General features: G+C 53.1%; 42 protein-coding genes (1 of these 42 running past the window's edge). 21 read left to right on the top strand and 21 right to left on the bottom strand.

Features of this window, described 5'->3' with window-relative positions:
- The 3 genes in view from recG to def are tightly spaced (at most 18 nt apart) and all read right to left on the bottom strand, a layout consistent with a single transcriptional unit that may run on beyond the window.
- Positions 1-136, bottom strand: the start of a protein-coding gene (gene recG / locus R6U67_RS16510; protein WP_410253567.1) for an ATP-dependent DNA helicase RecG. Its footprint begins 2,372 nt before the window's first position; 136 of the gene's 2,508 nt are visible here — the first part of the coding sequence; its start codon is at positions 134-136; the stop codon falls past the left edge of the window.
- 18 nt (positions 137-154) lie between these two features.
- The gene (locus R6U67_RS16505) at positions 155-358 is read right to left on the bottom strand and encodes a hypothetical protein (protein ID WP_410253566.1); all 204 of its coding nucleotides are present in this window, start codon (positions 356-358) and stop codon (positions 155-157) included.
- Positions 359-373: 15 nt separating this feature from the next.
- Positions 374-946 carry a peptide deformylase gene (gene def, locus R6U67_RS16500; protein WP_410253565.1) on the bottom strand — a complete coding sequence of 191 codons (573 nt, stop codon included), beginning with the start codon at positions 944-946 and terminating at the stop codon, positions 374-376.
- Positions 947-1,162: 216 nt separating this feature from the next.
- Here def and R6U67_RS16495 point away from each other — a divergent pair, with 216 nt between their 5' ends.
- Entirely contained in the window at positions 1,163-2,815 is a 1,653-nt protein-coding gene (locus tag R6U67_RS16495; RefSeq protein WP_410253564.1) for a DUF6930 domain-containing protein, read from the top strand.
- Between the two features lie 9 nt (positions 2,816-2,824).
- Here R6U67_RS16495 and rlmN read toward each other — a convergent pair whose 3' ends face one another.
- Positions 2,825-3,859, bottom strand: a complete 1,035-nt coding sequence (gene rlmN / locus R6U67_RS16490) for a 23S rRNA (adenine(2503)-C(2))-methyltransferase RlmN (RefSeq protein ID WP_410253563.1) — start codon at positions 3,857-3,859, stop codon at positions 2,825-2,827.
- Between the two features lie 239 nt (positions 3,860-4,098).
- On the opposite strand from rlmN, the gene R6U67_RS16485 reads away from it, so the two are divergent.
- The 3 genes from R6U67_RS16485 (at position 4,099) to msrA (ending at position 5,911) form a co-directional block, all read left to right on the top strand.
- On the top strand, positions 4,099-4,983 hold the full coding sequence (locus R6U67_RS16485; protein ID WP_410253562.1) for an alpha/beta fold hydrolase: 885 nt from the start codon (positions 4,099-4,101) through the stop codon (positions 4,981-4,983).
- Positions 4,983-5,288, top strand: coding sequence for a hypothetical protein (locus R6U67_RS16480; protein ID WP_410253561.1), 306 nt, complete (start codon positions 4,983-4,985; stop codon positions 5,286-5,288). The genes R6U67_RS16485 and R6U67_RS16480 overlap by 1 nt, the downstream gene beginning before the upstream one ends.
- A gap of 158 nt (positions 5,289-5,446) precedes the next feature.
- Positions 5,447-5,911 carry a peptide-methionine (S)-S-oxide reductase MsrA gene (gene msrA, locus R6U67_RS16475; protein WP_410253560.1) on the top strand — a complete coding sequence of 155 codons (465 nt, stop codon included), beginning with the start codon at positions 5,447-5,449 and terminating at the stop codon, positions 5,909-5,911.
- A 40-nt stretch (positions 5,912-5,951) separates the two neighbouring features.
- On the opposite strand, the gene R6U67_RS16470 is transcribed toward msrA, so the two are convergent.
- From R6U67_RS16470 to R6U67_RS16460, 3 genes are all read right to left on the bottom strand, one after another.
- Positions 5,952-6,902 (bottom strand): mechanosensitive ion channel family protein, encoded by a 951-nt coding sequence (locus R6U67_RS16470; RefSeq protein ID WP_410253559.1) that lies wholly within the window; start codon positions 6,900-6,902, stop codon positions 5,952-5,954.
- An 11-nt stretch (positions 6,903-6,913) separates the two neighbouring features.
- On the bottom strand, positions 6,914-8,128 hold the full coding sequence (locus R6U67_RS16465) for a hypothetical protein (RefSeq protein ID WP_410253558.1): 1,215 nt from the start codon (positions 8,126-8,128) through the stop codon (positions 6,914-6,916).
- Between the two features lie 166 nt (positions 8,129-8,294).
- Positions 8,295-14,063: a translocation/assembly module TamB domain-containing protein gene (locus R6U67_RS16460; protein ID WP_410253557.1), complete on the bottom strand. Its 5,769-nt coding sequence runs from the start codon at positions 14,061-14,063 to the stop codon at positions 8,295-8,297.
- 220 nt (positions 14,064-14,283) lie between these two features.
- On the opposite strand from R6U67_RS16460, the gene R6U67_RS16455 reads away from it, so the two are divergent.
- From R6U67_RS16455 to R6U67_RS16445, 3 genes are all read left to right on the top strand, one after another.
- Entirely contained in the window at positions 14,284-15,411 is a 1,128-nt protein-coding gene (locus R6U67_RS16455) for an ATP-grasp domain-containing protein (protein ID WP_410253556.1), read from the top strand.
- 6 nt (positions 15,412-15,417) lie between these two features.
- Positions 15,418-16,347: a succinate--CoA ligase subunit alpha gene (locus R6U67_RS16450; protein WP_410253555.1), complete on the top strand. Its 930-nt coding sequence runs from the start codon at positions 15,418-15,420 to the stop codon at positions 16,345-16,347.
- Positions 16,348-16,449: 102 nt separating this feature from the next.
- On the top strand, positions 16,450-17,322 hold the full coding sequence (locus tag R6U67_RS16445) for a carbohydrate ABC transporter permease (protein ID WP_410253554.1): 873 nt from the start codon (positions 16,450-16,452) through the stop codon (positions 17,320-17,322).
- A 17-nt stretch (positions 17,323-17,339) separates the two neighbouring features.
- Here the strand turns inward: R6U67_RS16445 and R6U67_RS16440 are convergent, their stop codons facing one another.
- The 3 genes from R6U67_RS16440 to R6U67_RS16430 all read right to left on the bottom strand — a co-directional run bounded on the left by R6U67_RS16440 (position 17,340) and on the right by R6U67_RS16430 (position 21,275).
- Positions 17,340-19,013, bottom strand: coding sequence for a SulP family inorganic anion transporter (locus tag R6U67_RS16440; protein ID WP_410253553.1), 1,674 nt, complete (start codon positions 19,011-19,013; stop codon positions 17,340-17,342).
- Positions 19,014-19,467: 454 nt separating this feature from the next.
- Entirely contained in the window at positions 19,468-19,986 is a 519-nt protein-coding gene (locus R6U67_RS16435; protein WP_410253552.1) for a phosphate-starvation-inducible PsiE family protein, read from the bottom strand.
- A gap of 140 nt (positions 19,987-20,126) precedes the next feature.
- Entirely contained in the window at positions 20,127-21,275 is a 1,149-nt protein-coding gene (locus R6U67_RS16430; protein ID WP_410253551.1) for a sodium-dependent bicarbonate transport family permease, read from the bottom strand.
- A gap of 617 nt (positions 21,276-21,892) precedes the next feature.
- On the opposite strand from R6U67_RS16430, the gene R6U67_RS16425 reads away from it, so the two are divergent.
- Positions 21,893-22,207 carry a P-II family nitrogen regulator gene (locus R6U67_RS16425; protein WP_410253550.1) on the top strand — a complete coding sequence of 105 codons (315 nt, stop codon included), beginning with the start codon at positions 21,893-21,895 and terminating at the stop codon, positions 22,205-22,207.
- A 131-nt stretch (positions 22,208-22,338) separates the two neighbouring features.
- On the opposite strand, the gene R6U67_RS16420 is transcribed toward R6U67_RS16425, so the two are convergent.
- Positions 22,339-24,000, bottom strand: a complete 1,662-nt coding sequence (locus R6U67_RS16420) for a SulP family inorganic anion transporter (RefSeq protein ID WP_410253549.1) — start codon at positions 23,998-24,000, stop codon at positions 22,339-22,341.
- A 532-nt stretch (positions 24,001-24,532) separates the two neighbouring features.
- Here R6U67_RS16420 and R6U67_RS16415 point away from each other — a divergent pair.
- Complete coding sequence (locus R6U67_RS16415; RefSeq protein WP_410253548.1) at positions 24,533-25,447, top strand: LysR family transcriptional regulator; 915 nt, start codon at positions 24,533-24,535, stop codon at positions 25,445-25,447.
- Between the two features lie 57 nt (positions 25,448-25,504).
- On the opposite strand, the gene R6U67_RS16410 is transcribed toward R6U67_RS16415, so the two are convergent.
- Complete coding sequence (locus R6U67_RS16410; RefSeq protein WP_410253547.1) at positions 25,505-26,089, bottom strand: DUF3365 domain-containing protein; 585 nt, start codon at positions 26,087-26,089, stop codon at positions 25,505-25,507.
- A 203-nt stretch (positions 26,090-26,292) separates the two neighbouring features.
- Here R6U67_RS16410 and R6U67_RS16405 point away from each other — a divergent pair, with 203 nt between their 5' ends.
- Complete coding sequence (locus R6U67_RS16405; protein ID WP_410253546.1) at positions 26,293-26,739, top strand: DUF2996 domain-containing protein; 447 nt, start codon at positions 26,293-26,295, stop codon at positions 26,737-26,739.
- Between the two features lie 78 nt (positions 26,740-26,817).
- The gene (purL, locus tag R6U67_RS16400) at positions 26,818-29,154 is read left to right on the top strand and encodes a phosphoribosylformylglycinamidine synthase subunit PurL (protein WP_410253545.1); all 2,337 of its coding nucleotides are present in this window, start codon (positions 26,818-26,820) and stop codon (positions 29,152-29,154) included.
- Between the two features lie 108 nt (positions 29,155-29,262).
- Here the strand turns inward: purL and gcvT are convergent, their stop codons facing one another.
- Positions 29,263-30,348: a glycine cleavage system aminomethyltransferase GcvT gene (gene gcvT, locus R6U67_RS16395; RefSeq protein WP_410253569.1), complete on the bottom strand. Its 1,086-nt coding sequence runs from the start codon at positions 30,346-30,348 to the stop codon at positions 29,263-29,265.
- A 199-nt stretch (positions 30,349-30,547) separates the two neighbouring features.
- Here gcvT and dusA point away from each other — a divergent pair, with 199 nt between their 5' ends.
- Positions 30,548-31,549, top strand: a complete 1,002-nt coding sequence (gene dusA, locus R6U67_RS16390) for a tRNA dihydrouridine(20/20a) synthase DusA (RefSeq protein WP_410253568.1) — start codon at positions 30,548-30,550, stop codon at positions 31,547-31,549.
- A 5-nt stretch (positions 31,550-31,554) separates the two neighbouring features.
- Here dusA and R6U67_RS16385 read toward each other — a convergent pair whose 3' ends face one another.
- Complete coding sequence (locus R6U67_RS16385; protein WP_410253544.1) at positions 31,555-32,010, bottom strand: peroxiredoxin; 456 nt, start codon at positions 32,008-32,010, stop codon at positions 31,555-31,557.
- A gap of 44 nt (positions 32,011-32,054) precedes the next feature.
- Positions 32,055-32,444, bottom strand: coding sequence for a hypothetical protein (locus R6U67_RS16380; RefSeq protein WP_410253543.1), 390 nt, complete (start codon positions 32,442-32,444; stop codon positions 32,055-32,057).
- Positions 32,445-32,975: 531 nt separating this feature from the next.
- Here R6U67_RS16380 and R6U67_RS16375 point away from each other — a divergent pair.
- A complete protein-coding gene (locus R6U67_RS16375; protein ID WP_410253542.1) occupies positions 32,976-33,149 on the top strand; it encodes a hypothetical protein in 174 nt (57 codons plus the stop codon).
- Between the two features lie 172 nt (positions 33,150-33,321).
- Here the strand turns inward: R6U67_RS16375 and rpmF are convergent, their stop codons facing one another.
- A complete protein-coding gene (gene rpmF, locus R6U67_RS16370) occupies positions 33,322-33,501 on the bottom strand; it encodes a 50S ribosomal protein L32 (protein WP_410253541.1) in 180 nt (59 codons plus the stop codon).
- 126 nt (positions 33,502-33,627) lie between these two features.
- On the opposite strand from rpmF, the gene R6U67_RS16365 reads away from it, so the two are divergent.
- On the top strand, positions 33,628-34,383 hold the full coding sequence (locus R6U67_RS16365; protein ID WP_410253540.1) for an energy-coupling factor ABC transporter ATP-binding protein: 756 nt from the start codon (positions 33,628-33,630) through the stop codon (positions 34,381-34,383).
- A 36-nt stretch (positions 34,384-34,419) separates the two neighbouring features.
- On the opposite strand, the gene R6U67_RS16360 is transcribed toward R6U67_RS16365, so the two are convergent.
- The gene (locus R6U67_RS16360) at positions 34,420-36,651 is read right to left on the bottom strand and encodes a putative bifunctional diguanylate cyclase/phosphodiesterase (RefSeq protein WP_410253539.1); all 2,232 of its coding nucleotides are present in this window, start codon (positions 36,649-36,651) and stop codon (positions 34,420-34,422) included.
- Positions 36,652-37,112: 461 nt separating this feature from the next.
- Here R6U67_RS16360 and thrC point away from each other — a divergent pair, with 461 nt between their 5' ends.
- Complete coding sequence (thrC, locus tag R6U67_RS16355) at positions 37,113-38,417, top strand: threonine synthase (RefSeq protein WP_410253538.1); 1,305 nt, start codon at positions 37,113-37,115, stop codon at positions 38,415-38,417.
- 52 nt (positions 38,418-38,469) lie between these two features.
- The gene (locus tag R6U67_RS16350) at positions 38,470-38,745 is read left to right on the top strand and encodes a MoaD/ThiS family protein (protein ID WP_410253537.1); all 276 of its coding nucleotides are present in this window, start codon (positions 38,470-38,472) and stop codon (positions 38,743-38,745) included.
- Positions 38,746-38,853: 108 nt separating this feature from the next.
- On the opposite strand, the gene R6U67_RS16345 is transcribed toward R6U67_RS16350, so the two are convergent.
- Both R6U67_RS16345 and miaB read right to left on the bottom strand, forming a co-directional pair.
- On the bottom strand, positions 38,854-40,098 hold the full coding sequence (locus tag R6U67_RS16345; protein WP_410253536.1) for a glycosyltransferase: 1,245 nt from the start codon (positions 40,096-40,098) through the stop codon (positions 38,854-38,856).
- A 280-nt stretch (positions 40,099-40,378) separates the two neighbouring features.
- Positions 40,379-41,728, bottom strand: a complete 1,350-nt coding sequence (miaB, locus tag R6U67_RS16340) for a tRNA (N6-isopentenyl adenosine(37)-C2)-methylthiotransferase MiaB (protein WP_410253535.1) — start codon at positions 41,726-41,728, stop codon at positions 40,379-40,381.
- A gap of 499 nt (positions 41,729-42,227) precedes the next feature.
- On the opposite strand from miaB, the gene R6U67_RS16335 reads away from it, so the two are divergent.
- The 3 genes from R6U67_RS16335 (at position 42,228) to R6U67_RS16325 (ending at position 49,930) form a co-directional block, all read left to right on the top strand.
- A complete protein-coding gene (locus R6U67_RS16335) occupies positions 42,228-48,233 on the top strand; it encodes a DUF4347 domain-containing protein (protein WP_410253534.1) in 6,006 nt (2,001 codons plus the stop codon).
- Positions 48,234-48,348: 115 nt separating this feature from the next.
- A complete protein-coding gene (locus R6U67_RS16330) occupies positions 48,349-49,275 on the top strand; it encodes a ParA family protein (RefSeq protein ID WP_410253533.1) in 927 nt (308 codons plus the stop codon).
- A 70-nt stretch (positions 49,276-49,345) separates the two neighbouring features.
- Positions 49,346-49,930, top strand: a complete 585-nt coding sequence (locus R6U67_RS16325; RefSeq protein WP_410253532.1) for a hypothetical protein — start codon at positions 49,346-49,348, stop codon at positions 49,928-49,930.
- A gap of 78 nt (positions 49,931-50,008) precedes the next feature.
- On the opposite strand, the gene R6U67_RS16320 is transcribed toward R6U67_RS16325, so the two are convergent.
- Entirely contained in the window at positions 50,009-52,357 is a 2,349-nt protein-coding gene (locus R6U67_RS16320) for an ATP-binding protein (protein WP_410253531.1), read from the bottom strand.
- Between the two features lie 416 nt (positions 52,358-52,773).
- The gene (locus R6U67_RS16315; RefSeq protein WP_410253530.1) at positions 52,774-53,118 is read right to left on the bottom strand and encodes a hypothetical protein; all 345 of its coding nucleotides are present in this window, start codon (positions 53,116-53,118) and stop codon (positions 52,774-52,776) included.
- Positions 53,119-53,532: 414 nt separating this feature from the next.
- On the opposite strand from R6U67_RS16315, the gene R6U67_RS16310 reads away from it, so the two are divergent.
- A complete protein-coding gene (locus tag R6U67_RS16310; protein WP_410253529.1) occupies positions 53,533-54,858 on the top strand; it encodes an AAA-like domain-containing protein in 1,326 nt (441 codons plus the stop codon).
- A 27-nt stretch (positions 54,859-54,885) separates the two neighbouring features.
- Positions 54,886-57,671: AAA-like domain-containing protein (locus tag R6U67_RS16305; protein ID WP_410253528.1), on the top strand; the 2,786-nt coding region annotated here is incomplete at its 3' end.

Here is a 57,671-nt window from a genome sequence, read left to right as displayed (position 1 = left end):
ACTGGTACTCCAGAAACTCATGAAAGCGAAACTCCCGACCCACCAGATCAGAAAAACCGCGCTCAGCTTCAACACTGAGCGCTTTTCGTAATCGCTCCCAATCCGGAGCATTTTGAACAGATGGAGATGGCGCCATCGTCAGCTTCGAGAACCGTCAAGAATTGTTGGCATTAGCTTCTCGCACCGCCGCCAAAAAAGCAAACACCACCAGGGGCGTACTCAATCCTAGAATAATCCGCGTCAGCCAGACCCCATATTGCGGATGTCCCGACGACAACTCAAACACCGAGCCAACCGCCGCGATCGCCGCCACACAGGAGACCGCCAACAACAACCCAACTTTCGGAGACGATACCATAATCCTCGCGCCTCCCTAGGCTTTGATGTGACGAACAGACTTGACCGAGAACCCATACTTCGAGAGTTCCTCCGTCAGCAGTAACTGGTCTTCGACGCGATCGACAAACATCACCCCATTGAGGTGGTCCATCTCATGCTGAATCACTCGGGCCGGAAGTCCACTAAAGCGACGACGTTGGGGACGGCCCAACTCATCTTTGTAAGACACCTCAATCACCTGAGGTCGTTTCACATCCATATACACCCCAGGAATACTCAAACAGCCTTCCTGGCCCAACGCCACCTCACGGCTGTAGGCTTGGATGGCCGGGTTAATCAACACCAGCGGCGGCGTACTGGGGTCATCGAGAGCGCAATCGACCACCAACATTTGTTTAGCAATCCCCACCTGAGGCGCAGCTAAGCCAATCCCATCGGCAGTATACATACTTTGTAGCATCTCACGAGCCAGACGGCGCACCGTCTCATCGACTCGGGCCACCCGCTTCGTATTTTGGCGCAAGACGCGATCGCCCAACGTATGAATCTCAAGCGGTGGATGGTCTAATTTCGTTTTTTCAACCAGCAGAGGTGTTGAAGTTGACATAATTTAGCAACGTGTTCGTCGATACAGGCCTTTACTAAAATCATAACGTTTGTTGCTAGCACGACAAGCCTTCCCCCCCAAAGGAGTCGCCCTAACCCAAGACCCCCCTCGGCTATAGAAAGCTTAACCTTCCTAGAGAAACATCCTGAAAACCAGTGGTAAAGTAGAAGGACAGCGTTCAACGCCCCTGACCATTGTCCTTACCTGACCCTGACCGTGTTAACACCATCCACCTGTCGCCGCCTCAATAAACTCGACCAAATCCCCTCCGTTTGGGAAGGCGATCGGCGATCGCTGCAAATTGACTTAGAATCAGGTGAACTCGTTGGCGACGATGCCGGCGACTGCGTGATTTGGGTTGATGGCTCAGAAGGGGTGGTCCGGGCCATGGAGAAAGTCGCCGACGACTCGGGGATGGAAGCCGTCGTGCGAACCCTACTGCGGGCCATGGAATATCCCCACAAACCCGCTCAGCCGGGCCGGCCACAAAAAATCATCGTCAAAGACCGCGAACTGCTGTTCTTCCTACGCGGAGTCCTACAAGACCTCGATATTACCCTCGATTACGTTCCCGAACTCCCCATCATCGACGAACTGTTCCGAGGCTTAGAAGACGCCGTCGGAGGACGACCCCCCAAAGTCCCCCCCCAGTACGTCGGCCCCCTCGACGAAGAAGCCGAGGCCCTCTGGGAAGACGCGCCCTGGGACTATCTCAGCGATCATCAAATCATTAGCATCGAACTCAACTATGGCGGCATCGACACCTTTTATGTCTCCATCCTAGGACTCCTGGGCCTCGACTACGGGATTTTGCTCTATCGTAGCCTTGACTCGCTCAAAAGCTTTCGCGCCTCCATCTTAGCCAATGCCTCGATGGAGAAATTAGAGACCATTTTCCTCTCCCAAGACTGTTTATTCCTCACCTACGAAGGCGACGAGGAGTTTGATGATGAGGCCGACGATCTCGGCCATTACAGTTGGGAGTGCGTCGACGCCAACTTTGGTAGTCTTCATCCCCTCGAAGGCTTACGGCCGTTTCTCCATGAAGAAGAAGCGCTCCCCGCCTGGATTGCCCTCAAAGCCTTGCATGGCTTCCTCACTGACCATGAAGATGAGTTGATGGATGACTGGGATCAAGTCGTGCGTCAAGGCTATGAGATTTCCATTCCCAAATCCTTACAAAGCTCCGAGTTGGGCAACGGCCGCGATCGCATCGTCTCCGTCACCGTCTCCTCAATGCCCAGTGTCGCCGAGGAACTCTCAGCGTCCCCCTCTGAGTTCGACATGGATATCGACCTAGATGAGACCCCCGCTATGTCGCTCCTGGAGCAAATGTCGCGACTTCAGGATGACATTATTCCCGACGGTTCCATCTTGCGGGTTGAGAATATCCCCTGGGCGATGGTCGAAGAACTCCGCGATCGCGCGAACTGTCCTCAGGACCCCATCGCCTCTAACGGTCGCGGCAAATTTCCGGTCATTATCGTCCAAAGTACCCGCTCCCGGGTCAAAGAGATCGTCGCCACCATTGAGGCGGCTGGGGGACTGAGAGGTCTGGCCTTCAAACCCTGCAATTCCCCCTTTGATGATTTTGACTATGAGTTGGGCCTGATGCAACTCGAAAATGAGGAAATCCATCTCGTGGGCGAGTTTGATTTAGACAATCCCTATCATCAAAAGGCCCGCAAAGCCTGGGCGGAAAACCTCAAAAAAACGAAGGGTAAATGTGGCTTAATTCTAGCGATGGGAGCCACCGGTAAACGCAGCGGTAACCCCAATCTGTCGGACATGAAAGCCTTTTATGAGGTTAATCAACTCTCCCTCGACCAGATGGGCATCGAGGATTTAAGCCTCTTTCCACTCCTGTGAACCGGTCCTCTAAGCTTGCTGAGAGGCACGCAATTGACCGCAAGCGGCATCAACATCCAAACCTTTGGAATAGCGCACACTCACGGCGATATGGCGGTCTTTGAGAGCCTGTACAAAGTCGTTCACCTGTTGAGGACTTGGCCGTTGATAGTCCACCTCGGAAATGGGGTTATAGGGAATCAGATTCACGTGATTTTGGAACCCCCGTAGCTGACGGGCCAGTTCTTCGGCATGGTGGGGGCGATCGTTTAACCCCGCCAGCAACAGATATTCAAAACTTAAACGTCGGCCCGTAAGCTTGACATAATCGCGACATTCTGCTAAGAGCGCTTCCAAAGGATACTGTCGCGCACTGGGAATCAGTTGTTCGCGCAACGCTTGATTGGAACTATGGAGACTCACCGCCAAGGTTGACTGTAGCTGATGTTCAGCCAGGCGGCGAATCTGTCCCGGAATCCCCACCGTCGAGATCGTCATCGATCGCGCCCCAATCCCCACATCCTCATTCAGACAGCGTAGCGCCCCCAAGACATTATCCACATTGAGCAAAGGTTCTCCCATCCCCATAAAGACAATATTACTGACGCGATCGCGGAACTCCCCCTGCACCGTCAACACCTGATCAACGATTTCATGCACCTCCAAGTTACGCAAAAATCCCCCCTTCCCCGTCGCGCAAAAGTCGCAGGCCATGGGACAGCCCACCTGAGACGACACACAGACCGTTAAGCGCCGTTCCGTGGGCATTCCCACGGTTTCAATGATATTTCCGTCAGCCAGTTTCAGCAGATATTTAATCGTCCCATCGGGGGAAATCGAGCGATGGTGAATCGTCGAACGCCCTAGATTTGTCTCTTGGTTGGCCTCCCGCCAGGCCTTGGGAAACACCGTAATCTCAGCCAGCGATCGCACCCCCTTGTGATACAACCACTGATGCAGTTGTTTCCCTCGATAAGCCGGTTGTCCCTGGTCTTGCATCCAGGTGGTGAGGTCTTGTAGAGATTGACCTAAAAGGGGAGTTGCCGTAGCCGTGGACAGAGACATCGAGAGCGCCTATACAGTAACACCCTATCTTAACGCGACCCCTGCCCCTGGGAAAATAAGAAAAACTGCCGAGTTGTGGTCCCAGGACAACACGACAGTTCCGGTGACAAAGAGGTACAGACCTGACCATTGGGACTGATTAATGGGACTGATTAACCTACGTTCACCCTTCCCCCACAGATGTGAAACTCGATACAATACGTTACAAAGTATGCGACTCACCGAGTGACCCCCTGACGATGACCACCACATCCACCCTTGAACGCGGCCGTTTCCCCGGACAACATTGGACCTGGCGCGATCGCCCCGTTTACTATGTCCACGCCGGACAGTCTCCCAACGCCTCCCGTCCCCCCCTACTCCTGGTTCACGGCTTCGGCGCGTCCACCGACCATTGGCGCAAAACCATCGAGGGATTACAAGACGAGTTTGAGATTTGGGCGATCGACCTATTGGGGTTTGGCCGTTCCGGGAAACCGCCTCTAGCCTATAGTGGAGAACTCTGGCGCGACCAACTCCATGACTTCATCCAAGAGGTCATCGGTCAACCCGTGGTCTTAGCCGGAAACTCCCTCGGAGGCTATGTCTGTCTCTGCGTCGCCGCCCAGAAACCGGAATCGGCGCGAGGCCTCGTCTTACTCAACAGTGCCGGTCCCTTCAGCGACACGCAACCGCGCCAACCCAGTCGTTTCAGTCGAATGCTGCGCCGTTTCGCCCTGCAAGACTGGGTGGCCTTCCTGATTTTCCAGAACACCCGCCGCCGGTCCGTGATTCGTAAAACCCTCGAAAAAGTCTATGTCGACAAAAGCGCCGTTACCGATCGCCTCGTCGAAGAAATCTACCGTCCCTCCTGCGATCGTGGCGCCGCCAAAGTCTTCGCCTCCGTCTTCAAAACCCCCCGAGGCGCAACCGTCGATGAACTCCTCAGCCAACTCAACAAACCCCTGTTAATGGTGTGGGGAGAAGGAGACCCCTGGATGAACAGCAAAGACCGTAGCGCCAAGTTTCGTCAATACTATCCCAACCTCAGCGAACAGTTCCTCAACGCCGGTCACTGTCCCCACGACGAAGTTCCCGATCAAGTCAACGCCCATCTCAAATCCTGGGTTTTAGAATTGGAGTAATGCTAAGTTTTCCCCTCATCCATGCGGCCCTATCGTGGCTTGTCCTACTCAATCTTTGGTGGGGATTTCCCTCAACCGTCAACGAAACCTGCCGCATCTATCACAGTCGCGAGATTTGTATTATCAGCATCAAACGCAGTGCCAAATACTATTGGGAATACCGCGCCGAAGTCCGAGTTGACGGTCAACGGCGGCCGTTGGAAAAATACGATTGTCGCCGCCAAGAACGCATCAAACGAGATGGTCGCCACTTCCCCTTCGAGCCATCCGGCGCCGGAGACTACATCTGCAAAACCCTAAACTAGCACCTCGCCCACCAACCCAGGACAACCACAAAGATACACCCCTACCCTATTATTGCCTATTCCCTTCTTTTGCCTTTTGCCTCTTGCCTCTTGCCATCCCCTCTTGGGAGGGGTTAGGGGTGGGTTATGCCTCTTGCCCTTTCTTTCCCCTCTTCCCCATGCCTAAAACCACTCACATTGCCACCTTTGGCGCCGGCTGTTTCTGGGGTATCGAAGCCGCGTTTGCCGCCGTTACAGGAGTCACCAAAACCTCTGTTGGCTATATGGGGGGACATTTCCCGAATCCCTCCTATCTTGACGTTTGCGCTCGGATTACCGGTCATGCTGAAGTGACTCAAGTTGAATATGACCCGGATCAGGTGTCCTATGACGAGTTACTGAATCTATTTTGGAAGATTCACGATCCCACCTCCTTTAACCGCCAGGGGGCCGATCGCGGCGAGCAATATCGTTCCGTCATTTTCTACCATAGTCCTGAACAGGAACAGATGGCCCGCAAATCCAAGTTAAAGCGTCAACAACAGGAGACGGAAAAACACATCGTCACGCAAATCGAACCCGCATCGGACTATTATTTAGCCGAAGACGAACATCAACAGTATTACGCCAAACATCGGATTTAGGAGTCGGCGGGGCAATGAATTGCCCCGCCAAAATCATCGATTAGTCCTCATCCTCCTCCATCAATCCCAACTGCATCAAACTCGGATAGGAGATTTTTTCATAAGCAAAAGCCGCCTTAGCTCGGCGAATTAAATCCGTTTTATAGATAAACTCATCCCGCGCATCAATGGGATAGGACCGTAACTTAAACTGAGTCCCCCAAATTTTCTCCTGAATCACAACAACAATCGGGAGTTTTAGTTGAGTATATTTACTACTATAGGCAGCTTGATATAGAATCGTCATCACCGTCTCGACATCAACATCATGACTAAAATAAAAGTTCGTCGCCACTTGAGCTTCGAGTTCGCCACTATTGGCGTTTGAAATGGCTTCAGTCCAGGTTTTATTATGGGGAATGGTGATTAAGTTATCATCGGGGGTTTGAATCTGAATAGCTCGTAGGCCATAGCTGACGACTTCCCCATAATGCTCGGAAATTGTGACGCGATCGCCAACGCGATAAGGCGCTTCAAACAAAGCAATGACCCCCGCAATCACGGAACTGGCGTAGTCCTTAAAAGCAAACCCCAAGGCGACGGCGATCGTCCCCGTTACCGCCACAACATTGGACTCTGAGAGCTTAAAAAACAGGTTGGCTAGGTAAAATCCCATAACCAGCAAAATCAAGGCTTTCCAGAAGGGAATAGATTGCTTAGTAATCAATCTAAAACGCCGGGGAACCCGCTCAGAAATCCAGTTGGCGATCGCCTGAATAATATAAATACTTCCATAAGCCACCAGAACTGCCAAAATCCCATACAGGATTTTCTGCGTTGTAATATTCGTCAGGATTTGGTTTGGTAATTCATCCGAATTATCCTCTTGAGCCAACACGGGAACCGGAGAAAAACTCAGAACCAATCCAGCCAAAAACCGCCAGACAACTGTAAATTGGCCCGTAAATTGGGCCGTAAATTGACCCATAAATTGACCCGTAAATTGACCCATAAATTGTCTCATCAGTCGTCCCCCACAAAAAAGTTATTATGAGATAAATCAACCCGCAGCTTATCATAATACAACGGATGGATTCTTAAACCCCCATCGCGGCTTTCCAAAATTCCCTGGCGAGATAGCCATTGCACCCGCGCCTGGATTTGACTTTCAGCCTCTCCTAAAGTTTGAGCCAAATGACTGCGGGTGATGGTCGTGTGAATCAAAGTAGCGTGCAGCAAATACCGATCTAAATTCGTCAACGACGGTAAACTGGGTAATGACGGTTTAACCGGGTGAAGAAGCAGCTTCTGTTTCGCATCAGCCTCAACCCTAAGCAGTTTTTTAAGGTCGAGAGACTCTCCCGACTCATCCTGCATTCTATCCCCGTGAATCTGCAAACTTTCTAGCCAAAGATATTGAGCAACACGAGCAATTCCCGAGCTTTGACTCGCGATCAGCTCCCAATAGGCTTGACGAGGATCATTACTAGAACGATCAGGTTTATCTAAGGTCACCAATTTTTCTGCAATCGGAGTAAGCCAATCCGCGAGCATCTCATCGTCGAGTTCTGGTAACAATTGAATTTGGTCAAAATAGGCACTAATTTGGCAAACAAAATCCAAAAAGTTCCAGGCGGGATGACTCGAACCAATCACCCAAAAACAATTGGGGTTTTTGAAAATAATTTCCCGAAGATAATCAACACTACTCCAGCCCCCAATTGAGCGCAAAAAACAATGTTCTAACTGAGGCACTAACACCAGAGTTTTTCGCCGCTGATCCAAGGGGATTTCCGTATCATCATCAGCGGCTTCAAAATTAGTAATCTTGACCTGAAGATAGGGTTCTAGCAGTTTCGATATTCGTTTCTCAATCAGGCGAGGGTTGTAGGGACGTTTGAGAGTATTTAAGGGACTAATGACCTCAATTGACCAATCCTCCCAGTCCTCAAAACTGTCATTAATAATTTTAGGGATTGATTCAGCCGCACTGGCTAAAATCACCAAATGATTAGGAGCATCGATACGATGACGCCAGGATTCTACGGCTGGAGCGATCGCCTCCAGAATTGTGGTTTTATAGATTGGAGGAGGCGCCGACTCATCAATTCGTTTCAGAAGTTCATCTTTAAGCCGCGCCGGAAGTTCAATCAACTCGTCTTCTGATTCACTGCTGGGGGGTTGCGTGAACCAAGACTGGATTTTTTCTCGGATTGAGCGAAACCAAATATAACGCATTGAGGTAGGGAAAAGGGAAGAAGAGGGCAAGAGGCAAGAGGCAATAGAAGGGAACAGGGAACAGGGAATAGGGAACACCGGAACAGGGAATAGGGTCGGGGCTTACCCTTGTGGTTGCTCTCTTAGGGTCGCTCTTTTTCGGCTACAGTTGACCACTTTAGGGGCTTTAAAAGCGTAACTCATAGCGGATTTCAATGGACTCAAAACCAGGGGTTCCCGATTCAGTTTGGCCGCCTTGGAGTAAAAAGCCACTGAGACCATAATCATAGGTCAATCCCAACAGCGATCGCTCATTGAGTTCATAAATCGCCTCAATCTGTCCAATCGGAAACACACTGAGACGATCTAAACCGATCGCGTCGCCCGCCTGATTCGCCACCCGATCAATATCTACCAAGAGTCCCGTCAACTCGGGTTCCAAGACAAACCGCACCAGTGCATATTCAAAAAACTCCGTCCCTCGTAACTGACCAATCTCATCAATCGTTGTCACCACCTGTCCCCCCAGTAGAGACACCAGCTCATTCTCACTGCGATTAGGAACACTACTCAACTGCACCGTATCTAACAACGCCTCATTAGGCTCAAACCCTTGCACCGTCACCTCTCCCGACGAATCCGCCAAAATGGCATCGAGGACATCTTCCGTCATCGCATCAATCGTGATATTGACTAAAAGCTGGCGTGACTGACGCAGCGGGAGAATCGTCGTATCAGGGACCTCATTACTGTTGCGATCGCGATCGGCCATGGGGTTGCGGCGTTGTTCCGACACCAGCGTCGACACCTGTACATCCAACCGAGGATTGAACAGGCCCTCCTCCGGGATAAACTCCACCGTCTGAGGACGACCTGGGGTGACAAAAAAGACACTACTCAAGACATTCAACTGACCCTCTTCAACCCGAATCGTCCCCTGAGGGTTCAGATTCCCCAAATCACCATCAATCACCCCATTTACCGTCACATCCCCCGCCACCCGTGCATTAAAACTCGGTAGAGAATTAACAATCCTCAAATCTTCCCCAAGACTGACTCGAAACCCATCTAAGACCGGCATAATCAATGGAGACGTGGCCTCAGACCGGGTCTCAGAAGAGGGGACACTTGACGAGTCTGACATCATCCCCCCAGCAGCCAACTCTCCCCCAGGAACCGAGACACGTCCTTGAGACAACTCAATCCCGCCGCGAACCACAGGAGTTAACACCGTTCCCGCCACCGTGATGTCTCCATCCAACCGGCCCTCATAGAGTCCCGCTAGGGCGATCGCCCCTTGGTCCACCGTCAACGTCAGAGGGCGTTCTAAGTCGGGATTTGGCTCCAACAGAGGTAAGACCCCCGCCAAACGAAACGATCCATCCGCAACCTGGGCCACCAATCCCTCAACATCGAGTTGCTCCTGATTAAAACGAATCACCCCATCGATCTGACTTTGAGCCTCAGGAAGAGCCGCCGCCTCAACCTGGGCCTGATCAAAGGCGATCGCCCCCTCAGCCTCAAACGACTGTAAAATCCGCTCAATTTCCCCAGAAGTCAACGCCATCAGATCCACGCGAGCCGCCACATCCACCCGTCCCTCACCGCCAAGCCAAACCACCTGACCCTCACTGAGGGCCTCAACCAACTCAAACGCCGGTGTATCCAGGGAAATACGTCCCTGAGCGATCGCCGTCTCCGGGGTTAACGCCGTCAGCGGAAAAGGAACACTGACCTGAATCTGACTCCAACTCGGAGCTACGGTGACGAACTCAACGCGATCGCCCCCGTAGCGGAAATTCCCCAAAAACGACTCCAGAGAGCGGTCATTCAACTGAGGCGACTCAATCGCCACCTCTCCCAACAGCGTCGGTTGTTGCACCGTCCCGCCGAACCGTCCTTGCAGCCGCAGATCCCCCCCTAGCGTCACCGGGAGACTGACAAACCGCTCCAGAAGGTCCAGCGGGACATCCACCACCTCAAACCCGCCCTCAAGCTGCGTCGGAGAAACACGGCCCATCAAAGACGCTTCGCCCCCCTCCGCCTGCACCCGAGCCTGCTCAACAGTCAACACATTGTCCACAAAACTGGCTCTGACGCGAAGATCATCGAGAGTCAGCCGAGGTCGAGGTTCAGACGTGGCCAGAGGCGAGGGGGGTTGCGTATACCAAACCCAATCCGACGCCGCCAAGTCAGCCGTAAGATTAGGATTTCCCAGGGTTCCCCCCAGAGTCACCGCAGCAGTATAGGTTCCCTCAATCTCCGCCACCTGAGGCGGTTGAGGCTCACCAGGAGGGGTCACTCGTTCGATCACCTGTTGACGGATGCGGTCAAACAGAGCCAACTGCTCCGCTAACGGATGTTTGGGAATCCCGACCCCAGTGGCGGTCAAATCTTGGGGATCTAAACTGGGACTGGCGACACCGCGACGGAGCAGATCCTCGATGTCATACCAAGCCACCGTCGTGAGCAGATCCCCCACGTTCCCTGAGTCAACCGTGAGTTCTGCCTGAACCGGGGCCTGTTGCCAAGCGGCCAGGGGAATACGCCCTTGAACGACCCCCAACAGATCCAGTTGGGTGGCGGCGTTGAGGACAAAGCGACTGTCCCGGAGTTGGAGGACGCCATCGCGAATCACCGTCTCTTGTCCGTCATAGCCAAACTCAGCGGCGATCGCCTCGGCCCGTAAATAGCCCAAACCGGGGTTAGCGACGCTCACCCCACCGCGAGTTTGCAGGGTAAACAGATCCGTGACGATTTCTCCTGTTACCTGACCGCGAACCGGTCCAATAATCCCCAAGGCTTGGCCCGGAACAAGGTCTAATAGAGCCAAATTAAAGTCATCCAAGCTCATCGCAAAGCGATCGCCCAGACGTTCCCCCAAGGCCGAGAACACCACCTCACCATTGACGGCTTTACGAATCTCGAAATCACGGGGGAGATAGGGAGCCAAACATCGAGATCCCTGCTGACAGGCCTCTAAGGCCACCGCCAGGCGATCGCTCTCCCGTCCCGGTCCTTGCAACGCCAGGGCCAAGGTCCCCCCCGTGCGAACCTGCACCGTTCCCGCCATCAAGGGGTCAAACTCCACCTCATTGACCGCAAAATCCCGCAGTTCCACCCCACCGGCTAGATTCAGATTGCCCTCGCCCAAGGGATTCGAGAGTAACTGACGGCCTTGAAACTGTCCTGAAACGGCCACACTGCCATCGATATTAACCGGACTGGGACGTTTTAAATTCTCACCCACCGCCACATCGGCCAGTAACAGGGTTAGAGGTAGGCGTTGGGAATCATAATTCGCCTCCAGAGTTAAATTGGCCGCTAAATCGGGGGTTTGTCTGAGATGGCTCAACAGGACATCCCCCTGGGCCTGAAGTAAATCCCCGTCGATATTGGCCGTGAGGCGATTCACCTGAGCCGGAATGGGAACCGCTCCGAGTTCCAACAAGGGATTCAGCGGTCCCGAGAGATTGGCCTGGGCCAGCAGCGTCGTGGGGAAGCGGGGACTGGTGACAATGCGATCGCCGATCAACTCCTGCACTAAAGCATCATCAACGGGCAGATTCGCGTCTGTGGTAACGTGCCATTGTCCCCCAGTTACCGCCGCGACAACCGTTCCTGACCCCTGATTGAGAGCCAGTTGAGCCTCCGTGGTTAACTCGGGGTTGAGTCGACTCAAATCTCCGCTGTCCAAGATACCCAGCACATTCGCCAAACTCAAACGAGCGGTTCCCGCCGCCGACATTAGCCCCACCGTGGCCCGAAGATTGGGCAAATAGGGATTGAGAGCGATATTGGCGGCGGAGAAGTTGCTCTCTAGCTGGCCATTGGCCACTTGGGCCTGAACCTGGGCCGTTCCGTCGGCGATCGCCAAGCGTCCCCCAGCATCGAGGCGAATCCCCGACAAATCCCGCGTTAGAGCCGCATCCATGAGACTGGCCAAGGAACTCCGCAGCCGAGCCTGACCGCGACTGAGACTCACCCCTAAAGGTAACTCCAGGTTTAGCCCCCTGGCCGACACCCCCGAGGCGATGGCCTCAACGTCGATTTCTCCCTGACTGAGATCCCCTTGCAGCCGGGCCACGCCATCGGCCAGATTCAGACCCAGGGCCAGGGTTCCCTGAACCGCCGCCGGGGAGAGGTCATCGAAACGCCCCGATAATTGCGCAGTTAACTCCGTCAGTTGAGCCGTTAGGGGCAAAAATGGGGAGAGATTGATCGGACTCGACACGACATCGAGCCACCAGATCTCAGTCAGCAAATCGGCGTTTCCGGTTAGGGTGATGTCTCCCCCCCCGGCGGTAATTTCCGCCCGCTCCAGACTGAGACGATTGTTGGCAAAGCGGGCATTTCCCTCGCTGCTGACGGCTCCTAAGTCGGCGGCTAGGATATCAGGGGTTGACCAGGTTAGGGTGGCTTGAGGATTGGTCAGAGGTCCGCTGACGTTGACCTGGGCCAGCAGTTGCCCCAAGCTCACGGTGTTGGGGAGTGCCAGATAGGGGGCAACGAGGGCATCGCTGGGGAGATCTAAGCGTAGATCGAGGTTGAGGTTAGACCCGCCTGGGTTGGCGAGGCGGGGACGATCGCGAAGAGTCTCGGGGAGGGCCTCGATTAACGGACCCGTCCATTGGCCAATTTCGGCATCGCCTCGGCCGACAATGCTGCCCCCGACGGCGGGGTTTAGACGAAGGCCATTGAGGGTGACGCGATCGAGGGTGGCGGTCAGGTTGGCCCGCAGTTGCGAGATGCCGGTTTGAGCCACAATCAGAGGGCTACTGTTGCTGAGATTTAGGGTGAACTGGGGATCGCTGAGGTCTCCCAGGAGTTGGGCTTGCCCCTGTAAAACCCCCGTTAAGCCCAGGGTATCTAGGGGCGCGAGGAGAGGGTCATCAATCAGTTCAGACAGGCGTTCTAGGGCGATTTCAGGGACGCTGAAGGCAAGATCATAGCCGGCCGACTCGCTGATACTGCCGCTGCCGTTGAGTTGCAGGTCGCCGGTTTGGGCCTTGAGGCGATCGAGTTGCAGGCGACGCCCCTGAAAACGCAGGTTCACGTCAGCGGTGAGGGGTTGATTTAAGCCGTCTAGGTTGGCGGCTAACTCATCGAGATTCAGGGTTCCGCGAATTTCGGGCAATCCCCAGTTGAGGGTTCCCGCGTCGTCGAGGAGGGGGGGAATCTCCAGGTTGAGGTTACCGTTGAGCGTGCCGCTGGTTAAGGGAATGCGATCGCCGACTTCGGGGGGCAACAGGGCGAAAAATTGGCTTAACTGCACCTGTTGTAAGCGGGGATTGATGCGACTTTCGAGGGTGCTGATGCGGGTGGTTCCCTGCACGTCAACGACTCCCTCGGGAAGAGTCACGGCTAGGTCATACTGAGCCTGCTCAAAGGCTTGGCTGAGGGTGGCATCGCCCTGAACTCCCACGGTAAAGGCCTCGGAACGGCCCTGGGGAGTCAGTTGTAGATGTCCCCCCTCGATGATGAGGTTGAGGGGAATCTCGATGGGCAATTCGTCGTCGCTGGGTTCGGGGAGGTTGAGATCTAAGGTCAGCCATTGGCCATCGTCCCCTTGTTGGGCGATGAGGTTGAGATCCCGTAGGGTAATGGTGACGGGAAGTTGGCCGCTGAGGAGGGCGGGGAGGTTGTATTGGACGCGGATTTGCTCGACTCGCAGGGAGTTGGCATTCTCGGCGGTGGGCGGGAGATAGAGGCCATCGAGGTCTACTCCCGTCAGGGAGAGTCGTTGTACGGCCCCGAGTTCGAGGGGACGGTTGAGAATGGGGATAATTTGGGCTTCGACGAATCCGGGAAGTTGCGATCGCAGCCAGGCGGTGGTAACGCGATAGCCGACGGTTCCCAAGACGACAACGATTCCTCCCCCAATTAGAAGTCGTTTTAGGGAACGGCGTCGAGGAGGAGATGGCTCGGGAGTGGGGCGAGGCGGTGGATTGGCCATAGTTCACGTAGATCGGCGTCAATCGATGTGGCCGTTTGCCCGAGGGTGAGCTAACATGAATAGCTCATCTGATCTTGGGCTTCGGTTTGTGTCAACGCTAGGATTTTAGCGGTCTAGCTGAGGCCTGGGTTGAGAAAAGTCGTTTGGGAATGTAGTCCTTGTCTCAACGGTGATGACCGGATCGGGCTATGGTAGTTGAGTGGTGGCACGCAAATCGCCGATGGATCTTCTAGAGTATCAAGCCAAAGAGCTGTTCCGCGAAATGGACATTCCTGTCCTGCCCTCGCAAAAAATTCATTGTCCCCAAGATCTTAAGGGGCTAAAAATACCTTACCCGATTGTGCTCAAGTCTCAGGTTCGCGCCGGAGGCCGGGGTAAAGCGGGGGGGATTCGCTTTGCAACCAATACCATTGATGCGATCGCCGCCGCTCAAGCGATTTTTCATCTGCCAATTCAGGGAGAGTTACCCGAGATCCTACTGGCTGAGGCGAAATACAACGCCTCGCAGGAGTTCTATTTGGCGATTTTGCTCGATCGCACGGCCCGCCGCCCGGTTCTCTTGGGATCGCCCTATGGTGGGGTTGAGGTCGCCTTCACTCAGGATAAAATGCAGCGGGTGGTCGTTGATGAGGAGTTTTCCCCGTTCTATGCTCGTCGGTTGGCCTTGAAGATGGGTTTGAGTGGGGAGGCGATTGAAGCCGTTAGCCGCGTCATCAAGCGGATGTATCGCTTGTTTGTGCAGAAGGATTTGGATCTCGTGGAGATTAACCCCCTCGGGATTCGCGATAATGGTGAGGTGATGGCTCTCGATGGCAAGGTGACGGTCAATAATGAGGCCCTCAATCGCCATTACAATCTGACTCGGTTACTGCAAGAACGCAATTTTGAGCAACCGGACGAGTCCTCGGTGTTTCCGGCCCATGATTTTGTTGAATTTGATGGCAAACTGGCGATTCTCTGTAATGGGGCCGGCTTGACGATGGCCACGTTTGATTTGGTCTGTGAAGCGAAGGGCAAACCGGCGAATTTCCTCAATTTGGGCAGTGAACAGGCTTGGTATGGAACCCATGCTGACCCCCTCGAACGGTTACGATTGGGCCTCGATGCGGTGACGCGATCGCCCCAGGTGTCGGTGGTGTTGGTCAATCTCATCGCCGGAGTGACTCGCTGTCAGGATATCGCGACGACCTTGGTTGAGTTTAGTGACGGTCTCGATCGCCCCTGTAAGTGGATTGTTCGCCTGGTGGGGGGAGACCTCGTCACCGCTGAAAAAACGCTCAAACAGGCGAATCTGACGACGGTTAAAAGTCTTGATGAAGCTGTTTCTCTTGCTGTTAAAGCTGTTTAATTACTCATGCAGTTCACCGCTGATACGAAAGTTTTAATTCATGGGATTGCCGAACCTCTGGCAGCGACCCATAGCATCTTAATGAAAGCCTATGGAACGCAAGTGGTGGCCGGGGTGAGTCCCGGTTTGGGGGGCAGTGAACGGGATGGGATTCCTGTTTACGATTTGGTGGAAGTGGCGATGAAGGATGTGGGGCCGATTGATGCGGCGGTGATTTTTGTGCAACCCTATTTGGTGTTGGATGCGGCCCTAGAGGCGATCGCGGCGGGGATTCGTCAGTTAACTATTGTCACGGAAGGGATGCCGCCGATGGACATGGTGAAATTGATTCGCAAGGCCGATGCGACGGAAACTCTGGTGGTGGGGCCAAGTAGCCCCGGCTTGATTATTCCTGGACAGAATATCCTCTTGGGCACTCACCCGGCGGAGTTTTATACGCCCGGTTGTGTGGGCCTGATTAGCCGCTGTGGAACCCTCACCTATGAGATTGCTCTCTCTCTGACGGAAGCGGGGTTAGGACAGTCGATTGGGGTGAGTATTGGCGGCGATGGCATTTTGGGGTCATCGTTTGCCCAATGGTTACAGATTCTCGATGAAGATGACACGACGGAGGCGATCGTGATTGTGGGCGAGATTGGCGGAAGCGGGGAAGAAGCCGCCGCTGATTATGTGGCTGAAGCGATTGATAAACCCGTGGTTAGTTATGTGGCCGGTCGCCATGTTCCCAAGGGACGACGGCTGGGCCATGCGGGGGCGATCGCTGCTAATTTAAGTCATAAAACTGAGAAAAAAATTAAAGAAGCGGGAAGTTCTGCACTCTTTGACCTCGATATTGGCACCGCAGAACATAAAATTAAAGCCTTTAAAAAAGCCGGTATTCCGGTGGCAGAACGTCCGTCAGAAATTTCTAAGTTAGTGAAAAAAGCATTAAAATAAAGATGGATTGGGTGTATTTTGGCGGTCTTAATGGTTAAGATGTTGAGATTTTAAAACAGGTCTAAAAACCGTCGCAATTCACCGATTGTCGAGGCAGCAAACATGGCAAAAGCGAAAATTGGTTTAGGAAATCCGACCCGAGTCGCTTGGTTTTTTTTGGCCCCGGCTTTAGTCATGTTGTCGATTTTTGTCCTGGGACCCATTGTCTATCTAATTTATCTCAGTTTCACCAGTGGCAGTTTTACCCGCAGCGGCAGTCAATGGATTGGCCTGGCTAATTATGAACGGGCGATCGCCTCTCCCGAGTTTTGGCAAGTCCTGGGAAACACCCTCTATTTCTCCATCGCCACAATTATTCCTAGTATTATCATTCCCTTAATCTTGGCGGCCGTGTTAGAGAAGGCGATCGCCCTCAAATCGTTACTGCGAACCGCCTATTTTCTCCCCGCCATTACCTCCACCGTCGCCGTGGGCCTCGGTTGGCGTTGGCTTTTCCAAACCGATGGCCCCATCAATAGCATTCTCGACAGCCTCGGCATCACCCCCATTCCCTGGCTAGGGAGTGCTACCTGGGCCATGCCAATTCTCATTCTCCTGAGTATTTGGAAACAACTCGGCTTTAACCTGGTTGTGTTTCTGGCGGGCTTACAAGCCATCCCTCAATCTCGCTATGAGGCGGCGAAACTCGATGGGGCCAATGGCTTTCAGCAATTTCGCCATGTCACCGTTCCCGGCTTGTACCCCACCCTGGTTTTTGTCATGGTGACAACCGCCATGTTTACCCTGCGTAGCTTTGAACAAGTCTATGTGATGACCGGAGGTGGTCCTTTGAACTCCACCAATATTCTGGTGTATTTCGTCTATGAGCAAGCCTTTGCCCTGTTTGACTTTGGCTATGCTGCCGCCTCCGCCACTCTTTTGTTATTGGTGGCCCTCTCTTTGGTGACGCTTCAGCTTCAACTCACAGACGAGTAACGACGACGAGAAATGGCCTACGCCGTGGGGGTAGCCAGCATCTCCTGGTGATTTTCCACCACATCGTGCAAGGCATCCCGTAGGGTATCCATCTGATGTTTGTCAGGAATTGGCCCGAGAATATCAAACTTCTGCAAGCGGTCTTCCACTTTTCCAGAACTGCCCACCACATAGACATCTAAGCCTTGTTTCAGGGCATCGTTGACCATTTTTTCCATCGCCAAAGAGGCAGTTACCCCTAAGGTGGGAACATTCGTAAAGTCTAAAATCAGAACCTTGTATTGGCCAATCATCGAGTGACGTTGAGAAATGGCTTTAGCGGCTCCAAAACTCAGGGATGCCCCTAAGTGAATGAGCAACACTTTGCCCTTGACTTTTTCGAGCAGCAATTTCTCTTCATGTTCGAGTAATTCGGCATCATCTGAAGCCGTAATCACTTTGACATTTTTGGCTTGAATATCCGAGAGACGCTGAATCGTTAAGACGTTGGCAATAAAGACACCAGCACCAACGGCAACAATCAAGTCCACAAAAATCGTCAGCAACATCACCCCATACATAATGGCGGCGGCTTTGATGGATAGACGATGTGCCCGTTTGAGGAAACTCCAGTCAATGATATCAATCCCGACTTTGAGGGCGATCGCCGCCAAAACAGACAGCGGCACCATTTGCGTCAAGGGAGCGGCGACAAAGACAAAGACAAGCAGAGTGACGGCATGAAACATCCCGGAAATGGCGGTGGTTGCCCCCACTTGCACGTTAATAACCGTGCCAATGGTCGCCCCAGCACCAGGTAAGCCACCACAGAATCCTGAGAGCATATTGCCGATGCCCTGACCAATCAATTCTTTGTTGGAGTTATGTTCGTATTGGGTCAGACTATCGGAAATAATCGAGGTCAGAAGGGAGTCGATGGAACCAAGCATCCCTAAAACCAGGGCGTTGATGACCATCAATTGCAGGTCACCCCCCGAGATTCCCGAGAAGGTCGGTAGATAAAATTCGGGTAAGCCGGCCGGAATATTCCCGACAACTTTGAGTTGACCGGATAAGAGGGTGGCAGAAATGAGGGTTCCCAAGACCAACGCAATCAGTTGCGGTGGCACGGTTCGGGAAACACGAGGGGGGGTGAGAAAGAGCAAGGCTAAGGTTAACGCCCCCAAGCCCACTTCGGGAGGACTGGCATTGCTGACAAAACCCGGTAAAGCGGCGAGAGTTTTGACCACCCCTTGCACCCCCTCTTGACCGAGAAACGGGGGGATTTGCAAAATCAGCATGATGAAGCCGACCCCCGACATAAAGCCGGACACCACGGTATAGGGCATCAGGGTGATGTATTTCCCTAACCGCAAGACCCCAAAGAGAATTTGAAATAGGCCGGCCATCATGACCACGGTAAAGGAGATGGCCCAACCCTCGGGACCGGGGTATTTGTTGGTAAAGGTGACAATGACGGCGGCCATGACCACGGTCATCGGTCCAGTGGGTCCGGAGATGAGGGTGGGAGTTCCCCCCAGTAAGGCGGCGAAAAAGCCTAGGATAACGGCGTTGTAGAGTCCGGCGATCGGCCCTGCACCTGAAGCCACACCGAAGGCAAGAGCCATCGGTAAGGCCACAATGGCAGCAGTAAGCCCACCGAACAAATCACCCCGCAGGTTGCGGGTGTGGATATAGTTCGTGATTTTCATATCTGGCAGGTTTGGGTTGAGATGGAGCCAGGCAGAGCAATCAGATCAAGGCCATGTGATCCACGTTGCTGATTGGCATCTGTCTGCACCCGAACTACATCTAACATTGACTGGGCCAAATATAAAAAAATTCTTATATAAATTTTACTTATAAAACAATTTAACGTTAACGATTGCCGTTCCCTTCGCTTCCGAGAAACAAGAGCTTGCATCCAACTCAGATGCAAGCTCTTAGCGTTAATGGCGGCTCCAACTCGGGTTCACGGGTTGCGCCGATGGCGATCGCCCAACTCCGTCAACTTTGCAGCGATTGAGCATCTATAGCAATCGAAGATTGCCTGATTGACACTCTGAATTGAGAGAGAATTGAGAGAGAATCCCCCAGCTGTTGCCTGTTACCTGTTGCCTGTTGCCTTCTTTTCCCCGTCTTTTGTCCTGTTTAGACCAATTTTTGCTATAGTTTGCCATCCCGTTCAGCAGAGGTTTCAGCAAAGCGTACCCGGTGACGGCGAGATACCTGCTGCTCTGGATCAATGCCATCAAAGGTCGGCGGAATCCAAGCGCGGACCACCAACAAACCTCCCAGTACAATCAGAAATGAGCAGACTGCCATGACCTGTACCCAGGGAGTTTCCAAAATGCCTCGGACAATGATTTCCCGCAATACCGATACAATCGAAACCTCTACAGCGACTCCAATCGAAACGCGATGCTCTTTTAGATAAATAATGAGTAGTCTAAATAACTCAACTAAAATGAGCAGGAATAAAATATCGGAGGTGACCCGAGGAAAGTCCAACGGGGGCAACAGCGACAGAAACATCTCTCGCAGTTGGATGACCATGAAGCTGAACAGGCCAATGCACAAGGAAATTACAATTAAGTCCTGCACCATCTCCAGAAAACGAAGGATGTGGACGCCATTTAACCAATTGCCCCAGCGAGGAGAAGAGTTTGTGGATAAAGGTTTCATCGTTATCAGAAATAATCGTTATCAGAAGTCAAAAGGTCAATGAGTCAGTCCAGGGGGCTAGAGGCTATCTGGTTGAGAGACTTGTGGGTCGGGATCTGCCGAACTCGGAGAGCATCGGCAGACCTGGAATCGGTTTGGAATTAGCCTCCTGGCATCAAGGCTTGAGCTAACCCGATGTAGAGCGGTATTCCGATGGCGAGGGCAACCGGGGTCCCGACGGCTGTGGATGAGCCGATGTAGGCGGAGGGATTGGCTTTGGGAATGCCAGCCCGTAATGTGGGCGGTCCTGAGATGTCGGAACTCGAAGCGGCGATAACAGACAGGATTACGACGCCGCCAGCGGTGAATCCCGTGGTGATGTGGGCGACATAGCCGAGACCAAAGCCAATGAGTCCATGAAGCAGTGGTGCGATAAAGGCATAGACGGCATACCACTGAGCTACTTTGCGTAGCTCGCCGATTCGTGACCAGGCTTCCATCCCCATGACCAGCATCAGGATTGACAGTAGACCACGGAAGAGGGGATTGAAGAAGCTCTCATAGACGCTTTCGGGCTGGGTTAGGATGCCGAGTGCCAGACCGAGTAGCAGTGCCGATAGGGCAGACCCCTGGAGGCTTTCCTGGATGATGGGCCAGATCTCGACCCGTTTGTTGGCGTTACTGTGCTGCTGGCTGAGATACTCTTGCCTGCTGCTGGGATACTCCGGCTCGCTGGGATAGCCGCCTGCGGCAACGGCCTGTTTGCTCAGAGACTCCTGTTTGCTCAGAGACTCTTGTGTGCCGAGAGACTCCTCTTTGGCTTTTTGCTTGCTGACGTAAATACTGGCTAAGACGATCGCCGTGACGAGTGCAGGGATGTCCATAAACGGATACAGTGCCGCCGCCCAAGCTTCGTATTCGATACCTTCGGATTCGAGCATTGTTAAACCGGCGGCGAGGGTCGAGCCACTGACGGCCCCGAATAAGCCCCCGGTTGCGATCGCATCGACGGTTTTAACTTTCGGCAGTCTGGCTAATGTATTACTTGCGATGAGTACGATAACAATCCCAATGATTGCCGCAAACACCGCCGGCAACAGCATCTGTGCGAGATTGGCGTTGCGGATAGCAATGCCGCCGCTCAGGCCGACTTTGATCAGCAGCATGAAAACGATGAATTTATAGATCGCATCAGGAATTTGCAGGCGGCTATTGAGGGCGGCGACGACCATACCCCCAATCAGAAAGCCAAGGGTCGGGGACTGCAACTTATCGCCGAAGCGCGTTAAAAAATCAGACAAGAACTCCATTTTGTAATTCCTCCTTCGGACTCCTCTGACGAGAAGCGATTGTGGTGGTCAGTGGGTTTGAAACAGTTGAAGACTGTGAGAATAAAGCGTGTCGTCCCTACTGCACAGGTGTTATGCGACTACCTATCAATAGGGTGTTCAGAGGTGTCCGCTCTCCGAACGGGACTCGAAGGTGTTGCTATGGGGTAGCACCATCCATAGATAAATGTCTATTAAAAACCAAATCTCCATCTGCTTAAGTCTATGTGCTTAAGTTTATCTTAAAATCTGCCAAAATTTGCGATCGCCCGACCTAGATCAGCGAAGTAATGTTAAATGCAAAGCATAAGCAAAAGTTATTAATTACCAAAACTCGTATCTCTCGCGTCAATCTAACCCAGGTGACTTCCTCAGGAGAACGGTTTAACGATCGCCGGTGAGTCTCATTGGTGGTTATGGCCGCACCCGAAACGATAAGCCATGCTTATAGAAGGCTTCCGCTAATCTGAGTCAATCTTGCCCAAGAGAGTGTAGTGGATTCGCCGTGGTTTGATATAAAGTTAAATATATGGTTCAAGGCAAAACCATAGAGTCTTGTCTTGGATTTTCACCACTCCACTCGTTAAGAGGTAACTCACATGACCCAAAAAGCCAGCAAGCTCGTCATCGTCACGGAAAATTTGCTGCTGAAAAAGATCACCAAGATCATCGACAAATCCGGTGCTGCCGGTTATACGGTGGTGGCCGCTGGCGGTAAAGGCAGTCGTAACGTGCGATCGTCAGGACAACCCAACGTTTCCGACACCTCCTCGAATATCAAGATCGAGGTACTCACGGCGGATCGGGATATGGCGCTGAGGATTTCCGATGAGATCGCAGCGGAGTTTTTCGAGGATTATTCAGGCATCACCTACCTCTGTGATGCCGAGGTCTTATTCGCACACAAGTTCTGAGTCAAAACCCCAGCAATTCTCGTTGTCTCCAATGAGAATTGCTGGGGCGATGTAGGTAGAAACCCTAAAGGATTAGTGACGTTTCCGTTGTCGCGTAACTCTTGCGATCAATGGTGATTAAGCCACAATGATTAAACCGTTGAGGCCATCGGCGCATCTGCCATGCGATCGACGACCTGTTGCAAGGCATCTCGCAGGGTTGCTGTTTGATGCTGATCGGGGACACGGCTGAGAATATTAAATTTCTCTAAGCGACTTTCCACTTTGCCAGAACTGCCCACCACGTAGACTTCTAATCCCCGTTTTAGGGCATCGTTGACCATTTTTTCCATGGCGAGGGTTGCGGTCACCCCCAACATGGGAACATCCCGAAAGTCCAAAATGAGGACTTGATAATCTCCAATGAGCGAATGGCGTTGAGAAATGGCTTTGGCGGCTCCAAAACTGAGGGAAGCACCGAGATGAAGTAGTAAGACCTGACCTTGAACTTTCTCTAATAACAGTTGCTCTTCATGTTCGAGGAGTTCAGCTTCTTCAGCATTGGTAATGGCTTTAATGTTTTTGGCTTGAACATCAGATAAACGCTGAATCGTCAAGACATTGGCGACGAAGACTCCAACTCCGACGGCAACAATCAAATCAACGAAAACCGTTAGAAGAACCACACCATACATAATGGCAGCGGCTTTGAGGGAAACGTGATGAGCGCGTTTTAAGAAGCTCCAATCAACGATATCAATCCCCACCTTGAGGGCGATCGCCCCGAGAACAGTCAACGGCACAATTTCAGTGAAACTCGCAGCCGCAAAGACGAACACCAGGAGGGTGACGGCGTGAATCATCCCCGAGAGGGCAGTGCGTCCCCCAGCTTGGATGTTAACAACGGTTCCCATGGTTGCTCCAGCTCCGGGTAAGCCACCACAGAACCCTGAGAGAATGTTGCCAACCCCTTGACCCATGAGTTCTTTATTCGAGTCATGCTCATATTGGGTGATACTATCGGAAATTACGGAGGTGAGCAGGGAGTCGATCGAGCCAAGCATCCCTAACATCACCGCGTCAATGACCATCATTTGCAAGTCTGGCGTTGAGATCGTTGGGAAATAGAGGGTGGGTAACCCGGCGGGAATTTCACCGACGATTCTCAGTCCTGAGAGTAGGCTGGCCGAGACGCCGGTTCCGATGAGCAAGGCTAACAGTTGCGGTGGACAGACCCGGGCAATTTTGCTCGGAGTCAGGAAGAGAATGGCTAAGGTGAACAGTCCTAATCCCAGTTCATCTAAACTGGCTTGGCTAATCAACTCAGGTAAGGCTTGCACCGTTGCTAAGACTCCGCCAACGCCCTCTTGTCCGAGCAATGGTGGGAGTTGCAGCATAATCATGATGACCCCAATTCCGGACATGAAGCCGGAAATGACGGTGTAGGGCATCAGGGTGACGTATTTTCCAAGCCGGAGCAGACCAAAGAGAATTTGGAACAGCCCCGCCATCATGACCACGGTAAAGGCGATCGCCAACCCTTCGCCGTCTGGATATTTGGCGGTGAAAGTGGCGATGACGGCGGTAAAGACTACGGTCATCGGCCCGGTGGGATTGGAGATGAGGGTGGGGGTTCCCCCAAACAGGGCCGCGAAAAAGCCCAGGAGAACGGCACTATAAATCCCGGCGATCGGCCCGGCTCCAGACGCGACACCGAAGGCTAGGGCCATGGGTAGGCCGACGATCGCAGCGGTTAACCCGCCAAAGAAGTCTCCCCGCAGATTGCGGGTATGGATGTAGTTGACAATTTTCATAACAGGTTTAGGCTGAGGTCACGTCGATTAGATTCTTTGAATAACAAAAATTAGAACCATTGATTTTTGTCTATGGGTTACTGTAGCACTGAGCCTCTCAAGCCAAAACGGTTTTATGATAAGAATTTCTGATGAGACGAGTTAGGGCAACCTATGACAGCGGTTCAGAATGCACAAGAGCATGATCGGCGGCAATCGCCCCAGTTCTAGGGGCGACCGGGAAGGTTAGGGCTAGGGGTAACCTTCCCGGTCGCCGCCGTCAGACCGCCCCGGAAATGTCCCCGCCGATTGCGGCTATGGATGGGGTTGGTCAGTTTTTAGGACAGGTTTGGGCTGAAGTCCCTAAAATTGCATTATTTTATTTCAATGATAACAATTAACAGCATTGATTTTTATCTATGGCTTACGGTAGGATTAAGCCTTTCAAGCCAGAATCCTGTTCTGATAAGAATTTCTAATACCACGAGTGAGGGCAACATATCAGAGTGGTTCAGAATAAGGCTTGATGGCTGTTCTCTCCTGGAAACCCCCTATGATCCAAGCAACATTGCACCAATTACGTGTCTTTGAAACCGTGGCCCGTCACGGTAGCTTCACCCGTGCGGCTGAGGAACTCTCGATTACTCAACCGACGGTATCGACCCAAATCAAGCATCTGACTCAAACCATTGGCCTACCCTTGTTTGAGCAGATTGGCAAACAACTCTATCTCACCCAGGTGGGGGAAGAACTCCTCGACACCTGTCAAACGATTTTTGGACAGCTTGCGAACTTTGAGATGATGGTCGCCGATCTGCAAGGGGCCAAACGGGGCAAACTACGACTGGGAGTCGTCACGACAGCTAAATACTTTGTTCCCCGTCTTCTGGGTTCCTTCTGTCGGCAACATCCAGATATTGATGTCTCCCTGCAAGTGAGTAATCATCAAAAACTGGTGCAACGGATGTTAAAAAACCAGGATGATTTCTATATTCTCAGTCATCCCCCGGAGGATCTCGATTTAGTGGTGACTCCGTTCCTCGACAATCCTCTGGTGGTGGTGGCGTCTCAGGATCACCCGTTGGCGAATCAATCTAAAATCCCCCTCAAAAAGCTACGGGGAGAGGCGTTTATTATGCGAGAACAGGGTTCAGGAACTCGTCGGGCAGTGCAACAGGTTTTTGACCGTCATAAACTTACCGTCAACGTCCGTCTGGAATTTAGCAGTAATGAAGCCATTAAACAGTCAGTGATGGGCGGCTTGGGGATTTCTGTTCTCTCTCTCCATTGTTTGCGCCCGGATTATCAACAAGGGGAGTTGACAATTTTGAATGTCAAAGAGTTTCCGATTCCCTGTCGTTGGTATATCGTTCATCCTTCGGGGAAACAGCTTTCAGTGCTGGCGGAGGCGTTTTTAAAGCACTTATTGCTCGAAAGTCAGAGTATGTCTTTAAAACAAGCATCCTAGAGGACCCGTTATTCTGGGGTGTTCCTCTAGGACATGAGGCGGAAATTAATTCAGGTATTAATTCAGGTAAGGGATGAAGACAGAGTAGAGTCCTCGCAGGTCTCCGACTTCAAAATCGTAGGCTAAATCTTGAGGATAGTTGTTTTTGACAAAGTCCGGGCGATCGCCTTTGCGTCCGTGGCAAACCTGACAACTGGCTTCAACATTAATGCGACGAAAATAGCGCGCACCTTGTTGTCCGTCGAGGGTTTCTTCATCCCAATATCCCACCAAAGTAGGATTTTCTTTGAAGAGATTTAAGGCAAATTCAGCACTCTCCGTTTTCGGGGCATGGTCGGGGTTGCGATATTTTTCAGCAATCTGTTGAACCGTCCAACCCGTCTCTTGACTGAGTTGTTTAGCCCGCATCCCTACGGGTTTGCAGACTTGTTTGAAGGTTTCGAGGGTGGGTTCAGTGTTGGTTCCTTCTAGGCCCGAGGCCAGTTGCGATCGCATCCCATCGAGTTGTTCAATCTGCGTCACCGCCTCAGAGAGTTCCTCAGGGTTGAGAGATTGGGCCTGTAGGGGTGTCTGCCAGAGGAAGACCGCCACCAGGGCGATCGCCATCAGAGAGAAGCGGCGTAGCCAGGGGGTGATGCTCATAAAAAATTGTCCAGATACGACAGTTGAGTCAAGCCGTTGAGTCAAACCGTTGAGTTAAACCGTTAAGCCACGGCGTGACCTTGCTCAAGTATAAAACCACATCGTAGAAACGAGGCATAAGGGTGTCTTATCCCTGGCCAGCCAACCCGGAGCAGGCAAAGTATACTAATCTGAACACAGCACTTGCGACCAACTCGAAACTCATGGCAGAAGAAGACAAAAAAGCTAAAACCACCACCGCCGCTGACAAAGGTGGGAAAAAGAAAAATGAAAAGCCCCCCGCCGTCGAAGATAAGCCCTTCGCCGACTTCATGCACCAAGACTACCTTCCGGCCCTAAAACAGGAACTCGAAAACCAGGGCATCGAGGATTTAGACCTAAAATTCGAGAAACGCCGGGTTCCTCCCCTGGCGACCAAAGGGGAGTGCTGGCAAGTCATCGGCACCTGGCAAGGGGGCAACCGTCGCTTTGTGGTCTATTTCCCCAAAGCCGACATCAAAGGACCTCGGGCCTTTTCCTGTTCGACTGATGGAACTCACCCCAGTACCATCGAACCCTTCCTCATGGACGAACGCAAGATTAAGCTGCCCCTGTTAGTCTTCGGCGTGGTGCAGCGACTCAACGCCCAAAAATGGCTGGCCCGGAACTAAACTCAACCCCAGCGAGGGAGAGACGACGTTACCGAAACCATGAGATAATGGCTCTTGTGGTTTTGCCCCAAAACAAGCATGGTAGCGCTTTCCGAATCTCCCTTTTCCCCCGCCCAAATCGCCGCAGAAGGACTCAAACCCGGCGAATATGATGAAATCGTCCAACGACTCGGGCGACACCCCAATCGCGCCGAATTGGGGATGTTCGGGGTCATGTGGTCAGAACATTGCTGCTATAAAAACTCCCGGCCGCTGCTGAAGCACTTTCCCACCACCGGCGATCGCATCCTCGTCGGTCCCGGTGAAAACGCGGGAGTCGTGGACTTTGGCGAGGGGCTGGCGATCGCCTTCAAAATCGAATCCCACAACCACCCCTCCGCCGTCGAACCCTTCCAAGGGGCAGCCACCGGCGTTGGCGGTATCCTGCGGGACATCTTCACCATGGGCGCTCGTCCCATCGCCGCCCTCAACGCCCTACGTTTCGGCCCCCTCGACAATCCCCGCACCCGCCGCATCTTTACCGGGGTGGTTGAGGGCATCTCTCACTACGGCAACTGCTTCGGCGTGCCAACCGTTGGCGGAGACGTCTATTTCGATGCCGCCTACAGTGGCAATCCCCTCGTCAACGCCATGGCGATCGGGATCATGGAAACCGAGACCATCGTTAAATCCGGCGCATCCGGCATCGGTAACCCCGTCCTCTACGTGGGATCGACCACCGGCCGCGACGGTATGGGGGGCGCCAGTTTCGCCAGTGCCGAACTCAGCGACGAGTCCTCCGTCGATGACCGTCCCGCCGTACAAGTCGGCGACCCCTTCCTCGAAAAATCCCTCGTCGAAGCCTGTCTCGAAGCCTTCAAAACCGGGGCCGTCGTGGCCGCCCAAGACATGGGGGCAGCGGGGATCACCTGTTCAACATCGGAAATGGCCGCCAACGGTGGCGTGGGCATCGACTTTGACCTCGATCAAGTTCCCGTGCGCGAATCGGGGATGGTTCCCTACGAATATCTCCTCTCAGAATCCCAAGAACGGATGTTGTTTGTCGCCGAGAAGGGCCGAGAACAGGAGTTAATTGACGTATTCCACAAATGGGGACTCCACGCCGTCGTGGCCGGAGAAGTCATCGAAGACCCCATCGTGCGGATTCGCTTCCAAGGGGAGATTGCCGCCGAGATTCCCGCCTCAGCCTTGGCCGACAACACCCCCCTCTACCCTCGCGAGAAACCCGCTCAGCCCCCAGAATATGCCCAAATCGCCTGGGCTTGGACTCCTGACTCTCTCCCCCCCTGTGGTCCCTCGGGCATCGAGGTGGATGGGGCGTTTAAGAGCTGGAATCAGGTGCTATTGACCCTGTTGGATACCCCCAGTATTGCCTCGAAAGCATGGGTCTATCGGCAATATGATCACCAGGTGCAAAATAATACCGTGATTGTGCCAGGTGGAGCGGATGCGGCGGTGGTGCGCTTGCGTCCTCAAGAAAGCCAAAAATCAGGCCAGGACTGGACGCGAGGCATTGCCGCGACCGTCGATTGTAATTCTCGTTATGTGTATCTCGATCCGACGGAGGGGGCGAAAGCGGTGGTGGCTGAAGCGGCCCGCAATCTCAGTTGTGTGGGGGCTGAACCGGTGGCTGTGACCGATAACCTCAATTTCGGCAGTCCTGAGAACCCGATTGGCTATTGGCAGTTAGCCTGTGCCTGTGAGGGGTTAGCCCAGGCCTGTGAGGACTTTGGAACACCTGTGACGGGAGGCAATGTCTCTCTATACAACGAAACCCTCGATAGTGAAGGTAAGCCGACGCCGATTTATCCGACTCCCGTGGTCGGTATGGTGGGGTTGATTGAGAATCTTGAGCAGATTTGTGGCCAGGGTTGGCAGCAAGCGGAGGATGAGGTGTATCTGTTGGGCGTCTCCACCGAGACGCAAGATGCGATCGCCGCGCCGACGTTAGGAGCGTCCGAATATCTGGCCAGGCTGCATCAGACGGTGGCCGGGAAGCCGCCTCGGGTGGATGTGGCCTTAGAGACGGCGGTGCAAGGCGTCTGTCGTCAGGGGATTCGCCGGGGTTGGCTCAACTCAGCCCATGATGTCTCGGAAGGGGGTTTGGCGGTGACGTTAGCCGAGTCCTGTTTGTCGGGTAACTTGGGCGTCACGGTGGATCTGCCTCATGTGGGCCGTTGGGATACGCTGCTGTTTGGCGAAGGGGGTGCGCGAATTGTGGTTTCGGTGTCCCCGCAGGATGTGGCGGCTTGGGAAGCGTATTTGCAGGAGCAGTTATCGGGGTCTTGGCAACGACTGGGAACGGTGTCGGGTGAGTTGTTGCAGGTGTCGTCGGAGGGGGAAACGCTGCTGAGTCTTTCCTTGTCTCAGATGGGGGCGATGTATGAGGGGGCGATCGCCCGTCGGTTAGCCTAGATCGGTTAGCCTAGATCGGTTAGCCTAGATCGACAACGGCGATCGAAAACGGCGAATCTCGGGGCGCAAAATCCTTCCTCAGAGACGGTTTTGTCACAGTTTTGCGTGCTACGCTCGTCGATAAAACGGTGTTTTAACGACCTCAGCCGGATGCCGTTTGCCTCGGATTTCCACCTCTAGCCCTTGTCCTGGATGAGTCAAATGGGGGGGAACATAACCTAAGGCAATGTTCACGCCTAGGGTAGGTGAGGGGGCGCCGGAGGTGACCTGTCCCACAGGGGTTCCTTCTTGGAAGAGGGGATAGTCATGACGGGCAATTGAGCGCCCGAGCATGGCAATCCCCACCAGTTGGCGAGACCGTCCCTGGGCCGCCTGTTGTTCTAAGATCGGACGACCGATAAAGTCCCCTTTGCGCTCGAGATGAACTAGCCAGTCTAATCCCGCTTCTAAAGGGGTCGTTTTCTCGTCCATATCCTGTCCATAGAGGGGGAGAGCGGCTTCTAAGCGCAACGTGTCCCGAGCGCCGAGTCCGCAGGGAACCACCTCTTGTTCGAGGAGGTAATCCCATAGGCTTAACCCGGCTTCAGGAGGGAGCATGATTTCAAAGCCATCTTCTCCGGTGTAGCCAGTGCGGGCGATGAAGGCGGGATGTCCGAAAATCGAGGTCTGACAATGGTTGAAAAAGGAAAGTTGAGCCAGGTGGGTATCAACGAGAGGCTGAAGGACCGATTCGGCCAGTTGACCTTGTAGGGCCAGGAGAACTTGGGTTTCGCTGCGATCGCTCAGGTGAGTTCTCTCGGGTAAATGAGCTTGAATCCAGTCGTGATCTCGCTCTCGGGTGGCGGCGTTGACGATTAAAACCACTTCATCGTCAGCTTGACGATAGACAATGAGGTCATCGAGAATGCCCCCCTCGGGGTTCAACAGCAGGGTATAGCGGGCTTTACCGGGCTTGAGACGGCTTAAATCTGAGGGAACGAGGGGATCTAAGGTTTCCAAGGGATTGCCGCCGCTGAGGAGGAATTTGCCCATGTGAGAGATATCAAAGACTCCCACCTGTTGGCGGACGGCCTGATGTTCCTGGCGAATCCCCTGGAATTGTCGGGGCATCTCCCAGCCGGAAAAGGGGGTCAGTTTAGCCCCGAGATCGCGGTAACGGGGAAAAAGGGGAGAACGGCGCAGTGGGGGTGGCATTGGGGAGACAGTCACGGCTCAAGTTCCGGTTCAAGTTGACGATTGTTCACAAAGTCGGGGATCGCAGTCCATCGGTTTCTAAGATACGATACAACGAGGGAGCCGCAATGGTAAGACGTACCAGTAAGTATTTATGACTATGATGACGACTGCGACTTTTGCCGAGTCTTCACAAGGCGAAACGGTGGCACAGGGTGGAATGGGTGTTGGCAACCCCCTCAGTATTGCCCCGATGATGGATCGAACCGATCGCCACTTTCGCTTTTTTATTCGGCAAATCGCACGCCGCCCCTTGTTATATACAGAGATGTTAACAACTGGGGCAATTTTGCATGGAAAACGGGCAAAACTGCTGGGGTTTTCTCCTCAAGAAAAACCCCTCGCCCTACAAATTGGTGGGGATAATCCCCGAGAACTGGCCGAATGCGCCCGTATTGCTCAGGATTTGGGCTATGACGAGGTGAATTTGAATGTGGGTTGTCCGAGCGATCGCGTCCAAAATGGTAATTTTGGGGCTTGCTTGATGCAAGAACCCGAGCGAGTCGCCCAGGCCGTCGCGGCGATGACGCGGGCGGTGAAGATTCCGGTGACGGTGAAGCATCGCATTGGTGTCGATGAGTGCGATCGCTATGAGGATATGGCGGAGTTTGTGCGGATTGTCTCGGAGGCGGGATGTCAACGCTTTACCGTCCATGCTCGCAAAGCCTGGTTAAAAGGACTCAGTCCCAAGGAAAATCGCACGGTTCCCCCCCTACGCTATGAGGAGGTCTATCGTCTGAAACGGGATTTCCCTCACCTGTTTATTGAAATCAATGGCGGTTTTAAGACTCTCAGCCAGATTCGCGACCAATATCAATCTGTGGACGCGGTGATGGTGGGCCGGGCCGCTTATGACAATCCTTTTCTACTAGCGACGGTGGATCGGGATATCTATGGCGATCAGCATCCGCTTCCCACTCGCTCCCAGGTCATTGAGGGGATGCTCGGCTATTGCGATCGCTGGGTGGCTCATGGCTACAAACTCCACAGCATCTCCCGTCATATGTTGCAGTTGTTTACCGGACAACCGGGAACCAAAGCCTGGAAACGCTATCTCAGCGAACACGCGCATATCCCCGGTGCCGGGGCTGAGGTGTTAACCGCAGCCCTTGCCCAAGTTCCCAATGCTGAGTCAGCACAGACTCACTCCGTTACCTCCTAGGGGGATTAGGCGTTTTGTAGGACTTTCAGGGATTCGTTGATATGTCCTTGGAAGTCCAGTTGCGAGTTAAAGATATGACGTACGACTCCCTCTTTGTCGATGACATAGGTGACGCGACCAGGGAGGATAAATAGGGTCGCCGGAACGCCATAGAGTTGGCGAACTTGGTTTCCTTGATCACTTAGGAGGGTGAAGGGGAGGTTGTGTTTCTCGGCGAACTGTTTATGGGAGGAGACGGAATCGCCGCTAATCCCGATGACTTCGGCTCCCGCATCGCTAAAGGTGGTATAGCTATCTCGGAAGGCGCAGGATTCGGCGGTACAGCCGGGAGTATCGTCTTTGGGGTAGAAATACAGCACCACGGCTTTGTTACCCTTAAAGTCGCTGAGGCTGACGGACTCGCCATCTTGGTTTTTTAGGGTAAAGTTGGGGGCGCGATCGCCGACGTTAATCGTTGTCATGGTTTACTGCAAAAATCGTGATATTTATTCACGGTAACAGCTTTTTAAAGCCTGGGCTTCACCCAACTGCGTCTGAGAGCAACATCGAGACCCAGTCCGGCCAGGCCAAACAGTCCTAAACTCTCAAAGAGGGATAATAGGGCGATCGCCCCCACCTCATCGGGAATCTGTAGCCCTTCGAGTTGCGCCAACCCCCGCACTAAGCCAAACGCTCCCACAACCCCCGATTTCAGATGGGGGTTCGCGTCTCCCCGCACCGCATAGCGATAGGTGACTCCAAAGAGAAAACCACTGACCGCCACGATCGCCAGACGCAACCCCAGTTCAACGAGTCGCGAACTCAGATACAGGGCCACGCCACTATCAGCAATGACGACAGTTAGGGCGCTCAACACCCCGGCTTTTAAGGATTCAAGACGATCTTGGTCGGTCATAGAGCCGTTGATAGATTGACGTGGATCTTGACAGTTGATGAGGACCAACCACCGTGACCTTACGGAGGTCGAACAATGGACAGTCAACCCGTCAAATCGAGAGTACAACAGGGTTTCCTCGGGGTCAATACACCCGTTAGGAGCCACGGCTGGCGCTGTCCCCCTGCGATCAATCAGTAAAATTACGGAGACTTGCTGACGGCGAGAGAACATGACACACAACACCCTGCTGTTAGTAGTCATATTAAATAAGACGTTAATTTAATTTAAAATCCTTGTAAAACAAGGATTAAATAGAATCCAAACGTCACTTGCTAAATGTCTAAAATAATCGTCGCGATCGCCGCTTGACGTTTCCGCTCACCTTGGTTACACTTAGATGAGCCATGTCAGTATAAACACGCAACCGGCATCCATTAACCAATTTTAGGCAGCTCAGGCGAAGGTTCCATCGCAACCCACACAGGAGGGAATCGAGAGAGCCTCAGAGCCTCACCACACCGAGGAACGGGCAACCATCAGGAGACACTCATGAAACGTGTAACGACAGCAACCTCTCATCATTCCGGCTGGCTTTCTCTGTTTTGTATCAGTTTGTTGCTCAGCAGTTTTGTCGCACTACCGATGATCGAAGACTTAACCGGATCGCGCCAGACGGAGTCAGGCCAATCACAGCAGCTCGGGCGAACGAATCCTAGACGTTAGGTTCCCGGGCGATCGAGAGAAACTTGGTTAACAACTCGGTGTTCACCTGTGGCGGTTGATGGACGTCGGCCCGAGTCAAGTATTTGGAAGTGTCAATCCTTGGAGTTGAGGTTCTGTATCGGACAGAACCTCATTTTTGCGTGCGTAATGCCCACCATGAGACTGAGGAGACTTACTCTTCGTCGTCCTCGTCCTCGTCTTTCATCGGATAGACAAAGCCACGAGAGCGCCCCGTCAGCACAGACTTGCCCAACGATAGAGCTTTTTCTGCTTCGAGGGCGGCTTTTCGCTTCCAAACGGCATGACGCTGATTGCGCTTGGCTTTGGAGGTTTTCTTCTTAGGGACTGCCATAACGGTAACTCTTTTCGGTTTAAACGGTTGCCAAACCTTTCTATCTTAAAGCATAATGTCCCTTTCGGATGAAGTAATTTTCGCGGATCTAACACGACAACGGTTTCCTAGTCCTCACCTGCTATAGTGGTTCATCCTTCTGCATCTCAACCCCCCAAAGAAGCCGCTCTATCCCTCGATGGAGTTGCCTTTGCTTATCCGAATGTCCCCTACGTCCTCAATGAAATTACCCTGACCATCGAGCCAGGGGAACGGGTGGGGATGATTGGCCCCAATGGTGCCGGAAAAACAACCTTATTTCTGACCATCTGTGGCGTCTTGCGTCCGAGTTCAGGAGAGGTGAGTATCCTGGGAAAACCAGTCATTCCCGGACAATTTCGCCCGGAAGTGGGGTTAGTCTTTCAAAACCCCAACGATCAATTGTTTTCTCCCTCTGTTTGGGATGATGTAGCCTTTGGTGTCGAGAATCTCGGCTATAGCGATGCTGAGGTGGCCCATCAGGTGCATGAAACCTTAGACCAATTGGGGATTCTCGACTATCGCGATCGCCCCCCCCATCATCTATCTGGGGGACAAAAACGGATGGTGGCCATCGCGGGAGTGTTGGCGATGAAACCCGATGTCATCCTCTACGACGAACCCAGTGCGAACTTAGATTTGCGATCGCGCCGTCGTCTGATCGAGTTTCTGCAACAATCCCCACAAACCCTACTCGTGGCCAGCCATGATCTCGAATTGATCCTAGAACTGTGCGATCGCGTCCTCCTCTTAGATAAGGGCCAGCTCATCGCCGATGGTCCCCCGGCCGAGATCCTCGGCGATCGTACCCTCATGGAGTGCCACGGCCTAGAAACCCCCTCAGCACTGATACAGCCAATCTAGGGTGTCTATTCCCCATTCCCAGTTCCGGTGTTCCCTCTAACGATTTATCGTTAACAGAGGCTGACAAATGCGAATACGCTCATAAATCTCATCCAGCGCCTCTCCTGGCCGCGCCGGAGAGAGCCAATAGCCTTGAATCTCATCACAATCCAACTCAAACAACAACTGCATCTGTTCCGCCGTCTCCACCCCTTCAGCAACAATTTTCATCCCTAAGCCTCGCCCCAACGCCACAATCACCGACGCGATCGCGCGATCTTTCGATTGAGTCGTCACATCTCGAACAAAGGAGCGATCGATTTTCAGCGCATTCAGAGGAAAATTCTTGAGATAGGCCAACGAAGAATAGCCCATACCAAAATCATCGAGAGCAATCCTCACCCCCATCTCCCGCAACTCCTGAAGAATCACCTGAGTCAGTTCCACATTTTGGATGGCGACGGTTTCAGTAATCTCGACCTCCAAATACTGCGGCGACACCTGAGTCGTCTCCAACACCTGTCGCACCGTCTGCACCAAATTCGTCTGCAAAAACTGGCGGGCCGACAAATTCACCGCCACCGCCACCGGTGGAAAACCCTGTTCCTGCCAACGGCGAATTTGTCGACAGGCCTCATAGAGGACCCATTCACCAATCGGCACAATTAAACCATTCTCCTCCGCCAGCGCAATAAATTCCTGAGGAGACACCCGGCCCAGGCGGGGCGAGTTCCAACGAATCAACGCCTCTAACCCCGACAATTTGCCAGTTTTAATCGATAACTTCGGCTGATAGAACAGCACAAACTCCTGTCGTTCGACGGCCAGATGCAATTCCCGTTCCAACAACAACAGATCATAGGTCGGATGTTCCAAACCCCCTTGATAAAACTGAAAACTCCCTCGTCCCGTGTCCTTAGCTCGGTGCAGCGCGATATCGGCATGTTTCATTAAGCTTGCTGCATCTTCTCCATCCTGGGGATAACCGGCGATGCCAATACTGCCACTGACGTAACAGGAATAGGGTTCAATATCAAAGGGTAACCCCAGCACTCCCAGCAGTCGCTGCGCCAGTCGTTCACAGGTTAAGCGATCCACCGGATGCCGTAACAGCAGCGTAAACTCATCCCCACCCCAACGCGATAAACTCGCCTGTTCTGGGAGTTCGGCCAAGATACGACGACTGACTAACTGCAACACTTCATCACCGAGATCATGGCCAAGAGTGTCATTGATTTTTTTAAAACAGTCAATATCGATAAAAAATACTGCCAGAGACTGACTCTGTTCTCGCGCGTCTCGTAGGGCGTTGGTCAGTTGTTGGCGAAATAAGAGGCGGTTGGGCAATCCGGTTAACGTATCGTACAGGGCCTGATAGTCAGCCGCGCCAATGGTGCGAGCATTCCACCAAATCACCGCTCCTAAGACAAAGACGCTGGCAATACTTAACAGAACTAAGGCCACTTCTCCGTCGTAGAGGCCAGCTCGTTTTCCCAACAGCACTAAGCCACAGCCAAGGGTGGGTAGGATCAGGGTTAAGCCAATCAAACGGCGAATCGTTGCACCGCCGGCGAGTTCACTCACGGTGATTCCCATACCACCGCGATCGGGGTAGCGGCCGAGAACCCCCAGGGAGAGAAGGATAAAGCCAATACCGGTATGTAGGGCCATCTCGGTAAACTGTCCCAAACCGTAAAAAGCGGTAATACCAAACAGATAGCCGAGACAGCCGAGTAGGGCAATGAGAAAGGTGATAATTCCCCAGAGTTGGGCGGCTCGATAGCGACGGAAGGCTTGATACGTGAGGGCGATGCCGATGCTGCAAAAGGCGATCGCCGCATTTAAGGCCATGCGCCCTGGAACGTAGGTGCCGACCGGATTGGGATCATCGGGCCAAATCACCTGATCCAGTCCCAGTCTGAGGTCTAAGGCATATTCGAGGATGGTGATCGTCCCAAGGGCCAAAACTAGCCCAGCGCCAGTCATCGTCAGAACCTTGAGTTGACGATGACTGGCTAGCAGCGCTCCTGCGGCCAAGGTTAGGCCAATGGCGGTATTGACTTTCATGGTCACCCAGAAGGGGAGGATACTTTTAAACAAGCCAATATCAAATACCCAACCGAGTAAGACAAGACCTCCTAAGCCAATGACGGCATAAGCACAAATCCGTGACCAACGTTTGAGATTGGCTACATATTGCGGATTTTTGGGCGTCTCAATGGCTAAGTCAATGTGAGACTGAAGTTGCAGCCGTTTCAGGAAGGGGTAGCTAAAGAAAGATACGAACACCGGAGTACCTTGGTGACTAGCATTGACGCTGGAATTGGATTGGTAATCGCTTTGCGTTTTCGCCGTCATAGTGGCTTGACCATTTCTTCACCATACAATTCAGCCTAACTTGTCAAGGATACAAGAGCGATTTACCCACCGCATGAGAGTGAGGAATGTTCTCTCGTTTTCTACTGTCTCTTGGTCTCGACGATGGATGCCCCTGTAAGCGCCAATGATAATACCACGATCCTCCTGAGCTTGATGGGGTCTAGGTTGCGATCGCCACTCCTGATTTTTTCGACCTGATTCTCTCTCTATTTAAACATTGATCTCCCCTCGCCCCTGCTATCCCCGACCCAGAGGAAACTTAGGCAGATTTGCTTTAATCCCGACAAAAAGCATCGGGATTATTTGACGAGACTTGACCCCCATGTTACGATTTCGATTCAGGTTGAGTTAAGACAAATAGAGACCCCCCCATGACCCAAGCCATCGAACGCCTCAAACAAGCTTCCACCACCGCTTTCACCGGACTAAAATGCAAGGAATGCGGCACTGAATACGAAGCCACCGCTAAACATGTCTGTGAAGAGTGCTTCGGGCCGCTGGAAGTGAAATATGATTACGATGTCTTGCGCCAAACCGTCAGCCGGGAGACCATCGAAGCCGGACCCCATTCCATTTGGCGTTACAAACCCTTCCTCCCAGTCGCCACGGATACCCCCATTGACGTAGGAACGGGCATGACACCGTTAGTCGAAGCCCATCGTCTGGCTCGTCGCTTGGGACTGAAAAAGCTTTATATTAAAAATGACGCGGTCAATATGCCCACCCTAAGTTTCAAGGATCGGGTGGTCTCAGTCGCCTTGACTCGCGCTCGTGAACTGGGCTTCTCTACCGTATCTTGTGCCAGTACCGGCAATTTAGCCAACTCCACAGCGGCGATCGCCGCCCATGCGGGTCTCGATTGCTGTGTCTTTATCCCCGCAGACTTAGAAGCCGGTAAAATCCTGGGAACCCTCATCTATAACCCGACTCTGATGGCCGTCAAGGGCAACTATGACCAAGTGAACCGCCTCTGTTCAGAAGTGGCCAACACCCAAGGCTGGGGATTTGTCAACATCAACCTGCGCCCCTATTATTCTGAAGGCTCGAAAACCCTAGGCTTTGAAGTGGCCGAACAACTCGGCTGGCAACTCCCGGATCATATTGTCGCCCCCCTCGCCTCGGGATCTCTATTTACGAAAATCTATAAAGGCTTCCGCGAATTTGTCGAAACCGGTTTAGTCGACGACAAAGCGGTTCGCTTCAGTGGCGCCCAAGCCGAAGGCTGTTCTCCCATCGCCACAGCCTATAAAGAAAAACGGGACTTCATCGCCCCGGTGAAACCCAACACCATTGCTAAATCCATCGCCATTGGTAATCCCGCCGATGGAATTTACGCCGTGGACATTGCCAACCAAACCAATGGCACCATTGAATCGGTCACCGATGCTGAAATCATCGACGGGATGAAGTTGTTGGCAGAAACCGAAGGCATTTTCACCGAAACCGCCGGCGGAACGACCATCGCCACCCTGAAAAAACTGGTGGAAGCGGGCAAAATTGACCCTGATGAGGTAACGGTGGTTTATATCACGGGTAATGGCCTGAAAACCCAAGAGGCGGTTCAAGGCTATATTGGTGAACCCCTCACGATTGAGCCGAAACTGGATTCCTTTGAGCGAGCGTTGGAGCGTTCTCATACTCTCAATCGTCTGGAATGGCAGCAAGTTTTGGTTTAGTTTTGTGATTTTTTCCTTTGTTTTGAGTTATTTTGAGTTATTTTGAGTCCTTATGTCTGTCACCGTTTTGATTCCCACTCCACTGCAAAAGTTCACCGGCGATCGCGCCAAAATTGACTGTGACGCCGGCAGTATTTCCGAGTTAATTGAGGCTCTCGAAGGCTCTTGTCCAGGGATTAAAGCCCGTCTGTGTGATGAACAGGGCAAACCCCGCCGCTTCCTGAATTTCTACGTTAATAGCGAGGATATTCGCTTTCTGCAAAACACTGAAACCACGCTCAATGATGGTGATGAAGTGAGCATTGTTCCGGCGGTGGCTGGAGGTTGAGGGGTCGTGAATCCTTGAGTTTGAGATGTTGATCAAAAATCGGGGTGTACTGTTGTGAGTACACCCCGATTTTTAATGCGTTAAATCAACGGTTAACGAGCTTGACAATTAAGCAGGAATGGCCGTTTCTTCTAAGAGTCCATCGTAGATTTGCGTTAGATGGTGGGCCACCCCCTCCCAACTGAACTCTTCTAAAACCCGTTGGCGAGAGGCTTGGCCGAGTTTATCGCGCCATCGGGGATTCGAGAGAATGCGATCGCAGGCGGCGGCGAAGGCCACCTCATCCTTTGCGGGGGCTAACAATCCCGTTTTTTCGTGCAGGATTGAGTATTGTAAGCCACCGACCGCACTGGCCACGATAGGCGTGGCGCAGGCCATAGCCTCAATGGCCACTAAGCCAAAGGGTTCATAGTGACTCGGAACCACACAGACATCGGCTGCTGCATAGTAAGCACTCATCAAGTCATCCTCAATGCGGCCGGGGAACTCAACCTGGCCGTCGAGGCCGAGTTCTTGCGTCAAGGCGACGAGGCGATCGCGTTCATCACCATCTTGATGGCCCGAGCGCGCCCCACCGCCGATGACCACCTTAAAATTCGGATCATGGCGGAACTGCGATCGGCCAGCGGCCCGAATCAGGGTTTCAATGCCCTTACGAGCATCGAAGCGTCCCACATAAAAGAGGCGTTTTTGTTCCGGGGGAATCTCAAGTAACTCCCGGGCCGCCGAGCGAGAAATCGAACCAAACCGATGCACATCCGTACCACAGGGAACCACTTGGATGTTACCCAAGGGGGTCACCCGCCGCATATCCTCGACTTCCTGAGGACTCGTAGCAATAATGCAATCGGCCGTTTCAATGCAATGTTTTTCCGTGGCCAAACGGGTTTGGGCGATCGTGGGAATATCTTGCACAGACCGATATTTCACGGAGCCGAGAGAATGATGAGTATGAATCTGGGCCAGGGATTGAGTCTGTCTCAGTTGCAGTCCCACCCAAGCCGAGAGCCAGTAGTTGGTGTGAACCAGGTGATAGTGTCGACCTGAATCCCGTTGATAGCGATGGAAGGCCTGAACAAACTCAGGTAGATAGTCAAAAATTAGATCCCGATGAACAAAGCGTTCTGCCCCTGCCCTGAGGCGAATCGTGCGACAATTGGGTCCATGTTGGACCACATCGGCCTGGCTGGGGTTCGTGCGGCGGGTGAACATATCCACCTGCCAGCCTAAATCGGCTAAAGCTTCACCGACATGGCGAACATAGACATTTTGTCCTCCAGCTTCTTCCTTACCAATTTCGATCGCCGGATCGCCATGAACCGAGATTAAGGCAATAGACTGTAGAGAAGCCATAGATGGAATTCCTTGTAAAACGCGACAGCAACTCAGCCTTAAATTAGGGGTTGCAGGCCTGTTCAGAGAACATGACTGATGCATGATGAATCAGGCTGAGTCTAAGGGTTAGAGTTAGAGGGAAAGGTCAGTGGTTCGGGGTCAATTCTAAAGAGATTTCCGTCAGTGCGATCGCCGCAGGAGCGATCGCACCATCAATCCCACTGATTCTAGCATTTTCAGGTCTTTGAAACTGTTTTCAGAGAACCACCGAGAGAAGTGGCACGACCCCCCATTCCGACTAAACCAAAGCCAGAACCCGTCCCGTCAAACTAAAGGGACGAACCTCCGAGATTTCCACAGACACAGTTTTCCCTTTCAACTCCTCTAAATTCCCCTCAAAGAAGGTTAAGCGGTTGCCCCGTGTTCGTCCCATAACTTGAGTGGGATCTTTGGGGTTTTGTTCCTCAACTAACACTTCCTCAACACGATTAGCGTAACGTTGGGAGCGTTCAGCCGCTTTGAGGCTAACCAAGTGATTCAGCCGTTGTAGGCGGTCTTGTTTCACCTCATCACTCAGTTGATTCTCCCAGTCAGCGGCGGGGGTTCCCGGCCGGGGGGAGTAAGCGGCCGTATTGAGGATATCGAAACCAATATCGGCGGTTAAATCCAGGGTTTTCTGGAACTGTTCTTCCGTTTCGCCGGGAAAGCCGACAATGGCATCAGCACTAATAGCAGCATCGGGCATATACTGGCGAATTTTGTCGATAATGCGGCGATATTTCTCATGGGTATAGCCCCGGGCCATCGCTTTGAGAATATCGTTATCACCCGATTGGAAGGGAATATGGAAATGTTCGCAGACTTTGGGCAGTTCCTGACAAGCGCGAATTAGCCGTTCGGTGAAGTAGCGGGGGTGACTGGTGGCGAAGCGGATGCGTTCGATTCCCGGCACATCATGGACGAAGTACAACAAATCCGTCAGGGTATGGAGATGTCGTCCTTCGGGGGTACTACCGGGGAGATCTCGGCCATAGGCATCGATATTTTGCCCGAGGAGGGTCACTTCCTTATAGCCTTGTCGTCCGAGTTCCTCCATTTCGGCGCGAATCGCCTCCGGGGTGCGGGACTGTTCCACACCGCGCACATTGGGAACCACGCAATAGGTGCAGCGTTCGTTGCAACCGTAAATCACATTCACCCAAGCACTCACGGCGCTATCGCGGCGAGGTTTGGTGATGTCCTCCATAATATGCACCGGTTCCGTGGCCACCACTTGGCTACCGGAGAAGACTTGTTCGAGGAGATCTCCGAGGCGATTGGCGTGTTGCGGTCCCATCACCAAGTCCAGTTCAGGAACCCGTCGCAGCAGGGATTCTCCTTCCTGCTGGGCCACGCAACCCGCGACAGCGAGGATGAGGTTGGGGTCATTTTGTTTGCGTTTGGCTTGACGGCCGAGGTAGGAATAGACCTTTTGTTCAGCGTTGTCGCGGATGGTGCAGGTGTTGTAGAGGACGAGGTCAGCGCTGTTGGGGTCGTCGGTGGATTGGAAATTCAGGGTTTCGAGAATCCCGGCCATCCGTTCCGAGTCAGCTTTGTTCATCTGACAGCCGAAGGTGGTGATGTGGTAACGACGAGGGGTAACGGTCATAGGTATCTGTTGGCGCTTAGATGTTCAGGACTGTTCAGGGAATCCCTATTTTAGCGAGTTGGGGGGGCGATCGCCCCTTGAACTTCCGCTGACCCCAGTTTCTGGGGCTAAGACTTACGTGCTATTACGGAGTTATTAGCCGTATTTTTACGGATACACGTCGATAGTCCGTTGAGCTTTATCAAATCTTTGCAATTAAATTCCGGAATCCTTAGGAAATCGCCAAGGCCTGGGTTATAAAGTGTAGAGGCATGGCTTTGCCCCAGCGCGATCAGCCATCCGGGTGTCATCCAGTCCGATTGAATACGATGTCTCTGCCGTAGACATCACGTGAGAGTTCATCACTCGTCTGGAAGCGTCTCCCCCATGAGGGAGCTTTTTTAGGCATTTCTTCAGTTGGCTCGACCTTAATCATTATTTTCTCAGACCGCCCAGGAGATTCCCCTTGAATCTAGGGAGCCAGCCTCAGCATAAACACCCAGCATCTTTTAGACCCATCATGAATCTGCACTACCCATATCGTCCCCTGCTTGTCCTTGACGCTGCCATTGAGGCACCTGAACAGTTACGCAAAGGGGTCATCGACGCGGCCCAAGTCCTACAACTTGATGCCCAGCGTCATGGACTTGAGCAGATTTCCGAGTATCTTGAGCAGCATCGGGGCATCACGAGCCTGCATCTGATGGCTCATGGACAGCCGGGGGGGGTGCAGTTGGGTCAGACCTGGTTAACCTCGCAGAACCTTGACCAATGGGGCGATCGCCTCCGTCAATGGTCCCAGTTCCTCTCTCCTCAAGGGTCCGTGGTTCTCTACGGCTGTCGCACCGGCGCCGGAACTCTGGGACAGACCTTTCTGACGCATCTCCATCGCCTGCTGGGGGTCACCCTTGCCGCATCGAGTCACGTCGTGGGTCAGGGACAGTGGCACTTTGACCGCATCCTCAGGCCAAAATCTAGCCAAGAGTGTGCCGAAACCAGCGCCAGGGGCCTCGATGCGCTCTGGCTGCCTTTCCACCCCAACACCCTAGCGACCTATCCCGGTCGCTTTAATACTCCCAACTTCTTTTATGCCAGTGGGGGAGAGGATAACGACGAATTATTTTTAGTCAACCCCACCAATGCTGAACGGGAACCCATTGGTCAACTGGCTGATAGCGCCTTTGCCTTATCTCGCAACAGTGATGGGGATTTATTTTATACCGACACAAATACCGTAGACGACGGGATTACCGTCTATAAATTCGACTTTGAGACCGGAAACAATCAGGAGATTGGAAGCTTTAACCCTACAACTCGAGGAGATGATGATCCAATCTCAGGCGACCTAAGCAACAACAATGATCGGATTGTCAAATTAGGGCAATCCCAAGATGGACGCATCTACGGCATGGGCTTCAGGAACCGGGTTCTCTATGCCATTGACCCTGATAACGTCACCGATGGTGAAGTCGGTGTTCAAGAGATCGGTATTACTGGAATTGGTCGCGGTGGTGGTGACATCGCCTTTGACCCAGACAATGAGAATGTTTTCTTCATCACGGCTCGCCAAGGCTCGTCGAATGATTACGAACTCTACCGGGTGGAGTTATCCTTCGATGCTGACAATCAGATCAGCAGCGCCACTGGACAACAAGTTGGCATTATCCTCAATGAGGACGAGGAGGCGATCAATGGACGTGCAGGCGCCTTAGGCTTTGGAGCTGACAATAATCTCTACTTCAACGCCGAGTCAGTCATGTACCGCTTAGACCGTGAGCAGCTCTCGGCCCGAGGTACGGACAACTTGCCAGCGGTGAGAATTGGAGATATCGGTGAGCCTATCTCAGACTTCGCCAGCCTACCACAAGCCTCCGTAGCCTTGAATGTGACGGTGGAGAAGGATGCCGACGCTGAGTCGGTTAATGCTGGCGGAACCGTTAATTACGAAGTCACCATTGAAAACCAGGGCATCACCGACCCCAAGACGAATCAAATTAGCGACGGAACCATCCCCGACATCCAAGTCTCAGACCCTCTCCCCGATGGTATTGAGAGTTTTAGCTGGACGCGCCAGATTCTCAATGCTGATGGTGACGTGGTGAGTAGCACCAGTGGCAGCGGCCCACTGTCCGATACCTTCGACCTAGAAGCCAATCAACGGGCGGTGTACCAAGTCGAAGCCACCGTCAGCAGTTTACCCAGCGGTGATTCAATTCAAAATACGGCTAGGGTCCGAGTGCCTGGATTTGGGATCGTTGACCCCAATAATTCCGATCGCCTCCTCCCGGAAGTCACCGCAACAGATTCGATTGAGATTGGCAACCAACCCCCAGAAGTTGATGATGGCTTAGTCACAACTCCCCCCGGTGAAGTCACGGCGGTCGATGTCCTATTTGGCAGCGACGATGGAACCATCGAACGGTACGTCATCGACACCATCCCCGAGGGCGGTGTGTTGCGAGTCAATGGTCGAGAAATCGGTCGGGGGGATAGCATCAGTGCCGATGAGTTAGATCAGTTGGTGTTTGATGCCAACGATAACTTCGATGGGTCCAGCTTTACCTATCGGGCCATTGATAACCAAGGAGAAGCCTCAGAACCGGGAGAGATTACCCTCAACAGTCCGCCTCAGGTCACCGGAGGCGAAGAAGATGTGCCACCCGGGGCCGTCACCAACCTCTCCGACGATCTCTTCAGCGGCGAGGATCCCGATGGAACCATCAATCGCTACAAAATTACTGAACTGCCGCCGGCCAGCCAAGGCACGCTCTTTATCGGAGATCCCGAACGAGGGGGAGAAGAAGTGGCTGAAGGGGAAACTCTAACCCCCGACCAACTCGAGCGCCTGTTCTTCCGAGCCGAACCGGGATTCACCGGCACCACATTCGGGTTTCGCGCCATTGACAACCAAGGGGCCGAATCCCCAACGGCGGAGGTGACCTTAGGGACGGCCAACGCACCGCCGGACACCGAGGATGTGTTACAGGTTATCGAACCCGGTGAACCGGTCACCCTCAACGGACTCGGCGGAACGGATATTGAAAGCGATGACGGGGATCTCGAATATCGGATTGATGAGTTACCCGGCGAGGGAACCCTAACCCTCGATGGAGAAGAGATCAGTGCCGGTGCTGTGCTAACGCCGGATGAACTGGCTCGCTTGCAATTTAGCTTCCCCGAAGGATTTACCGGCAACACCAGCTTTACCTATGTTGCCATTGACGAAACCGGTGCAGAAGACCCGACCCCAGGCACCGTCTTCCTGAAAACTGAGGGCAGCAACATCCCCCCAGAAACCGAAGAGACGACCGTTGAAGTTCCTCCGAACACCTTTGGAGGAGTCAATGAAATTCCACCGGGGGTGGCGACTCGTTTAACCGGCTTAGGGGGCAACGATCCCGATGGAGAGATTGACGAGTTTCGGATTACTCGCGCACCGGGGAATGGAACCCTATTCCTGGGAGATCCGGCCGATGGCGGTCGGGCCTTGGGGACAGACGACACGATTCCGGCTAACCGCATCGATGATGTCTTCTTCCTACCCAACGATAACTTCAACGGCAGTGACTTCACCTATGCGGCGATCGACAATGAATCCGAAGAAGATCCCACCCCGGCTGAAGTGACCTTAGAAGTGGGTAATCGTTTCCCAGACACAGACAATGTGACCAATCCTGTGCCAGATCCGGGTGAGGTGATTCGTCTCTCGGGACTCGGCGGGAGTGATGATGATGGCAACATTAGTGGTTTCGTCATCAACACGCTCCCCAATCGAGGCACTCTCTTCCTGGGTCGTCCTGGCGCCGGAGGGGTTGCGGTGGAAGAAGGGCAAATCCTGACTCCTGATGAATTGAGTCGCCTCTTCTTAGATGTGGGAGATGGCAGCGGGGATATTCGCTTTACCTATTCGGCCATTGATAATCTCGGGGCCATTGACCCCATTCCTGGCGAAGTTCGTTTTACCAACCAGACCACCTCTCCTGGCGATGAGGATGAGGATGAGGATGAGGACGATGATCCCGATATTGGTGGAGATCCTTCTCCCTCTCCGACTCCCTCTCCGGACCCGGACCCCGACCCGGACCCCGAGCCGGAAGAAGACTTCGACTCCCTCTGTCCCCCGAAACCGGAGAAACCCGAGATTCCTGAGTTAGCGGAGTTGCCGGAGGTCAACAGGCAGATGCCTGACCCCTTGCCGGCGTTGCAGGCCGATGGCTTGGAACAACTCGACAGCGTCGAAGTCCCTGATCGTACCGCCGATACGATCGCCACCGGGGAATCTGAAAACGACGACATTCGCGGCGGTCTCGGCGATGACCAACTGCGAGGTTCAGATGGCGATGATTTGATTGTCACCGGTGGCGGAAACAACGCTCTAGCGGGCAATAAGGGGAATGATACTCTTCTCGGTCATCTGGGGGCAGATACCCTCAATGGTGGCCAGGATAGTGACCTGATTTTGGCTCGCGGTGGCAATAACGTCATTTGGGGCGATCGCGGCGACGATACCATCTCCGGCGGCCCCGGCAACGACATCATTGGCGGTGGTCCCCAAAACCGCACCCCTGATTTTGAAGGCAGTGATGACCTGATTTATGGCGATGGTGGCAATGACACCATCTTTGGCAACTTGGGCCAGAACAGCCTCTCGGGTGGCGATGGTACAGACCTGATCTTTGGTGGCCAAGGGGATGACCTGATTTATGGCGATGCTGGTAGCGACACCCTCAAAGGGGAGTTTGGCAACGATACCCTCATTGGCAGTCCCGACACCATCGAACCGGCCGATGAAGACATTGCCAATGAAGATATCCTCACCGATGCAGAGGCATTCACGCCTCAAGAGCTAACTTTCGAGTTCTTGGCAGGGTTAGAAGACCCCGAAGAGGCCGCAGAAGAGCAGGATGCAGAGGAGCAGGATGCAGAAGAGCAGGATGCAGAACCGACTCCTGAACCGACTCCTGAACCGACTCCTGAACCGACTCCTGACCCCGAACCCACCCCGGACCCCATCAGCACCGGAGATCTCCTCTCGGGTAATAACGGCGAAGATGTCCTCTTTGGCGGAGCGGGCAATGATAGCCTGTTTGGGGGCAATGACAACGACTGGCTCGATGGCGGGTCTGGCGATGACCTTCTGTTCGGCGATCGCGGCGCTGACACCCTCTACGGCAACCAGGGCAACAATACCCTCGTCGGCGGTTCCCTGAACCCCGCCATGATCGACGAAGATGGCCCCGATCTCCTCTATGGCGGCATTGGCAATGATCTGATTCTCGGCAACCGAGGCGATGACACCATCTCCACCGGCAATGGTAATAACCTGGCCTTCGGGGGACAAGATGACGACCTCATGTATGGGGGTCAGGGGTCGGATAGCCTCAAAGGGGAGTTTGGCGATGATACCCTCCTCGGCAGTCCCCGCAGTCTCTCGGCGGAAGCGGCCGTCAGCAACTTCCTCAGCGGGAACAAGGGCAATGATCTGCTCCTCGCGGGTCATGGGGGTGATAGTCTCTATGGCGGCGATGGGGAAGACCTCATCTTCGGCGGCGATGGTGAGGACTTGATTTTTGGCGATCGCGGCGACGATACCATTCGTGGCGGTTCGGGCAACGATACCCTCGTCGCCGCCAACGGCAATCCCCTCGTTCGGGAGAATGATGGTGATAACCTCATCTTCACCGGCGGCGGCCAAGACCTAGTGTTCGGCGGTTCGGGCAATGATAGCCTCGTTGGCGAAGACGGGGAAGACACCATTCGCGCCGGCCGTGGCAATGACATCGTTTGGGGAGGCAACAATGATGACCTCCTCTTTGGCGGTCATGGTGACGATACTCTCTGTGGAGGCGGCGGCAATGATACCCTCGTCGCCGGGAACGGCAACCCCAACGACCCCGCCACGGGCGATAATCTCCTCATTGGCGCGGCGGGGAATAACGTCATGTTCGGTAATGGTGGCCAAGATACCTTCCAAGGGGGGTTAGGCGACGACACCATCTTTGGCGGGAGTGGTGATGTCATTGTCTTTGGCGAACGGGGCAATAACGTCATCTTCGGTCAACGGGGCAATGATACCCTGGCCGGCGGTAATGACAGTTCTCTGGTTCACGGTGGCCAGGGCAATGATGTCCTCTTTGGTAATGCCGGCAATAACACCCTCTATGGCGGCCAAGGCGACGACACTCTCTATAGTGGTCGGGGGAATTCCCGCCTCTATGGCGATGAGGGCGATGACCTCCTGTTTGGACAACGGGGCAACGATACCCTCATCGGCGGCGGCGGTCAAAATGGCTTTGCTATCAGTAATGAGGTAGAAAATAACCTGATCCTTGACTTCGATCTAACTCAGGATGCCTTTGTTCTCTTTGACGGCATCACGCGGGAGCAATTGAACTTTGTCAGTCGTGACGGTGATGCTACCCTCGAGCGCGATGGACGAACCCTAGCCATCTTGGTGGATATTGACATCGACCAAGTCGGTCAGATCAACTTCCTCGAGAACGCCTCTAGTCAGTCCTCGGGATAAGTCCTCGATTCCTGGAAATCAGGGACCGATCGCGGCAACAACTGCCACAGGGATGCGATCAGGCGATCGCCGATCTGTTAGATTGAATGGCGAACAGCAATCGGTGTACTGACGGATGGGTTATCTAATTGCCACAACAAATATGAAAGGCGGTGTGGGGAAAACCACCCTCACCGTCAATATGGCCGCGTGTTTAGCCAAAGAACACCGCCAACGTGTGCTGGTGGTGGATCTCGATCCCCAAGTCAGTGCCACCTTGTCCCTGATGTCCCCCACGGATTTCGCCAAAATCCGCAAAGACAAAGGAACCCTCAAACATCTCCTACAAAAAGCCATCACCGGCGATCTCGCCGAAAGTCCCGTTCGGGACATCATTCGTCCCTATGGCGGCAACCTGCAAGGGATTGATGTCCTTCCCGGAGACATCGACCTCTATAACGACTTCCTTGTCTCCGAAGTCCTCTATCGCAAAGCCATTCGTAACCCAGAACGGAACTTCGAGGGAGTCTGGAATACCTTTGAAGACTCCCTAATGCGCGGGATTCTCAAACCGGTTGTCGATGACTATGACTTCATCCTCCTCGACTGCGCCCCGAGTTACAACCTCGTCACCCGCAGTAGCCTCGTCTGTAGCGACTTCTACCTCATTCCCGCTAAACCCGAACCTCTGTCCTACATTGGAATGCAGCTTCTCGAACGGCAGGTGAAAAAGCTCATTGAAATTCATCAAATCGAGAAAAAAGTCCAAACCCAACTGATTGGCATTGTCTTTACCATGTCTCGCAGTATCTTGGCCGGACGCTACTACAAACAAGTGATGAAGCGGGTTCGTCAGGAGTTTAACGAAGCTCAAATCTTTAAAACCTCAATTCCCATGGATGTGAGTGTCTCGCGGGCCGTCGATAGCTTCAAACCCGTTGTCCTCAGTGATCCCAACTCGGCCGGTTCCAAGGCCTTCCGAACGGTCACCAACGAACTCTTGCAAAAGTTACAAACCTTGACACCCGCTGCCCGCACGGTCCGGTTATCCAAATTAGAATGAAAGCAAGGTCGGACGGCTCCTGTCCCTGTAAGGGAGTCTACCGTTGTTTTTGCCCAACTTCCCAAATCCCATGAACGCCAATCGGCTCCTACTGATCTCATTTTGCACTCTACTCGTGAGCCTTTCTCCGAGTCTGGCTCGACAGGCTCAGGGATGGTCTCCTCGCTCAAACACCCTTGCGCAAGTCTCAACCCCAACCGCCTGGCAAACGTTTCAATCGACTGAAGGGCGGTTTGAGGTCATGGTACCGAAGCCGCCAGAACGGATGCAGCAGAGGGTGGATTTACCGGGAGATTCAATTTCCTTATATGCCTTTGCCTCTGAGGATACCTCGGCGGACTATTTGATTAGTTATGCCGATTACCCTCAAGAGTTTATCAGCCGCATCGGTGAACCCTCAGAGTTCCTTGATGCGGTGAAAGAGGGATTTCTTGGCGGAATTGAGGCGCAGGATGTGGTGACACAGTCCCGCCGTCTACAGGGCTATCCTGGCTTAGTGGTCGAATATATGACCCCCGATGGTGCTTCTGGCTATGCTCATTTCTATCTGGTGAATGACCGACTTTATCAAGTTATGGTCACCTCTCAAAGGAGCGATTCCGACAACTGGCAGGAGAACGCTCAACGCTTTTTAACCTCGTTTAATTTACGTTAGCGTATCGGTAAAAGACGGGTTGGGTGGGCAATGTATTCCATGAAGCTCCGTTTACACTCCGTTTCGCCCACCCGAGATTTAAACAAACTTCTGGAATTGCCCAGCACCCTCCTCAGCACCCTCCTCAGCACCCTCCTCAGCAACGTTTGGGGTATTCTTTGAGGTAGAACCCAATTGACATGCGGGTAATTCGATGATAAACCGGGTTCCTGAAGGTGAATGGGGTTGACAGTAAAATGCCCCTTGATGTTGATCAACAATGATCTGATAGGCATTCGATAACCCTAACCCGGTTCCCTTGCCAATGGGTTTGGTGGTAAAGAAGGGGTCAAAGACTCGTTCGACTAACTCATTGGGGATTCCCAGACCATTATCGATGATTTTAATACGCACGATCGCCCCCTCACTCGCCCCCTCACTCGCCCTTTCATCACCCGACTCAGATGCCAAAAAATCCGTCGTTACCCGTAATTCTGGCTTAAAGGTTTGGTCTTTTTTCAATCGTTCTTCTAAGGTATCAATAGCGTTATTGAGGATATTAAAGAGAGCCTGATTGAGTTGTCCCGGATAACAGGCAATGGGGGGAAGATCTGCCAACTGTTTGACCACTTCAATCGACGATCGCGAGGCCGCTTGAGAGAGACGAGCCTGAATCATGGTTAGAGTACTCTCGATACTGGCGTTAATATCGGCGACTTTCCAATCCGCCTCATCCAAGCGAGAGAAATTCCGTAGAGAGAGGACAATATCACGAATGCGATCGGCTCCCACCGTCATCGAATCCAACAATTGCGGGAAATCTTCCCGGACAAAGTCCAAATCTAACGCCTCTAGGAGATCGGCGATCGCCTCATGGGTTTCCGGGTAATAGGTCTGATAAAGACTAATCAACTCCAACAACTGCTCACTATATTCACGAGCATGGTCGATATTGCCGTAAATAAAGCTAATGGGATTATTGATCTCATGGGCCAGACCCCCAACCATTTGTCCTAATGACGCCATTTTTTCGGATTGCACGAGTTTTGCCTGAGTTTGTTGTAGGGTTTGCAGAGTTTGATGGAGTGTGTCGGCTTTCTTGCGTTCGGCGGCTTCAGAATTCCGCAAAGCGGCTTCAATCTGACGGCGTTCCTCCAATTCATTTTTGAGGGATGTAATCAGATTATGTTGACGCAAGGCGATACCTAACTGCACCGTCAATTGTTGCAACACCTCCAATTCTGGCTTGGGCCAGGGCCGTGTCTGCTGACACGAATGAGCAATTAACAGGCCCCACAATTCCGGTTCATCGTCAAAGGAGTGAGGATGCCACAGCAGCGGTAAAACTAAATTGGCTTTAACCTGAATCCTGTTCAGCAAGGCTTTGTGACAGTCCGGGAGGTCACTGGTGGCCAGGTTCTCGATGCCTCGGATGCGTCCCCGTCGGTAGCGTTGGACATAGTCATGACGGAAACAGTCATCCTCGAAATGTTCACCGAGAATCGCCAAATCTGGGTCTGAAACCGACTCAACAATCACATCGCCACTCCAGTCCGGTTGAAAGCGGTAAATCACAACTCGCTCGACGTTGAGGAAGTCTCGAACCTCGTTGACGATCACTTGCATCACTTCATCGAAATCGACGGAGGACCAGACTCGCTCTAAGGTTTTAGCCACCAGTTGAATGCGTTGAATCTGTTGTTCTAATTGAAATTTTGCCAGTTTTTGTTCAGTAATATCGATCGCCACCCCATACAGTTGAACCACCTCACCCGAAGGACTCCGTTCGGCTTCTCCTTTGATGTCTAAATAGCGAACTTCCCCGTCAGGAAACTGAAGACGATGTTCGAGGTGTAGGGATTGGCCACTGTGGAGGAGTTGGTGTTGGGCCTGCCACCAGGCGGCGCGATCGCTTGGATGGATCGTCTTGAGAAAGTCTTTGAGGCTCAAGGGGCGATCGCCGGTATCCTCCAAGCGATAGATGTGGCGAATCTCCTCAGAGGCGTGAATTTCACCACGGTTAGGGTCATAATCAATACTGCCAATATGGGCAATGCGCTGCGCCTCTTGCAATTGGGCCTGGCTCGCTTCGAGTTCAGCGGTGCGGGCCTCAACTCGCGCTTCTAAGCGTTGATTCGTCTGTCGCAGTTCTTCCTCAATGTCTCGGCGACGCTCAATTTCGGCTTGCAAAATTGAATTGACCATTTCCAACTGTTGCGGGGTTTTCAGGGACAGAAACTGAGGCAAGAGCGTCACCATAGACACAGCCGTATAGCAGGACACCACGGCGGTCATAGCCCGTTCAACCCCCGACAGCCAATAGGCGGGATGCCAGAGGGTCCAGATATCCATTAGATGTCCAATACCGCAGCAGACAATAAAAGTGCCAAACAGGTAAAACACACCTAGGAAGGGAACATCTCGACGTTGGGAAACGAAATAAATCAAGAGTATTGGAATTGAGAAATAAGCTAAGGCAATCAGCGCGTCACTGGTAACATGGAGACCGACTAGGGGCGTTTGCCAGAGGTAACAATGACCATGAGGCATATAGCTCTGGTCGGGAGAAAAAATGGTTTGAATAAGTTGCTTGACAACATCCCACATTTGGCTTATGAATTGGCTGATTGAACAATAGACAAGGACAGGATAAACCCCGATCAACCGAGTCAGAGTTGGAGTGTTGGGTGAACCCTTGGCGTTCAGTTTCTGAGATTAGGTCTGTGATCCCGACCCTCTGATCATTCTAAACCCTACCAAAATCAAAGAAAATCAACTCGGGTCATCAACTCCGTCTATCTCCCGGATAGACGGAGTTGATGATCGTCCACGTCTTCCTTAACCTCCCCCTTTCAGCCTCGATTCTAATGACTGATATCCATGACGAGTTTGCCCCGAGAGGAGGTCTGAACCCGATTGTTTAATAGGTGATAGACCTCCGAGAACCGATAGGGTATCTTGAGGAGGCTCGTTGGCGGTTGAGGGCGATCGCTGTCAGGATCGTGTTCTTGATTCAGCTTAGAACCGGGATCGGGTTGCCGATCAAGATTGGCGTCAGGTTGAGGCGGCGGCGTCAGCCGAGTCGCCGAGGATGGGGTGTTATTTGGGCCGCAATAGCGATGACGGATTGAAGGTCGGTGCTGCCAGTGCGTCGCGATGAGAGTCTCTAACGTAAACCTCAATTGACGCCGGTGACAACCTCCGTCCATCTCAGATACTCGTCGAGACCTCTTGAGTGATTCTCTTGCCAGAACTGCCCGAAAAACTGTTACCATAGTTTACAAAAACAATTTTATTCGCTATTATAAACAAGTCAAAAACCGTTAACCAGTGACAATATCAACTTAAGCCAGGAACTTAATCTATTTCATATCTGATGTTATCGTTGTTAGTTAATCAACGATCTTGCGACTTAACCCATGATGTTGCCAATCAATCGTCCTTAATCTCGCACCTGTAATGCCATTAATGCCAGAACCTAGAGGGGTTTCGAGTCGAGAGATAAGACCTAACGGTAACGTATCTTAATCAAAAGCCCGGACTCAAGATAAGTAACACTTGTTAGAATAGAGAATGGCCTCCGGAGCATTCCAGACAAAAAACGACATCTTTGAGGACCTATCATGGTGGAACGATCGCATCCCAACAAACGGAGACGGGGCTTAATTCTTAGCTCCCAGGGCTGGCAGCGGTTACAGGCAGCTGAGCATTTATCGAGCATTCAAGATAACCAGGGCAAGCCTTACACCCTCGAACAACTCGGAGAACGAACCGGATTAAGTTCCAACACCCTCACCAAACTCCGTCGTCGGCAAAAACCCGTTGACTGGCAAACCTTAGACTCCTATTTTGAGGCCTTCGACCTCAAAATGGGCAGCCCGGATGTCATCAACCCGGAGCAAAATTCCCCAGAAACTGACCTAGCCGCTTTACAACAAGCGCCGCTCAAAGGACAATTACCGGTGGACTCGCCCTTTTACATTTACCGTGGCGAGATCGAGGAACTGTGCGCCCAAGAAATCCTCAAACCCGGAGCGCTGATTCGCATCAAAGCCCCCCGTCAATTCGGGAAAACCTCGCTCATGGCGCAAACCCTCAGTCATGCCCGCGATCGCGGCCTGCGTACCTCCGTTGTTAACCTCCAGGGCTTAGATTGTCAAGTCATGCAGGACCCAGATCGGTTTTTGCAATGGTTCTGTGCCGTCGTCGCCAAAGACCTAGGTCTCCCCAACGAACTCACCAGTCGTTGGGATGACCTATTTGGCAGCAGTTACAGTTGCTCAGACTACTTTGAAACCTATCTACTGCCCGCCGCCGCAACCCCCTTGTTGCTGGTCATCGAAGAACTCGACGAACTCTTCGCCTACCCGGAAGTAGCCACAGACTTCTTTGGGATGTTGCGCTCCTGGTACGAACAAGGGCGTTACGGCCTCGAACAGCGTGCCATTTGGACCAACCTGCGGTTAGCCATTATCCACTCCACCGAAGTCTGGCTGCCCTTAACCTTGCATCAATCGCCCTTTAACGTGGGCTTACTGGTGGAATTACCGAACTTTAACCCAGTCCAAATTGAACAAATCACCAGCCGCTACGGTCTGAATCCCGGCGAGATCTACGCCCAGGCCATGTATGACCTCGTCGGTGGTCATCCTTACCTAACACAACTATGTTTGTTTTACCTGGCCCAAAAAGAGTTGAGCATCGAGGACTTATCCCGCGAGGCGATCGCCCATCATCCCATCTTCAACAGCTACCTGAGACGGCAACTGCAACTGATGGAACAAGAGCCGGGCTTACTCGACGCCATGCAACAGGTGGCCCGGAACCCCGCTGGCATTGAACTGCCTTATCAGAGTGCCTATCGTCTGCAAGGCCTCAGTGCCATTACCCTCAAAGAACGTCTGGCCGTCCCCAGTTGCGAACTCTATCGCCAATACTTTGCCGGTTGACATCCTCCTTCACCCTGGTCCGAGCCGATGACCCCGATTCCAACCCACCCCTCACCTCAAAGCCAGTTCAGCTATCAAGTGGGGGGGTCTCTCCCGCCTGAATCTCAAACCTATGTACGGCGACAGGCCGACGACCGGCTCTTTAACGCCCTGCTAGCGGGGGAATTTTGCTACGTCTTCAACTCCCGACAGATGGGCAAATCCAGCCTGCGGGTGCAAGTGATGGCTCAACTGCGGCAGGCGGGAGTGCAATGTGGCGCCTTGGATCTGACCGCCATTGGCACCCAACAGGTGAGCGTCGAACAATGGTATGCGGCGATCGCCGCCATTCTCAGCAAACAGTTCCAACTCGCCACCCCACTGCGACAATGGTGGCGCGATCGCCTCGACATCCCTCCAGCCGCGCGTCTGGGACAGTTTATCGAAGAGATTCTCCTAGAGCAAACCCAGACCCCCCTGGTGATTCTCATCGACGAAATCGATAGTATCCTGGCCCTCAAATTTGCCACCGACGACTTTTTCGCCCTGATTCGCACCTGCTATAACCTGCGCTCAGAATCCCCCGACTATCGCCGCTTAAGCTTCGCCCTCTTTGGCGTCACCACCCCCGGAGAACTCATCGCCGACAAAAACCGCACCCCCTTCAACATCGGACGCGGCATCTACCTCGACGGATTTCAAGCCCAAGAAGCCAGTCCCTTAGCCGCCGGACTGATGGGGATCGTCCCCCATCCCCAACAGGTCTTAGAGCGGATTCTCTATTGGACTGGGGGGCAACCCTTTCTCATGCAGAAACTCTGTAACCTGGTCGTCAGTCACTATAACAGCCAACAAGTCCCCGAAACCGATGACCCCAGCTGGATCGCAAACCTCATCGATATCTGTGTTCACAAACACATTTTGCATCACTGGGAAGCCCAAGACGAACCCGAACATCTCAAAACCATCCGCGATCGCCTCCTCTACGATGAACGGCGCGTGGGCCAACTCCTAACCCTGTATCGCCAAGTCTGGCTGGCCGAACAATCGCGTTCCCCACATCATCCCATCCCCGCCAACGAATCCTCCACCCAAACCGAACTACTCCTGTCGGGAGTCGTCGAGAAACGCGACAGTTACCTACGAGTCAAAAACCCCATCTACGAAAAAGTCTTTGACCTAGTGTGGATTGACTACCAACTCGACCACCTGCGCCCCTACGCCCCACTCCTCAACGCCTGGGTCGACTCCAACTATCAAGATCACTCGCGACTGCTGCGGGGTCAAGCCCTACGAGAAGCCCTCGACTGGACCCAACGCAAAAGCCTCGGCGATCTCGACTATCGCTATCTCACCGCCAGCCAAGACCTCGAACAACGAGAAATCCAACAAAACCTCAAATTTGAACGACAAGAAATCCAACACAAACTCGAACGAGAACGCCTGGCCGAAGCCCAACGACTCCTCGACCTGCAAAAGCATAACGTGCGTCGTCAACGGCAGTTTCTCGCGGTCTTAATCGTTGCCTTGATTGGGGCGATCGGTCTCGGGAGCGTTACCTTCCGGGCCTATCAACGAGCTTCCCTGAGCCAAGTCAGAGCCATCATAGCCGCCTCCAGGGGCAGTTACGCCTCTAACCAACGGCTCGATGCCCTCGTGCAAGCCCTGCAAGCCCGGCATAATTTCAAGCGGTTACGGTTTATCAACGCTGATATTCGCCGAGAACTGGACCAGGACAGCCGCCAAACCCTAGAACAAGCCATCCAGGGCAACCATGAATTTAATCGACGGCAAGCCCATACCGGGGGAGCCTTAGGGGTGGACTTCAGCCCCGACGGGCAACTCATTGCCAGTTCCGGTGCCGACACAACCGTCAAAATTTGGCGACGGGATGGAACCCTAATGCAGACCCTGCCCCAAGAGGCGACCGTCTATAGCATCAGCTTTAGCCCCGATAGTCAATTTTTAGCCGTACCCACCCTCAATGGTGCGATTCATATTTGGTCGGTCGATGGCCATTTAGAGACGACCCTCAGCGGCCATGACGCGGCGGTCTGGTCTGTGTCCTGGAGTCCTGATGGTCAGCAACTCATCTCAGCCAGCAGTGATCTAACCCTCAAGGTTTGGTCTGCGACGGGAACTCTCCTGCAAACCTTAACGGGTCATGAGGCGGCCGTGTGGCGAACGGCCTTTAGTCCCGAGGGAGGGGAATTTGCCTCCGTCAGCGTCGATGGAAGTATCAAACGTTGGCAACGGGATGGAACCTTACTCAGCAGCTTTCAAGAGGGTGAGAGTTCGGCGTGGTCTGTTGTCTATACTCCCGATGGAGAGCGTTTGATCTCGGGCCATGGCGACAATCAAGTGCGGGTGTGGAGTCGCGAGGGTCAGTTATTGCAAACCCTAGAGGGTCATGAGGCTGAGGTGATTAGTATTGCGATCAGTCGTGATGGAGAGCGGCTCGTCTCAGGGTCTGCCGATAGTCAGTTACGAATTTGGTCGCGCCAGGGAACCTTATTGAGACCCCTACGGGGTCATGGAAGTACCGTCCGTGGGGTGGCGTTTAGTCCCGAAGGCACTCAGGTGGCCAGTGCTGGGGAAGATGGGTTTATGCGGCTGTGGCAAGTGGATAATGAGTTTGTGCAACCGCTCTACGGTCACCGTGAGGTGGTCTGGAATGTCGCCTACGCTCCCCCATCGTCGCCTCTCGTGTCTCAGTTTGCGACGGTGGCGAGGACGGAAGTCCGTCTTTGGGATGAGGCCGGTCGTCTGGTGAGGGAATTTAACGAGTTAGGGTCCCGAGAACTGTACAGTCTCACCTTTCATCCCAAACGAGA

The organism is Sodalinema sp. (genome assembly GCF_046483825.1).
GTDB lineage: Bacteria > Cyanobacteriota > Cyanobacteriia > Cyanobacteriales > Geitlerinemataceae > Sodalinema.
The sequence above is the reverse complement of the archived record's forward strand: the minus strand, read 5'-3'. Positions and strand labels throughout refer to the sequence as shown.

Excerpts from the sequence above, each read along its gene's own strand:
- R6U67_RS16505 (WP_410253566.1), bottom strand. The coding sequence starts at position 358 with ATGGTATCGTCTCCGAAAGTTGGGTTGTTGTTGGCGGTCTCCTGTGTG.
- def (WP_410253565.1), bottom strand. The coding sequence starts at position 946 with ATGTCAACTTCAACACCTCTGCTGGTTGAAAAAACGAAATTAGACCAT.
- rlmN (WP_410253563.1), bottom strand. The coding sequence starts at position 3,859 with ATGTCTCTGTCCACGGCTACGGCAACTCCCCTTTTAGGTCAATCTCTA.
- R6U67_RS16485 (WP_410253562.1), top strand. The coding sequence starts at position 4,099 with ATGACCACCACATCCACCCTTGAACGCGGCCGTTTCCCCGGACAACAT.
- R6U67_RS16480 (WP_410253561.1), top strand. The coding sequence starts at position 4,983 with ATGCTAAGTTTTCCCCTCATCCATGCGGCCCTATCGTGGCTTGTCCTA.
- msrA (WP_410253560.1), top strand. The coding sequence starts at position 5,447 with ATGCCTAAAACCACTCACATTGCCACCTTTGGCGCCGGCTGTTTCTGG.
- R6U67_RS16470 (WP_410253559.1), bottom strand. The coding sequence starts at position 6,902 with ATGGGTCAATTTACGGGTCAATTTATGGGTCAATTTACGGCCCAATTT.
- R6U67_RS16465 (WP_410253558.1), bottom strand. The coding sequence starts at position 8,128 with ATGCGTTATATTTGGTTTCGCTCAATCCGAGAAAAAATCCAGTCTTGG.
- R6U67_RS16460 (WP_410253557.1), bottom strand. The coding sequence starts at position 14,063 with ATGGCCAATCCACCGCCTCGCCCCACTCCCGAGCCATCTCCTCCTCGA.
- R6U67_RS16455 (WP_410253556.1), top strand. The coding sequence starts at position 14,284 with ATGGATCTTCTAGAGTATCAAGCCAAAGAGCTGTTCCGCGAAATGGAC.
- R6U67_RS16450 (WP_410253555.1), top strand. The coding sequence starts at position 15,418 with ATGCAGTTCACCGCTGATACGAAAGTTTTAATTCATGGGATTGCCGAA.
- R6U67_RS16445 (WP_410253554.1), top strand. The coding sequence starts at position 16,450 with ATGGCAAAAGCGAAAATTGGTTTAGGAAATCCGACCCGAGTCGCTTGG.
- R6U67_RS16440 (WP_410253553.1), bottom strand. The coding sequence starts at position 19,013 with ATGAAAATCACGAACTATATCCACACCCGCAACCTGCGGGGTGATTTG.
- R6U67_RS16435 (WP_410253552.1), bottom strand. The coding sequence starts at position 19,986 with ATGAAACCTTTATCCACAAACTCTTCTCCTCGCTGGGGCAATTGGTTA.
- R6U67_RS16430 (WP_410253551.1), bottom strand. The coding sequence starts at position 21,275 with ATGGAGTTCTTGTCTGATTTTTTAACGCGCTTCGGCGATAAGTTGCAG.
- R6U67_RS16425 (WP_410253550.1), top strand. The coding sequence starts at position 21,893 with ATGACCCAAAAAGCCAGCAAGCTCGTCATCGTCACGGAAAATTTGCTG.
- R6U67_RS16420 (WP_410253549.1), bottom strand. The coding sequence starts at position 24,000 with ATGAAAATTGTCAACTACATCCATACCCGCAATCTGCGGGGAGACTTC.
- R6U67_RS16415 (WP_410253548.1), top strand. The coding sequence starts at position 24,533 with ATGATCCAAGCAACATTGCACCAATTACGTGTCTTTGAAACCGTGGCC.
- R6U67_RS16410 (WP_410253547.1), bottom strand. The coding sequence starts at position 26,089 with ATGAGCATCACCCCCTGGCTACGCCGCTTCTCTCTGATGGCGATCGCC.
- R6U67_RS16405 (WP_410253546.1), top strand. The coding sequence starts at position 26,293 with ATGGCAGAAGAAGACAAAAAAGCTAAAACCACCACCGCCGCTGACAAA.
- purL (WP_410253545.1), top strand. The coding sequence starts at position 26,818 with ATGGTAGCGCTTTCCGAATCTCCCTTTTCCCCCGCCCAAATCGCCGCA.
- gcvT (WP_410253569.1), bottom strand. The coding sequence starts at position 30,348 with ATGCCACCCCCACTGCGCCGTTCTCCCCTTTTTCCCCGTTACCGCGAT.
- dusA (WP_410253568.1), top strand. The coding sequence starts at position 30,548 with ATGGGTGTTGGCAACCCCCTCAGTATTGCCCCGATGATGGATCGAACC.
- R6U67_RS16385 (WP_410253544.1), bottom strand. The coding sequence starts at position 32,010 with ATGACAACGATTAACGTCGGCGATCGCGCCCCCAACTTTACCCTAAAA.
- R6U67_RS16380 (WP_410253543.1), bottom strand. The coding sequence starts at position 32,444 with ATGACCGACCAAGATCGTCTTGAATCCTTAAAAGCCGGGGTGTTGAGC.
- R6U67_RS16375 (WP_410253542.1), top strand. The coding sequence starts at position 32,976 with ATGAAACGTGTAACGACAGCAACCTCTCATCATTCCGGCTGGCTTTCT.
- rpmF (WP_410253541.1), bottom strand. The coding sequence starts at position 33,501 with ATGGCAGTCCCTAAGAAGAAAACCTCCAAAGCCAAGCGCAATCAGCGT.
- thrC (WP_410253538.1), top strand. The coding sequence starts at position 37,113 with ATGACCCAAGCCATCGAACGCCTCAAACAAGCTTCCACCACCGCTTTC.
- R6U67_RS16350 (WP_410253537.1), top strand. The coding sequence starts at position 38,470 with ATGTCTGTCACCGTTTTGATTCCCACTCCACTGCAAAAGTTCACCGGC.
- R6U67_RS16345 (WP_410253536.1), bottom strand. The coding sequence starts at position 40,098 with ATGGCTTCTCTACAGTCTATTGCCTTAATCTCGGTTCATGGCGATCCG.
- miaB (WP_410253535.1), bottom strand. The coding sequence starts at position 41,728 with ATGACCGTTACCCCTCGTCGTTACCACATCACCACCTTCGGCTGTCAG.
- R6U67_RS16335 (WP_410253534.1), top strand. The coding sequence starts at position 42,228 with ATGAATCTGCACTACCCATATCGTCCCCTGCTTGTCCTTGACGCTGCC.
- R6U67_RS16330 (WP_410253533.1), top strand. The coding sequence starts at position 48,349 with ATGGGTTATCTAATTGCCACAACAAATATGAAAGGCGGTGTGGGGAAA.
- R6U67_RS16325 (WP_410253532.1), top strand. The coding sequence starts at position 49,346 with ATGAACGCCAATCGGCTCCTACTGATCTCATTTTGCACTCTACTCGTG.
- R6U67_RS16315 (WP_410253530.1), bottom strand. The coding sequence starts at position 53,118 with ATGGACGGAGGTTGTCACCGGCGTCAATTGAGGTTTACGTTAGAGACT.
- R6U67_RS16310 (WP_410253529.1), top strand. The coding sequence starts at position 53,533 with ATGGTGGAACGATCGCATCCCAACAAACGGAGACGGGGCTTAATTCTT.